This is a genomic window from Streptomyces sp. NPDC050504 (assembly GCF_044458065.1).
Classification (GTDB): domain Bacteria; phylum Actinomycetota; class Actinomycetes; order Streptomycetales; family Streptomycetaceae; genus Streptomyces.
Genome location: NZ_JBITHO010000010.1, coordinates 57,322 through 109,845 on the forward strand (window position 1 = coordinate 57,322; position 52,524 = coordinate 109,845).

Below are 52,524 nucleotides of genomic sequence, written 5' to 3' on the forward strand. Positions count from 1 at the left end.
GGCCCGTCGCTGGCCAGGGACGTCGTCGTGCGCGACCAGGTCCCGGGCGCCGTGTCCCGCGCCTCCTTCCGCGCCGCCGACGGCACCAACTGCCCGATCACCGAGAACGAGGCGGTCTGCCCCGCGATCGAGCTGGCACCGGGCGAGTCGCAGTCGTACACGCTGAGCGCGATCCTGGACTCCAACGCGACCGTCACGCCGGAGAACACCACGACGGTGACCGGCGGCCCCGACCCCTCCGCCGCGACCCGCACGGCGGTGGCGTCCCCGTCCTCGTCCCCCGAGCCCAGGGCCGCCCTCGAAGTCTCCAAGGTCCTGCTGACCAACCCGGTCGTGGCGGGCAGGCCGATCCAGTGGCGCATCACCATCAAGAACAACGGCCCCTCCAAGGCCAGGGACATCGTCGGGCGCGACCGGGTCCCGTCGAGCGTGACCGACGCCGCGACCTTCGCCGACAGCGACGGCGCGCGCTGCCCGATCACGGACGGCGAGGCGGTCTGCGGCCCGTTCGACCTGGAGGCCGGTGCCACGAAGACGTTCACCCTCCGGGGCATCCTGTCGCCCGACGCGACGGAGACCCCGAGCAACGTCGTGGTGGTGAGCGGCGGCCCCGACCCCTCGGCCTCCGAGCACACGGCCGTCGCGACGCCCACCGCCCCGCTGGAGCGCGAGGCCGAACTGACGCTCTCCAAGGTCCTGCTGACCAGCCCCGCCGTGCCGGGCGAAGAGCTCGAATGGCGGGTGACGGTGCGGAACAACGGCCCGTCCCGCGCCCGTGACGTCGTCATCAGCGACTCCATCCCCAAGGGCGTCTCCAACCCCTCGATGACGGCCGACGCCGACGGCACCCCCTGCCCGATCGCGAACGGGGTCGCCACCTGCCCGGCGATCGAACTGGGCGTGCGCGAGTCCGCCACGTACACCTTCGTCGCCACGCTGGACGAGGACGCCACCGAGACCCCGACGAACGTCGCCTCCGTGAGCGGCGGCCCCGACCCGGCCGGCACGAAGACGGCGACCGCGGTGCCGAGCGAGCCCCCGTACGGCGAGGCGAGCCTGGAGGTCTCCAAGGTCCTGCTGACCAACCCGGTGGTGCCGGGCGAGCGGATCGAGTGGCGGGTGACGGTGAAGAACAACGGCCCGTCCCGCGCCCGTGACGTCGTCGTCAAGGACACCGTCCCCGCGGGCGTGATCGGCGCGACGATGATCGACGACCGCAACGGCGTGCCGTGCCGCGTCACGAACGGCACCGCCACCTGCCCCGCCGTCGAGATCCCGGTCGGCGAGTCCCGCAGCTTCACGCTGGGCGGCAAGTTCGCCCAGGACGCGACGGAAGTGCCGGAGAACACCGCCACCGTGACCGGCGGCCCCGACCCGTCCGTCTCCGAGCACACGGCCGTGGCCACCCCGACGACGACCATCACCCCCAGGGCCCGCCTGGAGGTCGCCAAGACCCTGCTGACCTCGCCGGTCGTGCCGGGACAGCAGGTGCAGTGGAAGGTCACCGTCAAGAACAACGGCCCCTCCAAGGCCAGGAACGTGGTCGTGCGCGACCGGATCCCGGAGGGCCTGGACCCCGCGCGGTTCGTGTCCGAGACGGACGACGAACTCTGCCCGATCACGGACGGCGAGGCGGTCTGCCCGGCCTTCGAGCTCGCGGTCGGCGAGGCCAAGTCCTTCGTCCTCACCGGCGTGCTCGACCCGGACGCGACCTCGGCGCCCGAGAACGTGGCCGTCGTGACGGGCGGCCCCGACCCGAGCGCGAGCGAGCACAGGGCGACCGCGTCGCCCTCCCCCGCCGAACCGCGCGCCTCGCTGGTGGTGACGAAGACGCTGGAGACGTCGCCCGTGGTGCCGGGTGAGGCTGTGCAGTGGCGGGTGACGGTGAAGAACAACGGCCCGTCGCGGGCCCGTGACGTGGTGGTGAAGGACCAGGTGCCGGACGGCGTGACGGACACGTCGATGCCCGGCTGCACGCTGGCCTCGGGCACGTACACCTGCCAGACCACGGAGATCGGCGCGGGCACCTCGCAGTCCTGGGTCCTCTCGGGCACGCTGGACCCGTCGGCGACGTCCGCCCCGGAGAACGTGGTCACGGTGACCGGTGGTCCTGACCCGAGCGCGAGCGAGCACAAGGCGACGGCGTCCCCCTCGCCCGCCGAGCCGCGCGCGGCCCTGGAGATCACGAAGGTGCTGGTCACGTCCCCGGTGGTGCCGGGTGAACGGATCGAGTGGCGGGTGACCGTGAAGAACAACGGTCCGTCGCGGGCGCGTGACGTGGTGGTGCGGGACGAGGTGCCTGCGGGTGTGACGGGTACGTCGATGCCGGGCTGTGCGCTGGCTTCGGGTACGTACACCTGTGACGCGGTGGAGTTGGCGCCGGGTGCGTCCCGGTCGTGGACGTTGAGCGGCACGTTGGCGTCGGACGCGACGGTCACGCCGGAGAACACGGCGACGGTGACGGGCGGTCCCGATCCGTCGGCGGCCACGCGTACGGCGGTGGCCTCGCCGTCGTCGTCGCCGGAGCCGCGTGCGGCGCTTGTGGTGACGAAGGTGCTGCTGACGTCCCCGGTGGTGCCGGGTGAGGTTGTGCAGTGGCGGGTGACGGTGAAGAACAACGGTCCGTCCCGCGCCCGTGATGTCGTGGTGAAGGACGATGTGCCGGACGGTGTGACCGACACGTCGATGCCGGGCTGCACGCTCGCCTCGGGGACGTACACCTGTGATGCGGTGGAGATCGAGCCGGGCGCTTCCCGTAGTTGGACGTTGAGCGGGACGTTGGACGCGGATGCGACGTCCGCTCCGGAGAACGTGGTGACCGTGACGGGCGGCCCGGACCCGAGTGCGAGTGAGCACAAGGCGACGGCGTCGCCTTCGACGGCCGAGCCGCGTGCGGAACTTGAGGTGACGAAGACGTTGCTGACCAGTCCGGTGGTGCCGGGTGAGGCTGTGCAGTGGCGGGTGACGGTGAAGAACAATGGTCCGTCGCGGGCGCGGAACGTCGTGGTGAAGGACGATGTGCCGGATGGTGTGACTGGTACGTCGATGCCTGGTTGTGCGTTGGCTTCGGGTACGTACACCTGTGATGCGGTGGAGATCGAGGCGGGTGCGTCGCGGTCGTGGACGTTGAGCGGGACGTTGGACGCGGATGCGACGTCGGCTCCGGAGAACGTGGTGACCGTGACGGGCGGCCCCGATCCGAGTGCGAGTGAGCACAAGGCGACGGCGTCTCCTTCGACGGCCGAGCCGCGTGCGGCGCTTGAGGTGACGAAGGTGCTGCTGACGTCTCCGGTGGTGCCGGGCGAGAAGGTCGAGTGGCGGGTGACGGTGAAGAACAACGGTCCGTCGCGGGCGCGGAACGTCGTGGTGAAGGACGACGTGCCGGACGGTGTGACCGGTACGACGATGCCGGGCTGCACGCTCGCCTCCGGTACGTACACCTGTGACGCCGTGGAGATCGAGGCGGGTGCGTCGCGGTCGTGGACGTTGAGCGGGACGCTGGATGCGGACGCGACTTCGGCTCCGGAGAACGTGGTGACCGTCACCGGTGGTCCGGATCCGAGTGCGAGTGAGCACAAGGCGACGGCGTCGCCCTCCACCGTCGAGCCGCGTGCCTCGTTGGAGATCACGAAGGTGCTGGTCACCTCGCCGGTCGTGCCGGGTCAGGAGATCGAGTGGCGGGTGACCGTGAAGAACAACGGTCCTTCTCGTGCCCGGAACGTCGTTGTGCGGGACGAGGTCCCGGCCGGTGTGACCGGTACGACGATGCCGGGCTGCACGCTCGCCTCCGGTACGTACACCTGTGATGCGGTGGAGTTGACGCCGGGCGCGTCCCGGTCGTGGACGTTGAGCGGCACGTTGGCGTCGGACGCGACGGTCACGCCGGAGAACACGGCGACGGTGACCGGTGGTCCCGATCCGTCGGCGGCCACGCGTACGGCGGTGGCCTCGCCGTCGTCGTCGCCGGAGCCGCGTGCGGCGCTTGTGGTGACGAAGGTGCTGCTGACCAGCCCGGTGGTGCCGGGCGAGAAGGCCGAGTGGCGGGTGACCGTGAAGAACAACGGCCCCTCCCGCGCCCGGAACGTCGTGGTGAAGGACGACGTGCCGGACGGCGTGACCGACACGTCCATGCCGGGCTGCACGCTCGCCTCCGGTACGTACACCTGTGACGCGGTGGAGATCGAGCCGGGTGCTTCTCGTAGTTGGACGTTGAGTGGGACGTTGGACGCGGATGCGACGTCGGCTCCGGAGAACGTGGTGACCGTGACCGGTGGCCCTGACCCGAGTGCGAGCGAGCACAAGGCGACGGCATCCCCCTCGACCGCAGCCCCCCGCGCGGCACTTGAGGTCACGAAGACCCTGGTGACGTCTCCGGTGGTGCCGGGCGAGAAGGTCGAGTGGCGGGTGACGGTGAAGAACAACGGTCCGTCGCGGGCGCGGAACGTCGTGGTGAAGGACGACGTGCCGGACGGTGTGACCGGTACGACGATGCCGGGCTGCACGCTCGCCTCCGGTACGTACACCTGTGACGCCGTGGAGATCGAGGCGGGTGCGTCGCGGTCGTGGACGTTGAGCGGGACGCTGGACGCGGACGCGACTTCGGCTCCGGAGAACGTGGTGACGGTGACGGGTGGTCCGGATCCGAGTGCGAGTGAGCACAAGGCGACGGCGTCGCCCTCCACCGTCGAGCCGCGTGCCTCGTTGGAGATCACGAAGGTTCTGGTCACCTCGCCGGTTGTTCCGGGTCAGGAGATCGAGTGGCGGGTGACGGTGAAGAACAACGGTCCTTCCCGTGCTCGGAACGTCGTCGTGCGGGACGAGGTCCCGGATGGTGTGACCGGTACGACGATGCCTGGTTGCACGCTCGCCTCCGGTACGTACACCTGTGATGCCGTGGAGTTGGCGCCGGGTGCGTCCCGGTCCTGGACGCTGACGGGCACGCTGGCGTCCGACGCGACGGTCACCCCGACGAACACGGCGACGGTGACCGGTGGTCCTGACCCGTCGGCGGCCACGCGTACGGCGGTGGCGTCCCCGTCCTCCTCCCCGGAGCAGCGGGCCCGGCTTGAGGTCTCCAAGACGTTGCTGACCAGCCCGGTGGTGCCGGGCGAGAAGGTCGAGTGGCGGGTGACCGTGAAGAACAACGGTCCGTCCCGCGCCCGTGATGTCGTGGTCAAGGACGATGTGCCGGACGGTGTGACGGGTACGTCGATGCCGGGCTGTGCGTTGGCTTCGGGTACGTACACCTGTGACGCGGTGGAGATCGAGCCGGGCGCTTCCCGTAGCTGGACGTTGAGCGGGACGCTGGACGCGGACGCGACGTCGGCTCCGGAGAACGTGGTGACCGTGACGGGTGGTCCGGATCCGAGTGCGAGTGAGCACAAGGCGACGGCATCCCCCTCAACCGCTTCTCCTCGTGCCGCGCTTGAGATCTCCAAGACGCTCGTCACGTCTCCGGTTGTTCCCGGTCAGACGATCGAGTGGCGGGTGACGGTGAAGAACAACGGTCCTTCCCGTGCCCGGAACGTCGTCGTCAAGGACAAGGTCCCGAGCGGTGTGACCGACACATCGATGCCGGGCTGCACGCTCACCTCGGGCACGTACACCTGCGCTCCCGTGGAGCTGGCCCCCGGTGCCTCCCGCACCTGGACGCTGAGCGGCACGCTCGACCCCGACGCGACCGCCACGCCCGCCAACACCGCGACGGTGAGCGGCGGGCCCGACCCCTCGGCCGCCACGCGCACCGCCGTCGCCTCCCCCTCGGCCTCGCCCGAGGCGCGTGCCGCGCTGGAGATCACCAAGACCCTCGTGACCTCGCCGGTTGTCCCCGGCCAGACGATCGAGTGGCGGGTGACCGTGAAGAACAACGGTCCTTCCCGTGCCCGGAACGTCGTCGTGCGGGACGAGGTCCCGGCCGGTGTGACCGGTACGACGATGCCCGGTTGCACGCTCGCCTCCGGCACGTACACCTGTGACGCCGTCGAACTCGCCCCTGGCGCCTCCAAGTCCTGGACGCTGCGCGGCACGTTGGCATCGGACGCGACCGTCACGCCGACGAACACGGCGACGGTGACGGGTGGCCCGGACCCCTCGGCCGCCACGCGTACGGCGGTCGCCTCGCCTTCCTCCTCGCCGGAGCCGCGTGCGGCGCTTGTGGTGACGAAGGTGCTGCTGACCAGCCCGGTGGTGCCGGGTGAGACCGTGCAGTGGCGGGTGACCGTGAAGAACAACGGTCCCTCCCGCGCCCGTGATGTCGTCGTCAAGGACGATGTGCCGGATGGTGTGACCGACACGTCGATGCCGGGCTGCACGCTCGCCTCGGGGACGTACACCTGTGATGCGGTGGAGATCGAGCCGGGTGCTTCTCGTAGTTGGACGTTGAGTGGGACGTTGGACGCGGATGCGACGTCGGCTCCGGAGAACGTGGTGACGGTGACGGGTGGTCCGGATCCGAGTGCGAGTGAGCACAAGGCGACGGCATCCCCCTCAACCGCTTCTCCGCGTGCCGCGCTTGAGATCTCCAAGACGCTCGTCACGTCGCCGGTTGTCCCCGGTCAGACGATCGAGTGGCGCGTGACGGTCAAGAACAACGGTCCTTCCCGTGCCCGGAACGTCGTCGTCAAGGACAAGGTCCCGAGCGGTGTCACCGACACGTCCATGCCGGGCTGCACCCTGGCCTCGGGCACGTACACCTGCGCTCCCGTGGAGCTGGCCCCCGGTGCCTCCCGCACCTGGACGCTGAGCGGCACGCTCGACCCCGACGCGACCGCCACGCCCGCCAACACCGCGACGGTGAGCGGCGGGCCCGACCCCTCGGCCGCCACGCGCACCGCCGTCGCCTCCCCCTCGGCCTCGCCGGAGCCGCGTGCCGCGCTTGAGGTGACGAAGGTGCTGGTGACCAGCCCCGTCGTGCCGGGTGAGAAGGTCCAGTGGCGGGTGACCGTGAAGAACAACGGCCCCTCCCGCGCCCGGAACGTCGTCGTGCGGGACGAGGTCCCGGATGGTGTGACCGACACGTCGATGCCCGGTTGCACGCTCGCCTCCGGCACGTACACCTGTGACGCGGTGGAGATCGCGCCCGGTGCCTCGCGCACCTGGACGCTGAGCGGCACGCTCGACTCGGGCGCGAAGGACGCGCCGGAGAACGTGGTGACGGTGACCGGCGGGCCCGACCCGTCCGCGTCCGTGCACACGGCGGTGGCGAGCCCGACCGGTTCGCCGGTGTACCGCACGTCGGTGACGGTCTCCAAGGTGCTCGTCACCTCGCCCGTACTGCCGGGCCGGACGATCCAGTGGCGGGTGACGGTCCGCAACGACGGGCCCTCCGACGCCGCCCGGATCAGCCTCGTCGACGAGGTGCCGGCCGGGGTGAGCGACCCGACGATGACCGGCGCGAGCGACTGCGAGCTGCGCGACGGCGCGTTCCACTGCACGGCCGGCCCGCTGAAGCCCGGCGCGACCTTCGTCTGGACGCTCTCCGGCACCCTCGCGGCCGACGCGAAGGAGGCGCCGCAGAACGTCGTCACCGTACGGGAGGGCACCGGAACGGACGGGCCGAGCAAGGACGCCACCGCCCCGCCCGTACCGGCGCAGCGCCTGGAGATGGCGAAGAAGGCCGACCACACGGCGACCGGCGCGACCGGCACGGTCACGTACACGGTCACCGTGAAGAACACCGGCGGCAACGACGCCAAGGGCGTGCGGATCGTCGACGACCTCGCGAACGTCGTCGACGAGGCGACGTACAACGAGGACGCCTCGTCGAACGGCGGCGGCTCCTTCGCGTACGCCGAGCCGAGGCTGACCTGGACCGGTGACGTGCCGCGCGGGAAGACCGTCACGCTGACCTACTCGGTCACGCTCCCCGAGCGGCTGCGCGAGGGCGGCAACCGCACCCTGCGCAACGTCGTGACCAGCGACGCGCCGGGCGCGGACTGCCCGCAGGGCACGGAGACCGCCAAGTGCGTGAGCACGGTGGGCATCAGCAACCCCTGGGTCGTGAAGACGGCGAGCCCGCAGCGGCCCGAGCCGGGCGGGACGGTGACGTACACGCTGACCGTGCGCAACGGCGGCACCGCCGACGCGCTCGGCTACGACCTCACCGACGACCTCGCCGACCTGCTCGACGACGCGGACTGGAACGGCGACGCGACCGCGTCGTCCGGCCCGGCCCCGGTGTACGACGCGGGCGGCAAGACCCTGAAGTGGACGGGCGACGTCCCGGCGGGCGAGACGGTCACGATCACGTACTCGGTGACCGTGCAGCGCCTCCCGGCGGGCAACGCGCGCCTGTCCAACCGCGTCACGTCCACCGAACCGGGCAGCAACTGCCCGCCGGGCGCGCCGGATCCCGACCCGTCGTGCGCCACGGGCACGGAGACGGACGAGGGCGGCAGGCTGCCGAGGCTGCGCATCGAGCACAGCGTGGACAAGCCGGTGGCCAGGCGCGGCGAGCTGGTCTCGTACGTCGCCAGGATCACCAACACGGGTACGGCCCCGGTCGACGAGCCGGTGTACTTCATCGGCCTGGACGACGTGGAGGACGACGCGGTCTTCAACAACGACCTGTCGACGGACTACGGTTCGGCGCGGGTCACGGACCGGGTGACGCGCGCGGTGGCCCCCGTGGCGCCGCACACCTACGAGAAGCTGGTCCGCTGGGAGTCCGACACCCTGGCCCCTGGCCGCACGGCGACGCTCCGCTACACCGCGAACGTGAAGCGGTCGGGGTACGAGAACCTGGTCCTGACCTCGTACTCCTGGACGCCGTTCCACCCGAGCAACTGCCCGACCGACACGCACGAGCGGCCCGAGTGCCTGGCCGTGACGCGGGTCCCGCTGGCGGACTTCACGAAGACGGTGAGCGCGCCGGCGGAACCGAAGCCGGGCGACACGGTGACGTACACGGTCACCGCCCGCAACGGCGGCACCGCGGACTTCGAGGGCGCGGCCTTCGCCGACGACCTGTCGGACGTCCTGGACGACGCGGCGCCGCAGGGCCCGGTCCGCACCACGACGGGCAGCGTACGGCTGACGCCGCCGCACCTGAACTGGACGGGCGACCTGGCGGAGGGCGCGGTGGAGACGATCACGTACGCGTTCCGGATCAAGTCCCGCGACCAGCTGGGCGACCGGCTGCTGAAGAACCGGGTGACGGGCACGGCCCCGGGCACCAACTGCCAGGCGGACGCGCCTTCGAAGGAGTGCGCGGCCCCCGAGCTGAAGATCACGGTGCCCCCGGGCCCGACGCCGCCCCCGTCGCCGTCCCCGTCCCCGCTGCCCCCGACGGGCGGCGGCGACCACACCACGGCCCTGGGCATCGCGGCGGCCCTGGCGGCCCTGCTGGGCCTGGCACTGGTAGCGGCGGCCCGCATCCGCCGCAGGGGGGCGGGACGCCGCCACTGACGACGCGACGCCGTAGTGAGGGCCCCGGTCGAGACCCGACCGGGGCCCTCGGGCGTCGACGCACATGTGTCACTTCGGTACATGGACTAGGCTTGGTACATGTCCATGAAGCGCACCAACGTCTACGCCGACCCCGAGGACCTGGCGATCATCAAGGAGGCGGCCAAGCGGCGCGGGATAAGCGAGGCCGAGATCATCCGCCAGGGGATCCACCTCGCCGCGATGGCGAACCGCGTCTGGGACGAGCCGCTGTTCTCGCGCACCTTCGAGGGCGCGGGACGCACGCCGTCGAAGGCGGAGGTCCGCGACGCGGTCGCCGATGCGGTCCAGCGCGAGACGGACACCGGTACCGCGGCGTGATCATCGTCATCGCCGACACGTCCGGCCTCCTGGCGGCCCTCGACGCGGCCCATCCGGAACACGGAGCGGCGAACGAGGCGATCATGGCCGGCGGGCTCCTGGTCGTGTCCCCGCTTCTGCTGGCGGAACTGGACCACGTCGCCACGCGCGAGCTCGGCAGGGAGGCCGCCCTCAGCGCGGTCGACGACATCCGCCGCTGGATGAGCCGGGGGCGCGTCGTGGTTCCGGAGATCACGGAGGACCACCTGAGCGCCGCCCACGCGGTCCGCCTCCGCTACCGCGGCCTGAACCTCGACCTCGCCGACGCCGTGAACGTGGCCCTGGCCGCCGACTACGACACCGACGCGGTCCTCACCCTCGATCGCAGGGACTTCCGCGCGGTGCGTCCCCTGGGCCGTCACAAGGCGTTCCGGGTGCTGCCCGACGACCTCCCGCTCTGACCCGTACGCATCCCTCCGGCGCACTCGGCGTCGCCCGTTAGGGGGTGAGCGGGGCGGGTGAACGTTTCCGCTGGTTGGGCGGGCGGGGCGGGGCGGTAACGATCACGGCGCCCCGCGCGCTCCGGGGCGCTCCCCGTCCCTCGGGGCGCTCCCCGTCCCCTCCCGGAGGTGGCCGTCCGTGGTCCTCGTCATCGTCGTCGCCGTACTGGCCCTGCTCGCCGGACTGGCCGCCAACCGCTATCTGCGGCCCCGGCTCCTCAGCGAGGACGACGACTCGGGCATGGCGGTGAAGGACCTGGTGGGCCCGCTGCTGACGCTGACGGTGCTGCTGCTGGCGTTCGTGCTGGTCACGGCGACCGGCTCGTACGGCAAGGCGGAGGTCGCCGCGCGGGGCGAGGCCCGCGCGCTCGACCAGCTGGTCGAGGCGGCCGAGTACGCGCCGGAGGCGCAGCGCGGCAGGATCCAGGGCGACGCGGTCTGCTACGCCCGTGCGGTACGGACCCAGGAGTGGCCCGCGATGGCGGACGGCAAGGGCTCGGCGGCCCCCAGCGTCTGGTCGACGGACTTCCGCCGCGTCTTCCACGAGCTGGAGGGCAAGTCGGCGTTCGGCATGCTGATCGCCGCGGACAACAAGCGCTCGGACGAACGCGAGGAGCGCCTGACCCAGGCGACCCCGAACGTCCCCGACACGATCCTCTGGTTCCTGCTCGCGACCCTGACGATCACGGTGATCGCCCTCGCCATCTGCGTACCGCGCAGGAACAACCGGGGCCAGCTGCTGGCACTCGCGGTGATCACCACGCTGCTCACCTCGACGCTGTGCATCATCCGCGACGCGGACCACCCCTTCAAGGGAATGGTCGAGGTGGGCCCGGGAGCCATCACCGAGGTGCAGCGCCAGGCGACCCGCGACTTCCTCACCCACCACAAGGCGACGGAACTCCCCTGCGACGAGGAGGGCAACCGCAGGTCGGTGTGACCACCATGAACGAACGGGTCGAACAGTCGGCGGAACGGCCGTCTCAGCGTGCTCCCAGGCCCCCGTCGGACGCCGACACGACCCCGGACTCGTAGGCCGCGATCACCAGTTGGGCGCGGTCGCGGGCGGCCAGTTTGGACAGCAGGCGGCCGATGTGGGTCTTCACCGTGCCCATGCTCAGGTGCAGAAGCCCTGTGATCTCGTCGTTCGACAGCCCCCGGGCGATCAACTCCAGCACCTCGCGCTCCCGTTCCGTCACCCCTGCCAACGGGGCCGGGGCCGGGGCCGGGGTCGGGGCGGGGCGGCTGGTGAAGTCCTCGATCAGACGGCGGGTCACCGACGGCGCCAGCAGCGAGTCACCCGCGGCGACGACCCGGATCGCGGCCAGTACCTCCGCGGGCGGGGCGTCCTTGAGGAGGAAGCCCGACGCTCCGGCCCGCAGGGCCGCGTAGACGTACTCGTCGAGGTCGAACGTGGTCAGGATCAGTACCCGTACGCCGGCGGTCCCGGGAGAGCCGCAGATCCGCCGGGTCGCCTCGATGCCGTCCATGCCCGGCATCCGGATGTCCATCAGGACCAGGTCCGGCCGGTGCAGGCGGGCCAGTTCGACGGCCTCCGCCCCGTTGCCCGCCTCTCCGACGACCGTGAGGCCGGGTTCGTTCTCGACGAGGATCCGGAAGGAGCCCCGCAGCAACACCTGGTCCTCGACCAGGAGCACCCGGGTGGTGCCGGTCATTCGGTTCTCCTTCCACCGTGCAGGGGAATGCGGGCGGAGACCGCGAAACCCCCCTCGGGACGCGGGCCCGCGTCGAACGTTCCGCCGTACATCGTCGCCCGTTCCCGCATGCCGATCAGCCCGTGTCCGCCGGGCGACATCCGGCCGCCGCCGCGGACACCGTCGTCCGTGACGTCGATCCGCACGCCGCGCGGATCCGCTTCGACCGTCACCCGGCAGCGTGCGGGAGACGCGTGCTTCACCGTGTTGGTGAGGCACTCCTGGACGATCCTGTGCACGGCCAACGAGATTCCGGTGGACAGGCCCCCGTCCGGGATCCGGACCGTCAGGTCGACCGTCACGCCGGCCTGCCGGGCCTGATCGGCCAGCAGCGGGAGGGCGTCCACGCCGGGTGCCGGGGCCAGCGGGGCCCCGGCGGTGTCGGCGCTGTCGGCGCGCAGCGCGCCGAGGGCGCGGCGCATCTCGGTCATGGAGGCCCGGCTGGTCCGCTCGATGACGCGCAGCGCGTCCACGGCCTCTTCGGGGCGCCGCTGCGCGACGTGCGCGGCGACACCCGCCTTCACGGCGATCAGGCTGAGGCTGTGCGACACGACGTCGTGCAACTCGCGTGCGATCCGCAGCCGTTCGTCGACGATGGCGCTCTCCGTGTGGCGGGCGGCGCGGTCCGCTTCCCGGATCCGGCGGGTGCGCACCGCGAAGCCCGTCGCCCAGCCGCCGCCCACGACCAGCCAGACGACGGCGGCGACGCCGACCGCGCCGCGCCAGGTCTCGGCAGGGGTGATTACCGCCTCACCGGTGAGGACGGCGGCTGCCGAGAGGGTGAGTGCGCAGGCCAGTACGGGGACGGAGCGGCGCGGGAGTTCGGTGAGGGCGACCAGGTACAGGGCGAGGCCGACGGCGGCGTACGGCTCGCGCGTGATGTCCAGGAGGGTCGCGGCGACGGCTCCGGCGAGGGCCGCCAGCGCCGCAGGTACGGGCCACCGCCTGCGGGCCGCGACCGGGAGCCCCACCAGCGCGGCCACGAGCACGCCCAGCCAGACCGGTCCGGTGTAGGCGGGTTGGCCGTCGCCGCCGGGCATGCGGGCGAAACCGGTGTACGCGGCGGTGATCAGCAACGCGGCGGCCAGGTCGAGGGCGAGCAGGTGCCCGTCGTGGGGCCGCCGCGGAAGACGCATGATCCGACCGTACATTGTCAACCGGCCTGCCCGATCAGGGTCATGAGGACCACCGTGGCGACGATCGTGGCGGTCCAGCGCAGGACCGTGGCCCGGCGGGGCGCGGGGCCGTCGCGGAGCACGGTGACGCCCAGGGGGACGAGAGCGAGGCAGAGTCCGGCGACGGCGACGACCGACAGCGGGGTGGTGCCCTTGAGCACGCCGAGCGGCAGCGCGGCGGTCGCCGCGAGGGCGAGGGCGCGCACCGGGTCCAGCTCCCTGGACCGCCAGGCGCCGACCGCGAGGACCAGCCAGCCGCCCATGACGGCGAGGTTGAGGGCGCTGAAGACGTGGAAGGCGCCGTACGTCTCGTCGACGAACCGGGTGGCGGCCGTCGCCCCCTGCCGCTCGGCGAGCTGGAAGGCGAGGTGGTCCACCCCCGCGTGGAACGTCCGGGCGAAGAGCCCGAGGGCGGCGAGGACCCCGCCCCACAGGGCGAGTCCGGGGCTGCGGCGGCCGATGCGGGACGCGAGGGTGACGAGGGCGGGCCACAGCAGGACCGTGCCGACGGCGAAGGTCCCGTAGGAGGCGGCCATCAGACCGGGGTGCTCGACACGGGCGGCGAGTTGCTCGGGGAAGAAGAAGTGGAAGGGCAGCCGCAGCAGGACTCCGGTGCCCAGCAGCAGGGGCCCGGCCACCAGCGAGACCCCGCCCACCCACCGGCCGGGGAAGGGCGCGTCGCCGGACCAGTCCACCGGCAGCGGCCGGGCCTTCGCGGGGGTGGGGGTGTCATGTACGAGGGGTGCGCCCGGTGTTGTCGTCATGCCGTGAACGATCCCGTTCGGAAGGGGCCCGTCGCGTCGGAGCACGGTCCACTTCCCGCCGTCGGCCCCAGGTCCGACCCGGCCGTTCCCGGGGTGCGGCATCAGACCGCGGTCTGATGCCGCACCCCGGACAACGACAAAGCCCCAGGTCGCTGACCTGGGGCTCAATAAGAGAGCGAGTGACGGGAATCGAACCCGCGCTCTAAGCTTGGGAAGCTTATGTTCTACCATTAAACTACACTCGCGAAACGCGCCGACGGAGTCGGCATCGCATCGCCGTCACTGTACCCCATCTTCCTTCCCCGGCGCTCGGACCGTCGGGGCGCAGCCGTGTCCGGGGGGTCGGGCGTGGCTGGATCTTGTTCTGGGGGCGGGGAGTTGGGGCGTACCTTTGGGCCGCCGGTCGTCTTCGGAGTGCCGCCTGGAGCATGCCCGTGTTCATCCCCTAATGTGGTCGTTCGTCCGCATTTTTTGGGGAAGGGACTTGAGGGACTTGATGGATCTCACCGTCGTCCGCTGTGCCGAGGGGCACGTGTTCAGCACCGACTCGTTCCCGATGCAGCAGCTCGGTGCCGGGCGGATCGGGCCCGGACGGCTCATCCGCTGCCCGCGCTGCGCCCGGCTCCGGCACGCCGTGCCCGTGGTGCTGGAGAAGCGGTAGGGACGCGGCGCGCGGGTGCGTCCGATCGGGGCGGGCCCGCGCGCTCCGCGCGGCTCCGATTGGGGCGGGCCCGTGCGCTCTGCGTATCCTCGGGACGTGCTTCTCTCAGACAAGGACATCCGGGCCGAGATCGACGCCGGACGCGTGCGCATCGATCCGTACGACGAATCGATGGTGCAGCCGTCCAGTATTGATGTGCGTCTCGACCGGTACTTCCGGGTTTTCGAGAACCACCGCTACCCCCACATCGACCCCGCCGTCGAGCAGGCCGATCTGACCCGTGAGGTCGAGCCGGAGGGGGACGAGGCGTTCATCCTCCACCCCGGTGAGTTCGTGCTCGCCTCGACGTACGAGGTCATCACGCTGCCCGACAACATCGCCTCGCGGCTCGAGGGCAAGAGCTCGCTCGGGCGTCTCGGGCTCGTGACGCACTCGACCGCCGGGTTCATCGACCCCGGTTTCTCCGGGCACGTGACGCTGGAGCTGTCGAACCTCGCCACGCTGCCGATCAAGCTCTGGCCGGGGATGAAGATCGGCCAGTTGTGCCTCTTCCAGCTCAGCTCGCCCGCCGAGGAGCCGTACGGCTCCGCGCGCTACGGCTCGCGGTACCAGGGGCAGCGCGGACCGACCGCCTCGCGGTCGTTCATGAATTTCCATCGGACCCAGGTGTGAGGCAGAGCAGTCGTCATGAGTGAAGTACGGGAAAACCTGACGTACGAGGGCTTCGGGCGCGCGGTGCGCGAGCTCGCGCAGACGGTCGCCGACGACGGCTACGAGCCCGATGTGATCCTCTCCATCGCGCGCGGCGGCGTCTTCGTCGCCGGCGGTCTCGCGTACGCGCTGGACTGCAAGAACATCCACCTGGTCAACGTGGAGTTTTACACCGGTGTGGGCGAAACGCTCGAAATGCCGGTCATGCTCGCGCCGGTGCCCAACGCGATCGACTTCTCCAACAAGAAGGTCCTGATCGCCGACGACGTCGCCGACACCGGCAAGACGCTCAAGCTCGTGCACGACTTCTGCCTCGACCACGTCGCCGAGGTGCGCTCCGCCGTCATCTACGAGAAGTCGCACTCCCTCGTGAAGTGCGAGTACGTGTGGAAGCGCACGGACGAGTGGATCAACTTCCCGTGGAGCGTGGAGAAGCCCGTCGTGCAGCGCGCCGGGCAGATCCTCGACGCGTAGGCGGCCGAAAGCACCGAGGGGCCCGGTACGGACTTCCGTACCGGGCCCCTCGCCGTGCGCCTGGGCTACAGCGTGCCGAGCTTGATGATCGAGACCAGCGCCAGCAGCTGGATCGAGGACGCGGCCAGCGCCTTCGGCCACGGCAGGTCGTGGGACTTGCTCACCAGCGACGTCAGCAGCGCGCCCGCCGCCAGCCAGGTCACCCAGCCCAGGATCTTCACCAGGCCGTTGTCACCGCCCAGGAAGAGCGCGAAGAGCAGGCGCGGGGCGTCCGTGAGGGACGTGACCAGCATCGAGAGGCCGACCGTCGGCTGCCAGACGCCGTCGCCGCCCAGCTGGCGGGCCAGGGTGTGGGTGACCGCGCCGAGGATCAGGCCGCCGATGACGAACGCGATGCCCGTCGAGACGACGATCGGCAGGGCCGAGGAGAGCGTCGCGTTGATCGCCTCGTCGCGGGCCTTGTCGAAGCCGAAGACCGCGAGCAGGCCGTAGAGGAACGTGACGATCAGTGCCGTCGCCCACACCTGGTGGTCGCGCATCTGGAAGAACGTCGCGCCGGGGCGCATCACGATGCCCGCGAGCAGGTCCTTCCACGGCAGGCGCGGACCGGCCGGGGGCGCCGGGGCGTTGTTGCCCTGGTAGCCGCCCTGGTACCCGTTCGGATCGTTGTAGGGATCGTTGTACGGGTCGTTGATGCTGAACGCCTGGGTGTGACCGGGGTTGTTGGCCGCGTACGGATCCGGCTGCGGGGCGCCGTGCGGGGCGCCGTGCGGCGGGCCGTACGGATCCTGCGGGGGTCCGTACGGGGGCTGCTGCCCGGCGCCCTGGTACGGATCGCCGCCGAAGTACTCCGGCTCGTCGTACCGCTGCTGACCGCCGCCCGGCTGCGGCCAGGGCTGCCTGCCCTGGCCCTGCGGGTACGGCTGACCGCCGTACGGCGGGGGCGGGGCCTGCCCTCCGTACGGCTGCTGCGGTTGCCGCCCTTGCGGGTGCTGCGGTTGTTGCGGTGTGCGGTTGTCCCGGCCGCGTCCGATCCTGAATCCAGCCACGCAATCGAACGTACCTGGTTGGCCGGTACTTGGGGGCATCGGAGGGGAAGTTCGGGGGCCTTTGCGGCCTTGCTGTGACATCCCCTAGGGGGACCCTGACGGGTCTTCCCCCAGCGCCGTCTCGGGGCTACTTCAGGAAAATCGCCGTCGAGAAGGTGAGGGTGGGGCGGGTGGTGCTGGAGGGGGCAGAGGTGTCCGCCGCGGTCCGCTGCGGGTAGAGCGCGATCTCGTCCCGGGCCGCGGACGCACGCGTGTGCACCGCGCGGAACCGGTGCTTCCGTGCGTCGAACTCGCCCTCGGCGATCACGTCGGGGGCGACCGCCGCGGGCCGGTACGCGCCGCCCGGGGTGCGCGGGCCCCTCGGGCCGCCGAGCAGCAGGCGCGGGGTCGCGCCGGGCGAGGGGGCGTACGCGAGGTCGTCGTAGCCGTCGCCGTCGGTGTCGGCGGCGGGCGCAGGCAGCGAGAGGTACGGGCCCGCGCCGGGGATCGGGGCGTCCGCCGCGCGCGGGGCGCCGGTGCGCGCGAACGGCCCGCGCAGGAAGCTCACGCGCCCCTCGCTCGCGGCGACCGCGAGGTCCTGCGCGCCGTCCCCGTCGAAGTCGCCGCAGACGGGGTGGTCGGGCCAGTCGTTGCCGAACCTGGCCCGGTCGGGGATGCGCAGCGGGACCGCCCTGCCGGTGAGCCCGGCGGGGGAGCCGAAGAGCAGCTGGAGCGGTACGGGCGGGCGGCCGACGCCGTTGTACGGCGGGTCCGTCGCGATCACCAGGTCGGAGAAGCCGTCGCCGTCCAGGTCGCAGGCCGTCTGCGCGTCGAACGCGGAGGGCAGCGTCCGGCCCGAGGGCGCGGCGTTGCGCCGGGGGCTCAGCAGCTGGCGCACGGCGGGGTCGACGGGGAGCGGGCCGGCGGAGCCGTACACGATGCCGATGCCCGCGTCGTCGGCCCCGGCGTCGCCCGGCGGCTTGAGCAGGTCGTTGACGACGAGGTCGCGGTGGCCGTCGCCGTTGAAGTCGGAGGGGACGCGGCTGCCCTTCCCCGGCGGTACGGTGCCGTGCTGGGCGGCGAGCGCGGTGGGCGGGGCGTCCCCGTTCTTGCCGTCGGCGTTCTTGCCGTCGGCCGCCGAGCGGGAGGCCGCCTGCCCGCCGTCACCGGACCCGGAGCAGCCCGCGAGCAGCAGTAGCGCCGCGCAGCCCGCAGCCGTCGCGATTCCCGTCCGCCGCACCGTGCGCACTGTGCACCTTCCTCATACGTGTCGCCTGCACCAGACGTCCCATGATGGTCGCGTCCGCCGTCCGCGTTAAGACTTCCGCCCGTTGCGGTCGGGCAAAGGCCGGAATCGTGACGGGGAAACGGTGACGGTGGGGGAAAGCGAACGGCCGGTCCGCCTCGAAGGGCAGGACCGGCCGCTCACCGTGCCGTACGGACGGCTACTTCACCGGCTCCGGCTCGGGTGCCGTCTCCGACTCCTCCGTGCCCGCCGGGTCGACCGGCGTCTTCACGGACTCCAGCAGCAGCTGGGCGACGTCGACGACCTGGATCGACTCCTTGGCCTTGCCCTCGTTCTTCTTGCCGTTGACCGAGTCGGTCAGCATGACGAGGCAGAACGGGCACGCGGTCGACACGATGTCGGGGTTGAGGGACAGCGCCTCGTCCACCCGCTCCGTGTTGATGCGCTTGCCGATGCGCTCCTCCATCCACATGCGCGCGCCGCCCGCGCCGCAGCAGAAGCCGCGCTCCTTGTGGCGGTGCATCTCCTCGTTCCTGAGACCGGGGACCTTGCCGATGATCTCGCGCGGCGGCGTGTAGATCTTGTTGTGGCGGCCCAGGTAGCAGGGGTCGTGGTACGTGATGATGCCCTCGACCGGCGTGACGGGGACGAGCCTGCCCTCGTCGACGAGGTGCTGGAGCAGCTGCGTGTGGTGGATGACCTCGTAGTCGCCGCCGAGCTGCGGGTACTCGTTGCCGAGCGTGTTGAGGCAGTGCGGGCAGGTCGCGACGATCTTCTTCGCGGACTTGGGCCTGGCGCTCTCCGGGACGACCTTGCCGTCGTCGTCGAGCTCCTCGCCGAACGCCATGTTGAGCGCCATGACGTTCTCCTGGCCGAGCTGCTGGAACAGCGGCTCGTTGCCCAGGCGGCGGGCGGAGTCACCGGTGCACTTCTCGTCGCCGCCCATGATCGCGAACTTCACGCCCGCGATGTTCAGCAGCTCGGCGAAGGCCTTGGTGGACTTCTTCGCGCGGTCCTCCAGGGCGCCGGCGCAGCCGACCCAGTACAGGTACTCGACCTCGGTGAGGTCCTCGATGTCCTTGCCGACGACCGGCACCTCGAAGTCGAGCTCCTTGAGCCACTCCAGGCGCTGCTTCTTCGCCAGGCCCCAGGGGTTGCCCTTCTTCTCCAGGTTCTTGAGCATCGTGCCCGCCTCGGACGGGAACGCGGACTCGATCATGACCTGGTAGCGGCGCATGTCGACGATGTGGTCGACGTGCTCGATGTCGACCGGGCACTGCTCGACGCAGGCGCCGCAGGTGGTGCAGGACCACAGGACGTCCGGGTCGATGACGCCGCCCTCTTCGACGGTGCCGATCAGCGGGCGCTCGGCCTCCGCGAGCGCGGCGGCGGGGACGTCCTTGAGCTGCTCGGCGGTCGCCTTCTCCTCGCCCTCCACGTCCTTGCCGCCGCCCGCGAGCAGGTACGGCGCCTTGGCGTGCGCGTGGTCGCGCAGCGACATGATCAGGAGCTTGGGAGAGAGGGGCTTGCCGGTGTTCCAGGCGGGGCACTGCGACTGGCAGCGGCCGCACTCGGTGCAGGTGGAGAAGTCCAGCAGGCCCTTCCAGGAGAACTGCTCGACCTGGGAGACGCCGAAGGTGGTGTCGTCGGCCGGGTCCTCCCAGTCGATCGGCTTGCCGCCGGAGGTCATCGGCCGCAGGCCGCCGAGCGCGGTGGCGCCGTCGGCGTTGCGCTTGAACCAGATGTTCGGGAAGGCCAGGAAGCGGTGCCACGCCACGGACATGTCGATGTTCGTGCTCACCGTGATCATCCAGATCATGGTCGTGGAGAGCTTGATCATCGCGAAGAGGTAGACGAGGTTCTGCAGCGTGCTCGTGTCGAGCCCGTCGACCAGCGTGATGAAGGGGTACGAGACGAGGTACGCCGGGTCCCAGTGGTCGACGCCGTGCAGGGCGCCTTCCAGCACGCGCAGCGCCATGATGGCGAGGCCGATGATCAGGATGACGTACTCGACGAAGTACGCCTGCCAGGCCGTGGAGCCCGCGAAGCGCGACTTGCGGCCCGCCCGCGAGGGCAGGTTGAGGAGCCGGATGCCCATCAGCGCGAGGATGCCCGCGGTGGTCGCCAGGCCGATCAGCTCGATGTACATCTCGAACGGCAGGAAGCCGCCGAGGACCGGCAGCGTCCAGTCGGCCCGGAAGAGCTGGCCGTACGCGGTGATGATCGTCGGCGGCAGCGTCAGGAAGCCGATGGCGACGAACCAGTGGGCGAAGCCGACGATGCCCCACTTGTTCATGCGGGTGTGGCCGAGGAACTCCCGGACCAGGGTGACGCTGCGCTGCCAGGGGTTGTCGGTCCTGGTGCCTGCCGGGACCGGCTGGCCGAGCTTGAAGTGCGCCACGAACTGGCCGATGGCGCGGGCGAGCAGGGCAACGCCGACCACGGTCAGGGTCAGCGACACAATGATCGCGGCGAGTTGCATACGGGGGCTCCTCGGGCCTGCGAGGGGTGGGTATCCGGACGGCTTACGAGAATTACTAAGCGGTAACTTATCCAGTCCGTGCTGACAGTACCCACTTCTCAGGCCGCACTGTAGCCGCGAGGGCGGTGATCTGCGTCGCTGAGGTGACCCTGAGCGGCAGCTTCCTGCCCGGTCCCGGGTGCGCACGGCTGCCGGGAAGAATGTACCCACCGGCCATCAAATGCCTTAAAAGTACGGTCCGCGTGGCGCGCCGGGAGCGGCCCCGCGGCCCGGCCGTGGCACGACGGGGCCGTGCACCCGATGAGGATCGCGCCGCCCTGGCGGCGCGGGCCCGGCGGCGGCGCCGCGCTCGGTGCGGCCGCCCGGGTGGGGGCGGGGGGCTCAGCCGGTGCGGCGGGAGCCCAGGACCACCGGGACCGTCCGGGCGAGGATCCTCAGGTCGAGGCCGATCCAGTGGTGGTCGACGTAGTGCAGGTCGAGCAGGGCCATCTCGTTCCACGGCAGCTCGGGCTCCGAGCGGTCGCGCACCTGCCACAGGCCCGTGACGCCCGGCCTGACGCTCAGCCGGGCGCGGGCCGCGCCCGTGCAGGCGGCGTGGCCCGCGGGCAGGGGGCGGGGGCCGACCAGGGACATCTCGCCGCGCAGCACGTGGAGCAGCTGCGGCAGCTCGTCGATCGAGTGGCGGCGCAGGAAGCGGCCCACGGGGGTGACGCGGCGGCCGCCGTCCGTCCGCGCCGTGCGGAACCTGAGCAGCTGGAAGGGGTGGCCGTCGCGGCCCGCCCTGGGCTGCCGGGTGAGGACGCCGCCGGGGGAGGTGGCGGCGACCGCGGTGGCGGCGGCGACGAGGAGGGGGGCGGTGAGGAGGAGCAGGAGCAGGGTGCCGACGAGATCCAGGAGTCGCTTGGTGCTCATCGCGCGTCCTTTCGGGGCGATTCATCCGTTATGCGGTGACTCTCGCATGCGCGGTACGGAGTTGGCGGTACGCCACACGCCGCGTACGGCCCCTCGGGGGCGCCGCCCTTCGCCCGCCGCGGGCAGGCGCTCCGCTCCGCTCCGCCCCACTGCGTATAAGGGTGGGATAAAAGTTGAGTGGCCTCGACTCAGGTCTGTTGACGCCGGACGGGGGATCGTGCATCCTTGAGTCAGTTCCACTCAAGTAGTCAGCTGGAGGAATCACCATGGCACGTGCGGTCGGCATCGACCTGGGCACCACTAACTCCGTCGTCAGCGTTCTCGAAGGCGGCGAGCCCACCGTCATCACCAACGCCGAGGGCGCCAGGACCACGCCGTCCGTCGTCGCCTTCGCCAAGAACGGCGAGGTCCTCGTCGGCGAGGTGGCCAAGCGCCAGGCGGTCACCAACGTCGACAGGACGATCCGCTCCGTCAAGCGCCACATGGGCACTGACTGGAAGATCAACCTGGACGGCAAGGACTTCAACCCGCAGCAGATGAGCGCCTTCATCCTGCAGAAGCTGAAGCGCGACGCCGAGGCCTACCTGGGCGAGAAGGTCACCGACGCGGTCATCACCGTCCCGGCGTACTTCAACGACTCCGAGCGCCAGGCCACGAAGGAGGCCGGCGAGATCGCGGGCCTCAACGTCCTGCGCATCGTCAACGAGCCGACCGCCGCCGCCCTGGCCTACGGCCTCGACAAGGACGACCAGACCATTCTCGTCTTCGACCTCGGTGGCGGCACCTTCGACGTGTCGCTCCTGGAGATCGGCGACGGCGTCGTCGAGGTGAAGGCCACCAACGGCGACAACCACCTCGGTGGCGACGACTGGGACCAGCGCGTCGTCGACTACCTGGTGAAGCAGTTCCAGAACGGCCACGGCGTCGACCTCTCCAAGGACAAGATGGCGCTCCAGCGCCTGCGCGAGGCCGCCGAGAAGGCGAAGATCGAGCTGTCGTCGTCCACCGAGACGTCCATCAACCTGCCGTACATCACGGCCTCCGCCGAGGGGCCGCTGCACCTGGACGAGAAGCTCACGCGCGCCCAGTTCCAGCAGCTCACCTCCGACCTGCTGGAGCGCTGCAAGACGCCGTTCCAGAACGTCATCAAGGACGCGGGCATCGCCCTCTCCGAGATCGACCACGTCGTCCTGGTCGGCGGTTCCACCCGCATGCCCGCCGTCGCCGAGCTCGTCAAGGAGCTGACCGGCGGCAAGGAGGCCAACAAGGGCGTGAACCCGGACGAGGTCGTCGCCATCGGCGCCGTGCTCCAGGCCGGTGTCCTCAAGGGCGAGGTCAAGGACGTCCTGCTCCTCGACGTCACCCCGCTGTCGCTTGGCATCGAGACCAAGGGCGGCATCATGACCAAGCTCATCGAGCGCAACACGACCATCCCGACCAAGCGGTCGGAGATCTTCACGACGGCCGAGGACAACCAGCCGTCCGTGCAGATCCAGGTCTACCAGGGCGAGCGCGAGATCGCCGCGTACAACAAGAAGCTCGGGATGTTCGAGCTGACCGGCCTGCCCCCGGCGCCCCGCGGCGTCCCGCAGATCGAGGTCGCCTTCGACATCGACGCCAACGGCATCATGCACGTGACCGCGAAGGACCTGGGCACGGGCAAGGAGCAGAAGATGACCGTCACCGGCGGCTCCTCGCTGCCGAAGGACGAGGTCGACCGCATGCGCCAGGAGGCCGAGCAGTACGCGGAGGAGGACACCAAGCGCCGCGAGGCCGCCGAGACCCGCAACCAGGGCGAGCAGCTCGTCTACCAGACCGAGAAGTTCCTCAAGGACAACGAGGACAAGGTCCCGGGCGAGGTGAAGACCGAGGTCGAGACGGCCCTCACCGAGCTGAAGGAGAAGCTCAAGGGCGAGGACACCGCCGAGATCCGCACCGCGACCGAGAAGGTCGCGGCCGTCTCCCAGAAGCTCGGCCAGGCGATGTACGCCGACGCGCAGGGCGCCCAGGCCGGTGCCCCCGGCACCGAGGCCCCGCAGGCCGACGACGACGTCGTCGACGCCGAGATCGTCGACGACGAGAAGCCGGGCGACACGAAGGGCGGCGCTGCCTGATGTCTGAGGAGACCCCGGGCTTCGAGGAGAAGCCCGACGTCCCCTCCGGCACCACGGACAGCTCCGAGGCAGCCGAGTCGAAGGCCGGTTCCCCCTCCAGCAAGGAGGGGGAGCCGGCCCCGGCCGGGGACCAGAGTGATGTGGCCGTCACCGCCCAGCTGGACCAGGCCCGCTCCGCGCTCGCCGAGCGCACCGCGGACCTCCAGCGGGTCCAGGCGGAGTTCCAGAACTACCGCCGCCGCGTCGAGCGGGACCGGGTGACGGTCAAGGAGATCGCCGTGGCGAACCTCCTGTCCGAGCTCCTGCCCGTGCTCGACGACATCGGGCGCGCCAGGGAGCACGGCGAACTGCTCGGCGGGTTCAAGTCCGTCGCGGAGTCGCTGGAGACCGTCGTCGCCAAGATGGGCCTCCAGCAGTTCGGCAAGGAGGGCGAGTCCTTCGACCCGACCATCCACGAAGCCCTGATGCACTCGTACGCTCCCGAGATCACCGAGACGACGTGCGTGGCGATCCTCCAGCCGGGCTACCGGATCGGTGAGCGGACCATCCGTCCGGCGCGCGTCGCCGTGGCCGAGCCCCAGCCGGGCGCGTCGGCCGGCACCGGTTCCTCCGGCGCCAAGGACGACAAGGGCGCGAAGGACGCGAAGGACGCCGACGACGCCGCCGACAAGGGCGCCGAGAAGGACGGGGCGAGCGGCGAGGAGAGCGGTGGCCCGGACGAGGGCTGACGCGATGCACACGATCATTGGAACGGTGATCGTCCGGAAGGAGGGACGTCGAGGATGAGCACGAAGGACTTCGTCGAGAAGGACTACTACAAGGTTCTCGGCGTCCCCAAGGACGCGACCGAGGCCGAGATCAAGAAGGCGTACCGGAAGCTCGCCCGCGAGTTCCACCCGGACGCCAACAAGGGCGACGCCAACGCCGAGGAGCGCTTCAAGGAGATCTCCGAGGCCAACGACGTGCTCGGCGACCCCAAGCGGCGCAAGGAGTACGACGAGGCGCGCTCCCTCTTCGGGAACGGCGGCTTCAGGGCCGGACCCGGCGGGGCCGCGGGCAACTTCAACTTCGACCTGGGCGACCTCTTCGGGGGCGCCCAGGGCGGGGGCGGGGCCCAGGGCGGCGCCGGCGGCTTCGGCGGCGGCCTCGGGGACGTGTTCGGCGGCCTCTTCAACCGGGGCGGCGCCGGGCAGCGCACGCAGCCCAGGCGCGGGCAGGACATCGAGCAGGAGGCGACGGTCTCGTTCACCGAGGCCGTCGACGGCGCGACGATCCCGCTGCGCCTCACCAGCGCGGCGGCCTGCAAGGCCTGTTCGGGCACGGGCGACAAGAACGGCACGCCGCGGGTCTGCCCGACCTGCGTGGGCACAGGACAGGTGTCCAGGGGCGGCAGCGGGTCCTTCTCGCTCACCGACCCCTGCGTGGACTGCAAGGGCCGGGGCCTCATCGCCCAGGACCCCTGCGACGTCTGCAAGGGCAGCGGGCGCGCCAAGTCGTCCCGGACGATGAACGTGCGGATCCCGGCGGGCGTCTCGGACGGCCAGCGGATCCGGCTGCGCGGCAAGGGCGCGGCGGGCGAGCGGGGCGGCCCGGCGGGCGACCTGTACGTCACGGTGCACGTGGACGCGCACCCGGTGTTCGGCCGCAAGGGCGACAACCTCACGGTCACCGTCCCGGTGACCTACCCGGAGGCGGCGCTCGGCGGCGAGGTCAAGGTCCCGACGCTCGGCGGTCCGGCGGTCACCCTGAAGATCCCGGCCGGGACGCCCAACGGCCGTACGATGCGCGCGCGCGGCAAGGGCGCGGTCCGCAAGGACGGCACCCGGGGCGACCTCCTGGTCACCGTCGAGGTGGCGGTCCCCACGGACCTGTCGGCCGAGGCCCGCGAGGCCCTGGAGACGTACCGCAGGGCGACTGGGGACGACGACCCCAGGGCAGAACTGTTCCAGGCCGCGAAGGGAGCATGAGATGGAAGGCCGCCGCAGAAACCCGTACGAACTGACCGAGGAATCTCCGGTGTACGTGATCTCGGTCGCCGCCCAGCTCTCGGGTCTGCACCCGCAGACCCTGCGCCAGTACGACCGCCTGGGCCTGGTCTCGCCCGACCGCACGGCGGGCAGGGGCCGCAGGTACTCGGCCCGCGACATCCAACTGCTGCGCACCGTGCAGCAGTTGTCGCAGGACGAGGGCATCAACCTGGCCGGCATCAAGCGCATCATCGAGCTGGAGAACCAGGTGGCCGCGCTCCAGGCGCGCGTCGCCGAGCTCTCCTCCGCGGTGGAGGGCGCGGCCGCGGCGATGCAGCAGCGCGAGGCCCAGGTCCACGCCTCGTACCGCCGCGACCTGGTGCCGTACCAGGACGTGCACCACACGAGCGCACTGGTGGTCTGGCGCCCGAAGAAGCCTTCGGAGTAACCGGGTCCGCCCGCGCACGACACGAGGAGGCCCCTGCCCGCATCCGGGCAGGGGCCTCCTCGTGCGTCTGGAGCCCGCCCCTACCTCCCGGTGTTCTGCCAGAGAGCCAGTGCGAGCGCGGTGCAGGACGTCACGGCCGCGAGCGACGGCAGCGGCCACCGGGTGCGCTCCAGGGCGTCGAGCCGCTCCTCGTGTTCCCCGAGCGCCTTGTCCGTCTGGTCGGCCCGCTGGAGCAGCAGCGCGAGATCGCCCCGAGTGGTGGCGAACCCGACGTCGACGGAGCGGTGCAACCGTTCCAGTTCGAGCGAGATCCGTTCGGCTTCGGACTGGTTCAACAGACCTCCCTCAGAGCTTCGGCACGTGCAGCCGGTCCCAACTGGCCCGCCCCGGAACCCCGTCGGCCTCGGCACCCGAGTACCCGAGCTTGCGCTGCCAGGCGGCGTACGAGCGCAGGTCCGCCTCGCCCCACACGGGCCCGGGGCCGACCGCGTAGCGGCCGCAGCCCTCGGCGACCAGCCGCCGTCCGACGGCCGTCACGAGTGCGCTGCGGCGGCCGGGCTCGAAGAACGCGGCTCCGGGGAACGGCTCGTGCACGGGAGCGGGTCGGCCCGGTGCGGGGCCGCTCGGCGCGGAGCTGAGCCCGGCGGCGACGCGGCCCCTCAGCGCGGCCATCGAGAACGACGGGTCGACCTTCCTGCGGGTCCACTCCCCGTGCCCGATCACGCTCGCCTCCGACCATCCGTGGGCCCGGCAGATCGCGGTCGAGAGGCGGTCCGCCGCGTCCAGTTGGGCGGTCGGGTAGGGGTCGCGGCCGTCGCCCAGGTTCTCGATCTCGAATCCGTAGAAGCGGGCGTTGCCGTCGACGGCGTCGGGGCCCGGCGAGGGCAGGGGACGTTCGCCGCGCACGGCCGCCAGGACGGCGGCCGAGCCGTTGCCCGCGTGGTTGGCGCGCCCGTACCCGATCAGGTGGAGGGTGCCGTCCTTGGCGAGCAGACCGGTGCAGAGCGGTCCGGGCAGCGGGGCGTGCCCGCTGCGGCAGAACGCCAGGCTGTCGCGGCCCGCTGTGTGGTGCAGCATCACACCGTGCACGGGACCCCAGGCACCCTTGTGGTTGCGGTTGTGGGTCTGCCAGCCGCCGTGCTCGGTGACGGACACGCCTTCGCGGCGCAGGGCCCGGACGAAGGCGCCGGGGGACAGCGGTGCGGCCATGGAGTCCTCCCTACGGGATCGGGTCGATGCGGATGAAGCGGCTGTCGAAGTACGCCCGGCTGTCGGGCTTTCCCGCCCGGTAGGCGGGCGTAGCCGTGCAGACCGTGCCGACCGCCAGTCCTTCGACCAGGAACTGCGAGGACACCGAGATGCGGTCCGTGGTGGTCACGGCCGCCGAACGGTTGTCACCGGCCGCGAGGTGCACGGCGTTCGCCGCGTTGCGCACGACCGCCGACATGTACGCGGTGACCGGTGTGGCGGCCGAAGCGCGCATGTAGCTGCCCACCGTGACGATGACCTGGCCGGAGGCCGGGACGGTGAACGGGGCGGACATGGCCGCGGTGTTGTCCAGCGTCTCCGTGTACGCGGTGGACGCGGTGTCGCCGTCGTCCATGTTGACCTTGAAGACCGGGACGGGGGCGACGGGCACCCAGGCCGAGCCCGTGTAGTACATCATCCGGCCGGGCGAGCCCACCCAGGCGACCATTCCGGCGACGGGCGCCGTCAGTTTGGCGTCGCGGGCCGTCGCGTCGCCGAACCGCATGACGGTGCGGCCGTCCACCGCGTCGGCGAGCGCCTTGAGGTGGGCGGGCAGGTCGGCGGGGTCGGAGGGCTGCGGGTGGGGGAGGTTGCTGAGCGGTGTGTACTGGACGGTCATGCGAGGACCTCCTCGGCGGTACGGGTGACGGCGCCGACCGCGGGTTCGACGACGGCCGACTGGAAGACCGCGGCCGGTACGGGCAGGGACCGGGGCAGCCCCAGATAGCCGGCGAGCGCGGACGCGACGGACTCGGCGAGCAGGTCGAGCTGCTCCTGGCCGAGCGTGACGGGCGTGGGCGTGGTACCGGGATCGGGCACGGGCACAGGCACAGGCACGGGACCGGATACGGGGGTTTCGGGCGGGGATTCAGACACGTCCGTTCTCCTTGACGTCGCGCCAGGTGGGCCGGGCCGTCAGCAGGGCGGCGAGCGTGGGGTATGCGGTGCGCACCTGGGCGTAGCCGGTGTACGGGCCGACGGGGGCGGGGGCGGCCGGGGCGTCCGGGGTCAGGCCGACGTCCGCCGGCACGCCGTTGGTCCGGGTGCCGCGCAGACTGAGGGTCTGCTGTACGCCTCCGTCTGCCGTGGCGCCGGTGTTCATGCCGACCACCCAGGCCAGGGTGTCGAGTTCGGCGCCGGTGAGGTCCCGTACGCGCACCACGTCACCCAGTTGGATCCTCGGGTCGTACAGCACCTGTACGTCGCCGAGCACGGGAACCGGATACTCACCGGCCCTGCGCATGGCGGCCGCGAGCTGCCCGGCGGCCCCGGCGTCCTGCACCCAGTCGCTGGCCTCTGCGGTGAACTCCTGCCTGCCGTAGTGCCGTTCGCTCGCACTGTTGGGCTGGGACGACAGGGCCTGGCGTTCCACCGGGTCGCGGTCAGCCTTCAGCACGGAGAGCAGCACCGACGGCTTGCCCTCCCGTGTCACCGTGTACAGCCGCTGGGCCGTGCGATTGGTGAGCCGCAGAACGAGGCAGCCGTCCTCCCGCCGGAGCAGCGCGTCGACCGCGCCCTTGACCGCTCGTGCGCCCGCGGCGTTGAAGGCGGCGACCCGGAAGTTCGATCCCGCGGTGACCAGTTGGTCGTCGTCGGTGTCCGGCGGGCCGATGTCGAGTTCGTTCTCGTCGAAGGAGTACCGGACGGTGAGGGAGCCGTACGCGGGAATCTCCCGGATCTCGCTGTCCCGTACCCAAGAGCTGTGCACGATCTGGGCGGCCGTCCAGTCCTTGAAGGGCTGGACGCAGTAGTTGCGGCAGGCGTCGATCTCCTCGGTCGAGGTCAGGGAGGCGATCTCCCGCACGGTGGTGAGGGTCAGGTCGGCCGCCGCGGGCTCGGCCGCGAACCGGGTGAAGTTGCGCCAGCGGAACAGCCCGCGTTCGTCGATCTCGGCCGTGGACAGGCTCGCCTTCGCGATCTGGGTGATCACCTCCCACTGGGAGCCGGACACCTTGGGGACGGTGGTCAGCGGGAGGATCGCGTCGTCGAGCACGGCCCCTTTGGTCCAGCTGCCGACCTGGGAGAACTCGGCGGCCGTCGGGACGGCGTCGAGCCCGCTGGTGACCTGGAGGCCTTCGGCGGCCACCGTGGTGACCAGGCGGACGAGGCGCAGCTCGGAGGCGAACTGGATGCCGTACGGGCCGGTGAAGGTGCGTACGACGCCGAGGATGTCCGTTCCGTCGGGTGCGGTCAGCCGGGGCTGGAAGGTGGGGAACACCTGGGTGTCGCCCGGCGCCTTGGGCGTGGCGTCGATGAAGGCGCCGATGTGCCAGTTGCCGCGCTGGCCGGTCAGCTCGGGCAGGACCCAGCGCCAGTAGCCGTTGTCCGCCGGGTTGTTGTACCCATGGGAGCGCATGACCACTTCACCGGCGACGAAGTCGACCTCCAGGGAGAGGAGGCCGGAGTCGGTCCCCGAGCGGTTGAGTTCCAGCTCGATGAGCACGGTGTCGCCGGTGCCGGCCGTGTTGTTGACCCAGGTCTCCACGAAGAGCCTGCTGCCCGGCACGGTCACCCTGGCGCGCGGGAACCACGCGGCCGTGACTCCCCTTTCCCCCGGAGGCAGGCCTCTGGGCACGAGGGCCATCTCGTGCGGGGCGCTCTCGCGGCACCAGGTGTAGTGCCGGGGGTCGGGCAGGATCTCGGGCATGCCGAACGGGGTGGTGAAGCCCCCGTGCAGCGAGGCGTACAGGAGCGTGAGCGGGCGGCCCGGCGTGAACTCCGGCGCGCGGGGCGGGGGTGCGGTGAACAGGCCCGCCTGGCGCAGCAGTTCGTCCACGCACCAGGTGGCGGTCGTCACGGGGCGCCTGCGCAGCAGCCCCGTGTAGGGGCGCGGCAGCTGGGCGGGGCCCCGCAGCCGTTCGGCGCCGTCGAGCGCGGTGAGCTGGACGGTGTCGGCTCCGGACGCGGCGGAGCGCGTGCGGATGGTGCCGCGGAAGGCGGGCAGCGGACCGCCGGTGCCCACGCCCGTTTCGTGCACCACGGACTGTCCGGGGCGGGCGGCGTCGCCCGTGGCGCGGGGCGCCCAGGGCGAGTACAGCTCGGACGCGGACTTGTCCCCCGTACCTGAGAGCTGGAGCTGGAGCTGCGCCGCCGAGCTGCCGGAGAAGGCGCGCATCGCGGGCGGCAGGTCGGTCGCGTAGGACCGTTCGACCTGCCAGGACTGGAGCTGCCCTGACACGTCCCGGCCGCCGACGCGGGTGCTGTGGGTGACGGTCCGTTCCCCGGAGGCGAGGGCGGCCTCTGTGGTGCGGTCACTCGGCTGCACCGGCCACCTCCACGAGGTCGATGGAGAGGGAGCGGTACGGGAAGGGTCGCCCGGGAGCGTCGCTGTACCCGGTCACGGCCATGGGCGGCAGTCCGTCGCCGGGGATGCCGGGGGCGGCGCCCGCGCCGTGGGTGAGGCAGGCGCCCGCGAGGGCGAAGGTGCCCGCGGTGCCGGGCCTGGCGAGGGGCGTGACGTACACGGCTCCGGCGGGGACGGTCGTGGTGACGGCCGGGCCGGTGCCGTTCGCGCTCGCCAGGTACGTGCCCGTCGCGTCCTTGAAGTCGAGGACGACGGAGACCGTGGGGAGTGCGGCGAAGGCGGTGGGTGCGTGGAAGGAGACGCGCATGCCGGGGGCGACGGGGAAGTTGCCCCAGTGGGCGGCGCGCCAAGCGACCTGGCCGGTGGCGTCGGCGGTGGTCAGCCGGAAGGTCCCGGCCGCCGTGGTGACCGAGCCCGTGGCGGAGGTCGTGAACCACTGGCCGGCGGTCCCCGTCCCGGCGGCCTGCGCGGCCGAGAGGACGTTGCCCGCGACCGGGTCGATCAGGACGAGCGGGCCGGGGCCGTCGACCCGCCGGGCGAGCCGGTCGAGTGCGCGTGCGTCGGCCGGCCGCAGCAGGTCCCAACCGAGCTTGGTGCGACGGACGGGGGCGGTGTTGCGGGTGACGGTGACGCGGCCGCCGAGCGACTTGAACTCGGTCACTCCCAGGTCGGCCGACCGGTCGAAGGACTTGGCCGCCTGATCGATTTCGTACAGGCCGCCGGGCGGCCCGATCCAGAGATTTCCCATGGGGGCACCTCTCACTGCTCAGGACTCGTGGGAAGAGCCGATGGCGGGGCCATCGGTGTGCGCGTCGCGGCTACCTGCGTGCGAGCTGGCGCTGCCCGAGGGCGACGGCGCGGGCGATGGTCTGCGAGTCGACCTGTACGTGTACGGGACGGTCGGCGAGGCGCTCGACGGCTCGGGCGAGGCGGTGGAGGCCGCCGCCGGGGTGGTTGCCGAGCATGCCGTCGAGCCGGGAGAGCGGGATGACGGCCTCGGCCTCGCCGCCCTCGCCGACGAGCGAGAGCGTGCCGCCGGTACGGGCGGGGACGATGCCGCCCTGGGCGAGGGCGGGCACGGGGATCTGCGGGAGGTCGAACCCGAACCCCTTGCCGCCGATCTTGGGCACCCAGCCCGGCATCTTGAACTTCACCTTGTTCAGCGCGCGGAACAGCAGGTTGAGCCCGACGACCAGCATCTTCACGGGCATTGCGAAACCGTCCACGACGCTCTTGAAGACGGGCTTGAGGAACGCGGCCGCGGTCTGCGAGGCGCTCTTGATCCGGCTCCAGGCGTTGATGACGGTCTTCTGGACGATGGCAACGATCTTGTCCATCTTCACGAACTGCCCGATGAGCGGGGCGAGCAGGACCATGACCAGCCCGAAGGGGTTGGCGGCCATGGCGAGGTTGAGGCCGCGCTGGGCGAGGGAGGCTCCCTTGAGCCCCTTCCCGAGGTTCCCCATGGAACTCCCGCCCCGGTCGGCATTCTTCCCGGCCCGCCCGACGGACTTCTCGACGGCATCGGCCTGGACCTTGACGCCGCGCAGGGCGCTCCCGGTCCTGTCGGACGACCCCTTGAGCTTGTCGAGGGAGGACTTGAACCTGTCGGTGTTTCCTTTGGAACGGACGAGAGGGGCATCGGTTGCCCGGATCCCCTTGCCGAGTGCCGAGACCGCCCGTTCGCTTCCGGTGACCGCAGTCCTGAGTCGAGCGACTGCTGAAGCAGGGGCTTCGGTGGCCCCTCTGAATTGCTGAAGAGCGCTCGTTGCTCGCCTGAGCGAGGAAATGAGAGACACGAGACCTACCTATCGGTTCGACTGACTGATTTGTCCAGCGAGCAATGGCTGAGACTGGTCAACCCAGTTCACCGGTCAGTTGGCGAACAGCACGGGTGGTGTTGTTCGATGCTCCGAAGAGAGCGGTGTCGGCGCGGCTGGTATGTGCCTCTAGACGGACCAACCGATTGCTGTGCAGCTTGATCCTCAGGTCCATGTCCTGGAGCCGGCGCTCTGCCTGGAGGGACTCCGTGATGAACCGGCCTGCGGACTTTCGTGCCCGCCAGTCGTCGTATCGGGACGTCACGTCCCTCGACCCTTTGAACTCCGGCTCGAACTTGAAGTACGGCTTGGGTTCGATCTTGATGGGGGAAAGGTTGATGGCGGCCCCGGTCAGGGCTGCGGAGACGGCACCGGTGACAGCTGCAGCGATGACTCCCTCAAGCTTGCTTCCCACGCCCGCTTCGTCATGCGGCTTCCATTTCTTTTCCGCATCGGCCTTGAGGGATGCGAGATCGTTCTTTAGTGTGGCGATGTCCTTGGCAAGTTCCTTCTGCTGTGTGTTAAACGGCTCGCCAAGGGGAGGTGCTTCGGTGTCCCTGGTAGGTAGCAACTGTGAGTTCTCCGTCGTTTATTGAGGGGGTAGTGTGCGTAGGCCAATGGGTGACCACGAGTTAGGTGCCCCTCGATTGGGGGTGCTGCCCGTCGTCACGTTCGTGTTTTCGGCAGGTGTGTATTTGTGGTGGTTCGCCCTGCGGGGGCTCTTTGTCGCCGGCGAGTGCGGGGTGCGTGGCGAGGAGGAGTGCGGGGCCGGGACGGGATGGAGGATTATCGCGATCCTGCTTCTCACCCCTCTCATGCTCTTCCTGCTGTCCCTGATCGAGGAAGAGCACTCAATGGAGCGAAGAGGGCATGAGTTCCATTGGATCACCCTTCTTTCTGTTCCGGCCCTGGCCGCATCGGATTTGATCCAGGCTTCATCGGTTTCAAGAACCGCCCAGGTGGCAGGTCTTCTCACGGTAATTTCCGCCGCTGCTCTCATCGTGTCGAAGGTCAAGCGCACTGCAGGATTCCGCGGAATGTTCTGGCTCATGGATTCAAGTCGAATGATCATGCTTGGCGTGGACCCGGGGGTTCGAATTCTTTCGACTGGACAGAATTTCCTCTACCTGGCGGGAAATATTTTCGGATCCCTCTTGGGCTGGCTGGCCGCCGCCGGGATCTCCGTGGTCGTGTGGTGAGCGGGGGAGCGCCGGCTCAGAGGGCCGCCGACGGGGAGAGGAAAGCGGCTACGCCGGTGGCGAGGAGTGGTTCCCGGCGGCCCACGGGATCAGCGGCATCCGGCGTCGCCGGGCGCGGGATCGGTTCGGGGTGGTCCAGTGGGTCCGCTTCCTCATCGCGGTTCACCATGGCGAACATCCAGTTGGCCTCGGCCAGTTGGTCCACCGCGTGCGCCAGGAGGTGGTCGGTGACCGACCAGTCCGCCGCCTCTCCGTGCAGCTCTCGTGCCAGTGCGCTGTCCCGGGGCATGTGCTGGACCAGTACCGCGAGCCTGCGCGACGAGAGGCGCTCGCGGTACCAGTCCAGCAGGTCCACCCCGTAGTGGCGGAGCAGGTCCGCCTCAAGTGCCTCGGCGTGCTCTTCGACGAGCGCGTCGAGGCTCAGCCTTCCCCCAGGCCGAGCCCGGTCTCCTTGCCGTACGCCTCCAGGATCGCGGCGATGTCCTGCATCGTGACGTGGAGCCGGTCGAAGCGGGTGAACTGCTGCTCCCCGAGGAGCAGTCGGAGCAGCCCGTCCACGTCGTTGTCGTCCAGGTCGCGCAGCTTGCGCGCGGTCGTGCGGGTGAGTTCGGTGGGCAGCTCGAAGTCCTGGCCGTCGAGCTCGAAGCTCCAGGCCCTGCCAAGCGCTTCGAGGCGCTGTGCGCGGGCGGCGTTGACGTTGAATCCGGGCATGCGGTCACTCCTGTTCTTGGGGGGGAAGAGGTGACGAGAGGGGCGAGCGGGAGGGTGGTGTGCGGGCCGTGCCGCACACCACCCTCAGGAGACCTACGCGTACGCCGCGTCCTTCATCAGCCACGTGGCCAGCGGCTTCGTGATGTCGTCCTGCGCGTACGCGGTGAACGTCACGCCGAGCCTCAGCGCTCCCGTCCGCGTCATCGAGATCTCCTCGGTCTCGGTGACCTGACCGCGCGGAATGATCAGGCGGTACGTAACGGTGTCGGTGCCGGACTGGTCGGTGAACTCGAAGCCGAGCTGCTTCTCGTTCGCCGCCGGGTTGGCGGTCAGGTCGTACTTGAAGGTGCCCGCCTCGACGCCCGTGCCGCTGACGGCGGCCGTGGTCCCGCCGCCCATGAAGAACGGCAGCGTGTCCTTGTTGAACTGGAGCAGCTGGAACTTCACGGTCAGCTCGCGGTCGGAGTGGATGTAGCGCAGCGCGCTCACCGACTGCCAGCCGTCCACCTGGTCGATCTTGTCCTTCTTGGCGAGCTTCACGCCGTCGGTCGAGGTGTAGCCGAGCTCGGTCCAGCCGGTGGGCCAGGCAGCCTTGGTGTCGGCCGGTGACGCGACGGCCGGGGTGGTGATGTTGGCGATCAGGACCTTGCCGGTGCCGGCGACCCGGATCTGGGAAGCGCTGTTCGCGGGCATGGGTGACTCCTTGGTGAAGTAAGAAGGAAGAGAAGAGCGAAGAAGAGCAGGGAAGAGCAGGGGGTCAGGCCGGGCGGATCGAGAGCCTGACCGTCACGAGGTAGCGGTTGGCCGCCGGGCGGTTGTAGTCGGGCAGCCAGCGGGGCCCGTCCGCCTCGGTTACGTCGGTGACGGCCGCAGAGCCGTACCGCGTGCCTGCCAGCTCCAGTACGCAGGCGCGGGCCGCCAGGGCGACGGCGTGCGCCGTCGTCTTGTCGGGGCCGTAGACCTCAAGGTCGAGCAGTGGCTGGTCCAGATGCAGGTCGTCGATCCACGCGCCGCCGACGCGAGAGACGAGGACGGCCTTCTGGGTGCCGTCGAATCCGGCGGGCGGACGGTTGTCGACCACTGAACCGGCCGTCTCGGGACGGTTCTTGAGGAAGTCGACAGCGATCCGCTCCGCATCGGGGAAGTTCAGGACGCTCACATGGACGCTCCCTTGTTCCGGTGCCGCGATGTTCCGGGAAACACGAAGCGGCAGGTCCGCCGCCCTTCCCGTGGGCGCAGCTCTGCCGCTGCTCCAAGTGTGATCGAGGTGTTCGGATCTCGCAACTCTGCTTTTCTGAAAGGAGGTTGGGGAAGGGCGAGGGCCCCGCCGGTTGCCCGGCGGGGCCCTCACCCGCACTGCTCAGCCTGTTGCGCCCCTGCCCCGCGCCGACCGTTCCGCCGCGAACACGTCCTCCAGGCGGTAGAGCGAACGCCGTCCTTGTCTGCCCGCCACCCGCAGGTGGCCCAGCTGTACCCACTTGCGGATCGTCGCCGGGGAGACCGCGGCCTCCCCAGCCGCCGCTTCGCCCGTGATCAGCGCCGGGTTCACGAGGCGTCCGCTTCTTCCGGTGCCTTCAGGACGTGTCGGCAGGGCGGGTTCACGCACATCACCGTCGCCCGCTCGGGGAACGCCCGCAGCGATACCGAGTCGCAGAGCGGGCAGCGCCCCGCGACCCGTACCAACTGCTCGGGGTCCCCGAGGGCACGCGCGCAGCGGCGCGCCATGCGCCGCGTCTCGTCCGTGACGTGCGCCAAGAGGTCGGGGTGGGCAGCGATGTGGTCGAGGACGCCCGCGATCCTGCGCAGGCGTACGGGGACGGGGGCGGTCGCCACTTCCCGCAGGCCCAGCCGTTCCCGTACGGCTTCCTCCAGCTCCACCACGCCGTCGGTGACGTCGCGGATCGTGTCCGAGACGTACAGCCGGATCGGGGCCGCCGGGCCCGCGGGGGCTCGTCCGGGGAGGTCGCGAAGGGTGCGGGAGCGGCTCGGGGCCAGTTCCTCGATCAGCTCGGGGAAGTGCCGGATCAGTGCGGCGATCCAGGTCCTGCCGTCGTCGGTCATGACGTCACCGCCCGTCCGTTGCGCCAGAGCCGTCCCCCGCTCACGCCGTCGAACCAGGTGTGCGTGGGGTCGACGACGGCCTCGCACTGCCTCCTGACGGGGCACTGATTGCAGGCGCGCAATACCGGTTCGGCTTCGGATCGGATCTTAGTGAACACGGAGTGTGGCGGAAGCTGCGCGCAGGCGGCCTGCCTGCGCCAGTCGAGCTCGGCGCCGATCGGGATGTTGTTCGAGGTCAGAGAGGTGGATAACGATGCTTTCGGTGCGGGCACGTGCAACGCCTCCCCGCGGATGGGAATATGTGTTCGACAGTTGCGAACGCGTGATCAGAGTTGCATGGTGCGAGCGCGTGCGCAAGCGACTACCCGGTGGTGCTCCTGGGGTGGAGGGGGTTCAAATGGCGTGAGATCGCGGAGTGTTGGCCGAATCTCCACAACTGCGCGCGAGCGCGCACACCCTATGATGCGCGCGCGATCGGTACGCTTCTCCCGCGACGATGGGAGAGCAACAGGATGGTGGCGTCTTCGAGTTCATGGGCCCGCGCCCATGACGAACGTGACGAACCGGGGGCTCGCGGAAGGGGCTCCGGAGGTCGTACTGGTGGGCTGGAGGACTTCGCGGGTTGGATCGAAGCGCTGATGCGGCGACGGGGGTATGACATCGACAGCCCGCGCGGCGGGGGCAAATCGCGGCTGGCCGACGATGCCGGGGTGCACCGTGCGGCGGTCAGCCGCCTGCTCCAGCGGCAGAGCATGCCGGATCTGGACACGATGCGGCGGATTGCCGTGGTGTTGGGCGTTCCGCTGCGCGACATGCTCATACGGTCCGGGAAGCTGTCGGAGGAGGACCTGCCGATCGGGGCGGGGGGGCTGGACGAACAGGATCCGGAGTCCTGTCCGCACAGTCGGCTCAGCCCCGATGAAGCCGCGCGCCGGATGGGGGTGCCGTTGGAATTGCGGGAGTTGTTCGTGAAGGTGGCGAGGCAGTTCTTGGCGGATGGGGCGGGGGAGGCCGGCAGGCAGACTGGGGGGCATTGACCGCCCTGACGGGGGAGACGGAGGGGGCGAGGTGGAGAACGAGGGGGTGGGCTCCGGTCCGCCGAAGGCCGGGGTGCGGCGGGCGGCGGCCGGGCAGCCTGCGGAGAAGGAGCCGGGCGAGCAGCGGCAGCACGCGCTGATCATGAGTGATCTTCTCGGTGAGCTCGCCGAGAAGGTGCGTCTCGCCGGTGTAGAGGGCGTGCGCATCCTGACGGACGAAGAATTCCAGCGTCTCCAGCTCGACTGGTACAGCACGGGCTGGGAGGAGCACGCCCGCGCGGTCGAGGGCGAGTCGGTCGGTGTCGGTGAGCACCCCGACACCGAGGGGCCGCAGCCCCGCGCCGGGCGGGTGCTGTGCTTCCCCGAGCAGCCTTCCGACGGGCCGCCCGCCCTCCCCCTCCCGGTCGTCGGTGCGGGGGACGCGGGGGTGCGGGAGCTGATGCCGCACAGGCTCCGGGGGCGGTCGCGGAAGGGGCGGGGGGAGGAGTGAGCGGCGCGGGGCTCCGGGGCGGCGCGGGCTCGGGCCCGTCGTGTGACGGCAGGGCCTAGGGGATCAGCTCGCCCACGAAGTCCGTGACCGTCGCCCACATCGGCTGGGCGCCCGTGCCGAAGGCCGTGGCCAGGGCGTAGGCGAGGGCCGCTTCCTCGGGGGTCGGGGGCGTGTCCGTGAGCCACTCCACCGTCGTGGGGCCCTCGCCCGAGTACATGCAGCTCGCCAGCTTCCGGCGGCCCCCGGTCAAGGTGCTCTCCGCCCAACCGCTCGGCGTCAGGCGGTACTTCGTGCCGCCGTGCGCCACCGTCACGCGGTACGAGCGGCGCGTCAGGCGGCCCTTCGCGGCGGTCAGGCGGGCCCGCTCGCCGTCCACCGTGAGCGTGAGGCGGGACGCGTCGCGGGTGCCCACGGGGACGTGCGGATCGGGGTCACCGCCGCCCGGTGCGCGCACCAGGCGGACGGTGGGGAGGGCGGGGCCGGAGACCTCCAGGGCGCCGGCCCCGCCGTCCAGGGCGACGGTCAGGTCGCCGAAGTGCTGGTCAGTGTGGTGCGTCGTCATGCCGATGATCTTGTTCGAGGATGCCGGACTGGGCAATCAGGTAGCCCAGCTGCGCCCGGCTGCCGCTGCCGAGCGCGGCGGAGAGCTTGGCGATGTGGCCCCGGCAGGTGCGGACGTTCATCCCGAGGCGGCGCGCGATCGAGTCGTCCACGTGCCCCTCGACCAGCAGCGCCGCGATGGAGCGCTGGATGCTGTTGATGCCGTCGAGTTCGGGGGCGTACGAGATCTGCTCCTCCCACGGGACGGCGTGCAGCCAGAACTGCTCGAAGACCCCCACCAGGTACTCCACCAGTCCCGGCTGGCGCAGCTCCAGCGCCGCCCTGCGGTCGCTGCGGGCGGGGATGAACGCCACCTTGCGGTCGACGATGATGAGCCGGTCGATGATCTCCTCGATGGTGCGGACCTCGACGCTCGACCCCACGTGCTCGACGTAGGCGATCGTGGCGGGGTGGTGGCGCGCGGTGTGCTGGTAGAGCGTCCGCATCTGGATCCCCTGGTCGAGCAGGGGAGTCACCCGGCGCAGCGCCTCCTGCATGGAGCTGAGCGAGCGCACGCTGCCGGGCTGGACGGTCAGCAGTTCCTTCTGGCACACCGAAGTGGCCTGGTCCAGCGCCGAGTTGATGGCGTCGAGCCCCTCCAGGACGCTGACGGAGTTCGTGGAGGGCGGCGCCTGGGCCGTGATGCCCATGAACGGTTCGAAGGCGTCGATCAGGTTGATCGTCTGTCTGCGCCGCTCCTGGATCTCCTGCTCGATGGGGCGCATCAGATGGTTGAGTGCTATCGACGGCGGTACCGGACGCATCCAGTCGCTGTCGTCCGGGTCGGGGCGCAGCAACCCGAAATCTATGAGGCAGACCGCGGTCTCCACTTGCGATCTGGCCACGCGGCCCACACGCAGGGCATGCGTGTAGAGGTCTTTTCCGGCGCGGCACAGCTTGTCTCGACTGTGCGGATGCCCCGATTCGCCCCTGTTCGGCTGCATATGCACCCCCCTCAGGCTCCTGAATTACAGGAACATGATGCCTGTCTTGGCTGGTGCAAGCGTTCGGAGTGAGCCATCGTCTTTTGCGCGGGGGAGGAGGTAATGAGTAGAAGAGGTGGAGAACGGTCATGGCCAGGATGCTTCGCGCAATTTGCGCTGTAGCCGCTGTGCTTGCTTTGGGGGTGCTCGGCACCGGCGAGGAGCCGGGCTGGGGCAGCACTCCGGCGGACGCGACTGTGGCTGCGCCGCCAGAGCCCGGATGGGGACTCGTGGCCAAGGACGCAGACGTATGACCGTCCCGCCCGACGACCGGGTTTTCCGACGCGAGATGGCCATGGCGTACCGATCGGGGTGGCACTTCGTCGACCTGATCACGGCGGTCCCGCACCGCGGCGACTCCCTGATGATCACCCTGTTCGGCGAGCCCGTCGTGATCGTCCGCGAAGAGGACGAGGACGTCCGCGCCTACCGGTGCCTGCGCAAGCCGCGCGGCGCGCCGCAGCCCGTCAGGTGCGCCATCAGATACGGAATGATCTTCGTCAACCTCGACCAGCGCGACCACCAGCTGATCGAGGCAGAGACCACAACCGCCACCCCCCGCAGTGCCTGAGCGATTCCCCCGTCGTTGTAAATCGCTCAGGCGCTCCCCCACACAGCGGCGTCATCGTGACCTGAACGCGATGGCGCCGCTGTGCTCTTTTCCGGCGGACGCCGTGCCGCCGGGGGTCCGGCGGGACGGCCGGGCGTTGCAATGGCGACGCCCGGCCGCCCCGCCGGACCCTTCTGCGTCGCAGCCGGAGTCACAGCCGCAGCCGGAGTCACGGCCGTAGCCGCAGCCGTTAGTAGCCGCGGGGCCCGTCGCCCCGCGCCTCACACCTTTCCGAGCGCCCTGTCCAGGGTGACCTCGATGAGCACCCGGTCCGGATTCGGCCGCGGGGTCCGCTCGTACCGCTCCGTGTGCCGCCGCTCCGCCTCCGCGATCTCCGCGCGCCCGGTGCGCACCACGGCCCGCCCCTCCAGCGTCGCCCAGCGGGCGCCCGCCACCTGGCAGAGCGCGACGCGCGCGCCCCGCTGCGTGCCCTCGGCCGCCAGGACGTTGCGGACCTTCGTGCTCGACTTGCTCGCGATCACGCGCGCCACGCCCGCCTCGGGGTCGTACGTCACGCAGACCGGCACCACGTGCGGGGTGCCGTCGCGGCGCGGCGTCGTCAGCGTCGCGTAGTGCTTCTCGCGCCAGAAGGCGAGGTACTCGGGGGCGGGGTGCCTGGGGTCGTGAGCCATGGGGCGAAGCGTAGGGCGGGGGCGCGGCGCACGGGCGGGGCGGGTGCCGAATTCAGGTTGAGTGGAATAGACTCAACTTTGTCGATGCTGAAAGAGTCAGTAGAGACAGAGAACCAGTAGAGACAGAGCCAGGAGAAGCAGCGGTGTCCGGACCCGGGCGCCCCCGCGACAGTGAGGAGAAGATGCGCACATGGACGCCGAGCTGACCAACAAGAGCCGGGACGCACTCAACGCGGCCACCACCCGGGCCGTGTCCGGCGGTCACCCGGACCTCACCCCCGCGCACCTGCTCCTCGCCCTGCTCGCGGGCGAGGACAACGCCAACATCACGGACCTGCTGGCCGCCGTCGGCGCCGACCAGGCGGCCGTGCGCGCGGGGGCGGAGCGGCTGGTGGCCGCGCTGCCCCGGGTGACCGGCTCGACCGTCGCGCCCCCGCAGCCCGACCGCGAACTGCTCGCCGTCGTCTCCGACGCCGCGCGGCGCGCCAAGGAGCTGGGCGACGACTACCTCTCCACCGAACACCTGCTGATCGGCATCGCGGCCGAGGGCGGCCGGGCCGGCGAGGTGCTGGCGGGCCAGGGGGCCACCGCCAGGAAGCTGCTGGACGCATTCGAAACCGCACGAGGAGGACGACGGGTGACCACACCCGACCCGGAGGGTCAGTACAAGGCGCTGGAGAAGTTCGGCACGGACTTCACCGCAGCGGCCAGGGAGGGGAAGCTCGACCCCGTCATCGGCCGCGACCAGGAGATCCGCCGCGTCGTGCAGGTGCTCTCCCGCAGGACCAAGAACAACCCGGTGCTCATCGGCGAGCCCGGCGTCGGCAAGACCGCCGTCGTCGAGGGCCTGGCCCAGCGCATCGTCAAGGGCGACGTCCCCGAGTCGCTGCGCAACAAGCGCCTGGTCTCCCTCGACCTCGGCGCGATGGTCGCGGGCGCCAAGTACCGCGGCGAGTTCGAGGAGCGGCTGAAGACCGTCCTGGCCGAGATCAAGGACAGCGACGGCCAGATCATCACCTTCATCGACGAGCTGCACACCGTCGTCGGCGCGGGCGCCGGCGGCGACTCCGCCATGGACGCGGGCAACATGCTCAAGCCGATGCTGGCCCGCGGCGAGCTGCGCATGGTCGGCGCGACCACGCTCGACGAGTACCGCGAGCGCATCGAGAAGGACCCCGCCCTGGAGCGCCGCTTCCAGCAGGTCCTGGTCGCCGAGCCGACCGTCCCCGACACCATCGCCATCCTGCGCGGCCTCAAGGGCCGCTACGAGGCCCACCACAAGGTCCAGATCGCCGACTCCGCGCTGGTCGCCGCCGCCACCCTCTCCGACCGCTACATCACCTCCCGCTTCCTCCCCGACAAGGCCATCGACCTCGTCGACGAGGCGGCCTCCAGGCTCCGCATGGAGATCGACTCCTCGCCCGTCGAGATCGACGAGCTCCAGCGCTCCGTCGACCGGCTGCGCATGGAGGAGCTGGCCCTCAAGAACGAGTCCGACGCCGCCTCCAAGCAGCGCCTGGACAAGCTCCGCCGCGACCTCGCCGACCGCGAGGAGGAGCTGCGCGGGCTCACCGCGCGCTGGGAGAAGGAGAAGGAGGGCCTCAACCGCGTCGGCGCCCTCAAGGAGAAGCTCGACGAACTGACCGGCCAGGCCGAGCGCGCCGAGCGCGACGGCGACTTCGACACCGCCTCCAAGATCCTCTACGGGGAGATCCCGGCGCTCAAGGAGGAGCTGGAGGCCGCCGCGGCCGCCGAGCGCGAGGTCCGCAGCGACACCATGGTCAAGGAGGAGGTCGGCCCCGACGACATCGCCGACGTCGTCGGCTCCTGGACCGGCATCCCCGCCGGGCGCCTCATGGAGGGCGAGACCCAGAAGCTGCTGCGCATGGAGGACGAGCTGGGCAGGCGGCTCATCGGCCAGGGCGAGGCCGTGCGCGCCGTCTCCGACGCCGTGCGCCGCACCCGCGCCGGCATCGCCGACCCCGACCGCCCCACCGGCTCGTTCCTCTTCCTCGGCCCGACCGGCGTCGGCAAGACCGAGCTGGCCAAGGCCCTCGCGGACTTCCTCTTCGACGACGAGCGGGCCATGGTCCGCATCGACATGAGCGAGTACAGCGAGAAGCACAGCGTCGCCCGGCTCGTCGGCGCGCCCCCCGGCTACGTCGGCTACGAGGAGGGCGGCCAGCTCACCGAGGCGGTGCGCAGGCGCCCGTACAGCGTGGTGCTGCTCGACGAGGTGGAGAAGGCGCACCCGGAGGTCTTCGACATCCTGCTCCAGGTGCTCGACGACGGGCGGCTCACCGACGGCCAGGGCCGCACGGTCGACTTCCGCAACACCATCCTGATCCTCACGTCCAACCTCGGCAGCCAGTACCTGGTCGACCCCGCGCTCGGCGACGACGACAAGCGGCAGCGGGTCCTCGACGTGGTCAGGGCCTCCTTCAAGCCGGAGTTCCTGAACCGCCTCGACGACCTCGTGGTCTTCTCGGCGCTCTCCAGGGACGAGCTGTCGCACATCGCAGAGCTCCAGATCGGCCGCCTCGCCGCGCGCCTCGCGGAGCGGCGCCTGGCGCTGGACGTCACGCCCGCCGCGCTGGAGTGGCTGGCCGACGAGGGCAACGACCCGGCGTACGGCGCCCGGCCGCTGCGCCGCCTCATCCAGACCTCGATCGGCGACCGGCTCGCCAAGGAGATCCTGGCGGGCGAGGTCAGGGACGGCGACACGGTCCGCGTCGACAGGTTCGAGGACGGCCTGATCGTGGGACCCGCGCAGGACAGCTCGGCGAAGTAGTTCGCCACACCCGCCTCGGGGGGTTGCCAGGCACTCCCCGGGATGGGAGAGGATGTCGGAAACTGTACGAAGGGAAATACACGGTGAGCATCGACCCGTCCTCGATTCCGAACTTCGGGGGCCAGCCCGAACCGCAGACCGCACCGGCCGGTCCCGTCGTACCCGACCAGGACCTGGTCAAGCAGCTGCTGGAGCAGATGGAGCTCAAGTACGTCATCGACGACGAGGGTGACCTCGCCGCTCCGTGGGAGGAATTCCGCACGTACTTCATGTTCCGCGGCGAGGACGAGCAGCAGGTCTTCTCCGTGCGCACGTTCTACGACCGGCCGCACCCGGTCGAGGAGCGCGCGAAGCTGCTCGACCTGATCGACGACTGGAACCGCCGCACGCTGTGGCCGAAGGTCTACACCCACACGCACGTCGAGGAAGAGGCCGAGGACGGCGTCGAGCCGTCGGTCCGCCTCATCGGCGAGGCGCAGATGCTCATCGGTACGGGCGTCAGCCTGGAGCACTTCGTCTCCTCGACGGTCAGCTGGGTGCGGGCGTCGATCGAGTTCGACAAGTGGCTCCTCGAACAGCTGGGCCTCGCCCCGGCCGAGGACTCCGAGAACTCCGGGGCGTCCCTGGAGAAGCCGGTCAGGGACTCCGAGGAGACCCTGGACCTGCCCGACGCCTGAGTCCGCCCGGAGCCCGGCCGGGGGTCCCCAGGGACCCGCCCGGCCGGGCTTCCGCGTACCCGGACCTACCCCGCCAGGGACTTCAGGCGGGTCACCGCGTCCGCCAGGACGGATTCGCGTTTGCAGAACGCGAACCGGACGAACGGCGCGCCCGCCTCCCGGTGGTCGTAGAACACCGCGTTCGGGATCGCCACCACCCCGCACCGCTCCGGCAGCGCCCGGCAGAAGGCGAAGCCGTCCGTCTCGCCCAGCGGCCTGATGTCCGTCGTGACGAAGTACGTCCCCGCGGGCGCGTACACCGAGAACCCGGCCTCCGCGAGCCCCCCGGCGAGCAGGTCGCGCTTGCGCCGCAGCTCCGCGCGCAGCCCGTCGAAGTACGCGGCGGGCAGCCGCAGCGCCTCCGCGACCGCGTACTGGAACGGTCCTGCGGACACGTACGTCAGGAACTGCTTCGCGGACCGCACCGCCGTCACCAGCTCCGGCGTCCCCGTCACCCAGCCGACCTTCCAGCCCGTGTACGAGAACGTCTTGCCGGCCGACGAGATCGTGACCGTGCGCTCCCGCATCCCGGGGAACGTGGCGAGCGGGACGTGCTCGACGCCGTCGTACACCAGGTGCTCGTACACCTCGTCGGTGACCACCAGCAGGTCCCGCTCCACCGCCAGCTCCGCGATCGCGGCCAGCTCGGCGCGCGTCAGGACCGTGCCCGTCGGGTTGTGCGGGGTGTTCAGCAGGATCAGCCGCGTCCGGTCGGTGACCGCGTCGCGCAGCTCGTCCAGGTCCAGGTGGTACGCCCCGTCCCGGGGCCGCAGCAGCACCGGCACCCGTCGCCCGCCCGCCATCGCGACGCACGCCGCGTACGAGTCGAAGTACGGCTCAAGGGAGATCACCTCGTCGCCCGGCTCGACCAGCGCCAGCAGCGACGCCGCGATGGCCTCCGTGGCGCCGGCCGTGACCAGGACCTCCGTGTCGGGGTCGTACTCCAGGGCGTACCGCTCCCGCTGGTGGTCGGTGATCGCCAGGCGCAGCTCGGGAACGCCGGGGCCGGGCGGGTACTGGTTGCCGCGCCCGTCGCGCAGCGCCCGCACGGCGGCCTCCCGGACCTCTTCGGGGCCGTCGGTGTCGGGGAAGCCCTGGCCGAGGTTGATCGACCCGGTGCGGGCGGCGAGCGCGGACATCTCGGCGAAGATCGTCGTTCCGAACTCGGCGAGGCGGCGGTTGAGCAGGGGGCGCGTCATGACGGCCATCCTGGGCCGAACCTCTGGACTCGCTCAAGTGGGCTTTGCCGCGGGTCGGTGCCGGGGAATCCTGCGGACAAGTACGCGGACAAGTACTTGGAGAGCGGGGGCGATCATGGAATCGTTGGTGACCGGGGGACTGATCGTGCTGGTCGTACTGCTCAGCGCGCTCGCGGGCGGCTCGGCCTTGGGCGGTGGCGGCGGCGGGCGGGGCAGCGGCGGCTGGGGCGACGACGGCGGGGGCGGGGGCGGCGACTGACGCGCCCGACGGGTCCGGGGGCCAACCTCTGGACTTGCTCAAATCGGATTGGGCGCCGTGCCCGCGGGGGCATCCCCCTCACACAGACACCCGAGAGGTCGACGGGGGACAGGGAAAGGACGTGGTGTCGATGGATCACTTCGTGACGGTGGTGCTGCCGGCCTTCGCGATCCTGGCGGTCATCGCCGGGGTGGTCACGGCGTCCCGGCGGGGGAAGACGCTGCCGGGCGCGGGCGGGCGCAAGGACAGGCGGCCGACGTCGCACGACAGCTGGTGGGCCGGCGGCGGCACGGGCGTCGGCACCTCCTGCGGCGGGGGCTCGTCCTGCGGCGGGGGCGGCTGCGGAGGCGACTGACACGGGGCAGTCGGTCCGCCGGTCCGCCAGGGGCGCGAGCGCCCGGCGGGAGAACGCGAGTTCTCCCGCCGGGCGCTCGTCCGTACCGGGCCGTATATCCCGTCGGCGCGCCCGGTTCGCGCTTCTGAGCCGGATGTCCCGGGCGGGATTCTGTTGAACAGTTGAACCGTGTGGCCCCCGAGGGGATGGAAACCACGCCAAGTTGGGTAAAAACGCTGTGAGCGGCGCGCACTTCATGATTCCCTCGCTGTTGTTGGAACCAGTTGGGAGCAGTTGGAACCATTGGAACCATCCAGCCTCGGGCCCTGTGGACACCGAGTTGACGGCATCCGTCACCCCCTCCCGTAGATCCCCGTGCTGCCCCCGGTCCGCCTGTCCAAGCGTGTTTGCGGAGCCCCACCATGCTCACGTCCCTGAAGACCGCCTACACCGACACCCGTGCCGCCGATCTGGCCTGGGCGTTGGCGCGCGAGCCGCTGCCCGCGCTCGCCGTCCTCGATCTCGAACTGGACGGGGCGAAACTCCAGTTGAGACTCCTTGGCGCCTCCCACCAGGTACTGCTCGAAGAGGACCGCGGGACCTGCTCGGAGACCGTGGCCTGCATGCCGGGCAGCAGCACCCCGCTCCCGCTCGGCGTCTCCAAGCGCGTCGGCGACTGGGAGTACGAGTTCGCGGCGCGCGTCGAGACGCTCTCGTCCGGCTCGTTCGCCGGGCGCGCGCAGGAGCTCCTCGCGCTGGTCTCCGACCATCCGCACGGCCTCGCGGGCACGTTCCCCGGCTCGCCGCACGCCTTCACCGCGATGCTCGCCCAGAGCGTGGACGGCCAGGTCAGATGGCGCACCTGGCACGCGTACCCGCAGGAGGGGCAGCTCGTGGTCACCAGGACCCGGGTCGGCGTCCGCATGCCCGCGACGCTCTAGGGCGACGGGCCCCGGGGCGCGGGCCGGTTCGGGCCCCGTGTTCCCGGCGGGCGCTGTGCGTACACCACTTGCACCCTTGTGGGTGACAGGCGGCGACCGAGTCGTAACGTAGCGTTCGCTGCATGATCGACCGGGCTGCCGAGGCGCGCCTCCCCGTGCGACCGAGGAGCGGCCGGCTCCTCGTGCTCGCGGCGGTGTTCCTCTGCGCCGCCTGTGGACTGGTGTACGAGCTGGAGCTCGTCGCCCTCGCCTCGTACCTGATCGGGGACTCCGTCACGCAGGCGTCCGTCGTCCTGTCCGTGATGGTCTTCGCGATGGGCGTCGGTTCGCTGCTGGCCAAGCGGCTGCGCTCCAGGGCCGCCGTCGCCTTCGGGCTCATCGAGGCGGCGCTGGCGCTGATCGGCGGGCTCTCCGCGTCCGTGCTGTACGCGACGTTCGCCTGGGCGGGCGAGTCGCGGTACGCGCTGGTCGGCTTCTCGCTCGCCATCGGGGTGCTCATCGGCGCCGAGATCCCGCTGCTGATGACGCTCATCCAGCGGGTGTCCCGGACGGACGGCGACGCGGGCGGCGGCAGCGACGGCGATGACGGCGACGACGATGACGACGATGACGATGACGGGGAGGCCGCGCGGACCGTCGCCGACCTCTTCGCCGCGGACTACGTCGGCGCCCTCGTCGGCGGCCTCGCCTTCCCCTTCCTGCTGCTGCCCTGGCTCGGCCAGCTCACCGGCGCCCTGCTGACCGGCGCGGTCAACGCCATCGCGGGCGGCGCCATGGTCCTGTGGCTGTTCCGCCGGGACCTCACCGAGCGCTCCCGCTGGCTGGTGTGCGGCGCGAACGTGCTGGTCCTCACCGTGCTGGCCACCGCGAGCGTGCTCGTCGACGACTTCGAGCGGGCCGCGCGCCGCGCGGTCTACGGCGACGACGTGCGGGTCGCCGTCCAGACCGACGTCCAGGAGGTCGTCCTGCGCGGCAGGGGGGTGCGGTCGCTCGACATGTTCCTCGACGGGCGGCTGCGGGTCAGCGGGCGCGACGAGTACCGCTACCACGAGGCGCTGGTGCACCCGGCGATGCGCGGCCCCCACGCGCGGGTGCTCGTCCTCGGCGGCGGGGACGGGCTCGCGGCGCGCGAGGTGCTGCGGTACGCCGACGTGGAGTCCGTGACCGTCGTCGAGCTGGACCGCGGCGTGGTCGAGCTGGCCCGCACGGACCGGGCCCTGGCCGCGCTCAACGGCCACGTCTACGGCGACCCCCGGCTGCGGACGGTCATCGGGGACGCCTTCAACTGGCTGCGCGAGCGGCCCCGCGGCTCGTACGACGTGGTCGTCTCCGACCTGCCCGACCCCGGCATCACCCCGAGCACCAAGCTGTACTCCGAGGAGTTCTACGGGCTCACGGCCCGGGTCCTGGCCCCCGGCGGGCGGCTCGTGGTGCACGCGGGGCCGCTCTCCACCCGGCCCCGCACCTACTGGACCGTCGAGTCGACGCTGCGCTCCGCCGGGTACGCCACCAGCCCGTACCGCGCCTCGGGGCGGCTCTCCGGGTTCGCCGCCGGGCCCGACCGGGCCACCGGACGGGCCGTCGCGCCGCTCGACTGGGGCTTCGTCCTGGCCGCGCCGGGCACGGCGGCCCCCGGCCTGGGCCTGGCGGCCGACGTGCCCCCGCTGCGCTCCTTCGACGCAGCGGGGCTGGCCGCCTGGGGGCGGTCGACGGAACGGACGCGGATGCCGGGGCTGCCGTCCTCGACGCTGGTGCACCCCAGGTACACCGGTTGAAACTCCTGACGGTTCGGCCGGGCTTAAGTAGGCTCGGTTCCCATGGAGCATGAGGTGTTCGTTCCGGTTTCCGCCCGCGCCGTCCGCGAGACGCTGGGAGATCCAGCCCGCGTCGCCCGCTGCGTGCCAGGGCTCCAACGCGACGCGGACGCGGACGCGGGGCCGCTCGCCGGGCGGCTGAAGGTCCGCGTCGACGGCCACACCATCACCTACCGGGGCGCGCTGCGGATCGCCGAGTCCGTCAGCGGCGTCGACGGCGCCGACGAGGTGGGCGGCGTCGGCGGGTTCACCGTGGAGGGCGAGGGCACCGAGGCGCGCGGCGCGGGCTCGGTGAAGCTGGCGCTCACCCTCGCCGTGGCCGACGCGGAGGGCGGTGCGACGCTCACCTTCACCGGTACGGCGCACGGCGACGGCCGGGTCGCCGAGCTGGCCGACGCGGTGGCGCTGGCCGCCGCGCACCGGCTGCTTGACAAGTTCGCGGGCGCGCTCGGCGTGGAGGCGGAGGGCGCCGAGGCGCACTGGGCCGACGCCCGCGCGGCGGCCGACCCGGTGGTCGCCGACGACCCGGTGGCCGCGGCCGAGGAGGCGGCGGCCGGGGACGGCGGGGGCTACGGCGGCGAGGAGGAGTTCCGGGCGGAGGACGGCGCGGCGGCCGACGAGGCCGACGGGGCGGACGGCACGGGCGGCGGCGACGAGTACGACGCCGACGCCGCCGACGACGCGGACGAGGCCGACGACGTGCTGGACGGCCCCGACGGGACCGGCTCCGTCTTCGAGGTGCCCGTACCGCCGCCCTCGCTGGACCCGCTCACCGACGCGGAGTTCGCCTCGCTCTCCGAGCCCGGCTTCGCCGAGGCCGGTGTCTCCGAGTCCCTGCCCGCGGAGGCCGCGCACGCCAGGCGCACCATGATCGGGCGCAGCGCCGAGGAGGTCGACCACGCCCCGCCGCGCGGCCGCTACGCCCCGGTGCCCGCCCCCGAGTCGGTCACGGCGAGCGCCACGCTGCGCTGGATCGCCCCGGCGGCGGCCCTCGCGGTGGCGTCGGCCGTGGTGGTCGGGAGGGTGCTGCGGCGCCGCAGGTAGCCTCCGCAAGTAACCTCGGTCCGTGACCAGTCGAGAAGAGAACACCACCGTCCGGCTCACCGCGGGCGACGTCGAACTGACCGTCGACCCCGTGAACGGCTGCCGCGTCAGCGGTCTGCGCGTGGGCGGTACCGAACTGCTGCGCCAGGGGGAGAAGTACGGCTCCTTCCCGATGGTGCCGTGGTGCGGGCGCACCGGGGAGGGCCGCTTCACCAACGGCGGCGTACCGCAGCAGCTGCCGGTGAACTCCCCGCCGCACGCCATCCACGGCACGGGCCGGGAGACCGCCTGGCGGACCGTCGGGGCCGGTGAGCGCGAGGCCGCCTTCACCTACGAGCTGGCCGCCCCCTGGCCGTACGAGGGGCTGGTCACCCAGACCTTCGAGCTCACCGAGGACTCGGTGACGATGGCGATGGGCGTCGAGACGTACAACGAGTCGTTCCCCGCGCAGGCGGGCTGGCACCCGTGGTTCCTGCGCGACCTGGGCGACGGCGGCGAGCCGGTGCGCCTCGACTTCACCGCCGCCTGGCAGGAGGAGCGCGGCGCCGACCACCTGCCCACCGGCCGCCGCATCGCCCCCCTCCCCGGCCCCTGGGACGACTGCTTCGGCATGCCCGACGGCGTGGACGTCACGCTCACCTGGCCGGGGCGCCTGGAGCTGAAGGTCACCAGCCGCGCCGAGTGGGTCGTGGTCTACGACGAGCAGGCCGAGGCGGTCTGCGTCGAGCCGCAGTCCGGGCCGCCGAACGGGCTCAACACCGCTCCGCGCCTGGTCACGCCCATCGAGCCGCTGGAGATCGCCTCGACCTGGAGCTGGCGACGGCTCTGACGCGGCGCCCTTAAGCTCGTAGCCATGACTGACGTACGCGCTGACCTGCTCCAGCAGATCAAGGACAAGGCCGTGGTGCACGGCAAGGTGACCCTCTCCTCGGGTCTTGAGGCCGACTACTACGTCGACCTCCGCCGGATCACCCTGGACGGGGCCGCTTCGCCGCTCGTCGGCCAGGTCATGCTCGACGTCGTCGGCGACCTGGAGTTCGACGCGGTCGGCGGGCTGACGCTGGGCGCCGACCCGGTCGCCACCGCCATGCTGCACGCCTCCGCCGCGCGCGGCCGAACCCTGGACGCGTTCGTGGTCCGCAAGGCCGCCAAGGCGCACGGCATGCAGCGCCGCGTCGAGGGCCCGGACATCAAGGGCCGCCGCGTCCTGATCGTCGAGGACACCTCCACGACCGGCGGCTCGCCGCTGACCGCCGTCGAGGCGGCCCGCGAGGCGGGCGCCGAGGTCGTCGCCGTGGCGACGATCGTGGACCGGGCGACCGGCGCGGGCGAGAAGATCGCGGAGACGGCCGGGGTGCCGTACCTGTTCGCTTTCGGCATCGACGAGCTGGGTCTCGGCTGATCGGGACTTTGGTCCCGGACCGGCTCTGACCTGCGGTTTTGGCGAGGGGTGCGCTGTTTCACGTGAAACAGCGCACCCCTCGCGGCGTACCGGGGCCTCCGTCGGGTGGAGCCCGTACGAGAGTCTGGAAAGATAGGGCCCGACGATGATGTCGCCCCAAGGTCAGGGCCAAGCACGTACACCCCGCACATCACAAGGAGCGGACAGATGCCCATCGCAACCCCCGAGGTCTACAACGAGATGCTCGACCGGGCGAAGGCAGGCAAGTTCGCCTACCCGGCCATCAACGTGACCTCGTCGCAGACCCTGCACGCGGCCCTGCGCGGCTTCGCGGAGGCCGAGAGCGACGGCATCATCCAGATCTCCACCGGTGGTGCGGAGTTCCTGGGTGGCCAGTACAGCAAGGACATGGTGACGGGCGCCGTGGCCCTCGCCGAGTTCGCGCACATCGTCGCCGCCAAGTACGACATCACCGTCGCGCTCCACACGGACCACTGCCCCAAGGACAAGCTGGACGGCTACGTCCGCCCGCTCCTGGCGGTCTCCGCCGAGCGCGTGGCCCGCGGTGAGAACCCGCTCTTCCAGTCCCACATGTGGGACGGCTCCGCCGAGACCCTCGCCGACAACCTGGCCATCGGCCAGGAGCTGCTGGCGCAGGCCGCCGCCGCGAAGATCATCCTTGAGGTCGAGATCACCCCGACCGGCGGCGAGGAGGACGGCGTCACCCACGAGATCAACGACGAGCTGTACACCACCGTCGACGACGCGCTGCGCACCGCCGAGGCGCTGGGTCTGGGCGAGAAGGGCCGCTACCTGCTGGCCGCGTCCTTCGGCAACGTCCACGGCGTGTACAAGCCGGGCAACGTCGTGCTCCGCCCCGAGCTGCTGAAGGACCTCCAGGAGGGCGTGGGCGCGAAGTACGGCAAGTCCTCGCCGTTCGACTTCGTCTTCCACGGCGGCTCCGGCTCCACGGAGGAGGAGATCGCCACGGCGCTGGAGAACGGCGTCGTGAAGATGAACCTCGACACGGACACGCAGTACGCCTTCACGCGGCCGGTCGTGGACCACGTGTTCCGCAACTACGACGGCGTGCTGAAGGTCGACGGCGAGGTCGGCTCGAAGAAGACCTACGACCCGCGTACGTGGGGCAAGCTCGCCGAGGCCGGCATGGCCCAGCGCGTCACCGCGGCCTGCGCGAACCTGCGCTCCACGGGGACCAGGCTCAAGTAACGGTTCCCCCGGGGTTCCGTCGTTCCACCCGGGCCCGGGGGGGGGCCCCCCCGGGGGCGGGCCCCCGGCCCCCGGCGGGGGGGGGGGGGGGGGGGTTGGGGGGGGCCCCCCCCCCCCCCGGGGCCCCGGGGGGGGGGGGGCCGCCCCGGAACCCCCCC

At 71.2% G+C, this 52,524-nt stretch carries 51 protein-coding genes and 1 tRNA gene (1 of these 52 only partly in view); 25 read left to right on the forward strand and 27 right to left on the reverse strand.

Translation table 11 applies throughout. The annotated features are described in order from the left end of the window. The 4 genes from ACIBNE_RS32220 to ACIBNE_RS32235 all read left to right on the forward strand — a co-directional run. A protein-coding gene (locus tag ACIBNE_RS32220; RefSeq protein WP_399277880.1) for a hypothetical protein crosses the window boundary here: on the forward strand, positions 1-9,405 show its 3' portion. Its footprint begins 3,861 nt before the window's first position; 9,405 of the gene's 13,266 nt are visible here — the last part of the coding sequence; its start codon lies off the left edge, out of view; its stop codon occupies positions 9,403-9,405. Positions 9,406-9,504: 99 nt separating this feature from the next. Beyond that, positions 9,505-9,765 (forward strand): CopG family transcriptional regulator, encoded by a 261-nt coding sequence (locus ACIBNE_RS32225; RefSeq protein WP_399277882.1) that lies wholly within the window; start codon positions 9,505-9,507, stop codon positions 9,763-9,765. Further along, positions 9,762-10,205, forward strand: coding sequence for a PIN domain-containing protein (locus ACIBNE_RS32230; protein WP_399277884.1), 444 nt, complete (start codon positions 9,762-9,764; stop codon positions 10,203-10,205). The genes ACIBNE_RS32225 and ACIBNE_RS32230 overlap by 4 nt, the downstream gene beginning before the upstream one ends. A gap of 178 nt (positions 10,206-10,383) precedes the next feature. After that, on the forward strand, positions 10,384-11,184 hold the full coding sequence (locus ACIBNE_RS32235) for a hypothetical protein (protein ID WP_399277886.1): 801 nt from the start codon (positions 10,384-10,386) through the stop codon (positions 11,182-11,184). Positions 11,185-11,227: 43 nt separating this feature from the next. On the opposite strand, the gene ACIBNE_RS32240 is transcribed toward ACIBNE_RS32235, so the two are convergent. From ACIBNE_RS32240 to ACIBNE_RS32255, 4 genes are all read right to left on the reverse strand, one after another. After that, entirely contained in the window at positions 11,228-11,920 is a 693-nt protein-coding gene (locus ACIBNE_RS32240) for a response regulator (protein ID WP_399277888.1), read from the reverse strand. Further along, a complete protein-coding gene (locus ACIBNE_RS32245) occupies positions 11,917-13,095 on the reverse strand; it encodes a sensor histidine kinase (protein WP_399277890.1) in 1,179 nt (392 codons plus the stop codon). Before ACIBNE_RS32245 ends, ACIBNE_RS32240 begins: the two co-directional genes overlap by 4 nt. 17 nt (positions 13,096-13,112) lie before the next feature. Further along, positions 13,113-13,898, reverse strand: coding sequence for a hypothetical protein (locus ACIBNE_RS32250; protein ID WP_399277892.1), 786 nt, complete (start codon positions 13,896-13,898; stop codon positions 13,113-13,115). A 174-nt stretch (positions 13,899-14,072) separates the two neighbouring features. Continuing rightward, a tRNA-Gly gene (locus ACIBNE_RS32255) sits at positions 14,073-14,143 on the reverse strand. A gap of 251 nt (positions 14,144-14,394) precedes the next feature. Here ACIBNE_RS32255 and ACIBNE_RS32260 point away from each other — a divergent pair. The 3 genes from ACIBNE_RS32260 (at position 14,395) to ACIBNE_RS32270 (ending at position 15,744) form a co-directional block, all read left to right on the forward strand. Beyond that, entirely contained in the window at positions 14,395-14,559 is a 165-nt protein-coding gene (locus ACIBNE_RS32260; RefSeq protein WP_399277894.1) for a hypothetical protein, read from the forward strand. 96 nt (positions 14,560-14,655) lie between these two features. Then, positions 14,656-15,231 carry a dCTP deaminase gene (gene dcd, locus ACIBNE_RS32265; protein ID WP_399277896.1) on the forward strand — a complete coding sequence of 192 codons (576 nt, stop codon included), beginning with the start codon at positions 14,656-14,658 and terminating at the stop codon, positions 15,229-15,231. Between the two features lie 15 nt (positions 15,232-15,246). Next, on the forward strand, positions 15,247-15,744 hold the full coding sequence (locus ACIBNE_RS32270; RefSeq protein WP_399277898.1) for a phosphoribosyltransferase: 498 nt from the start codon (positions 15,247-15,249) through the stop codon (positions 15,742-15,744). 65 nt (positions 15,745-15,809) lie between these two features. Here the strand turns inward: ACIBNE_RS32270 and ACIBNE_RS32275 are convergent, their stop codons facing one another. The 4 genes from ACIBNE_RS32275 to ACIBNE_RS32290 all read right to left on the reverse strand — a co-directional run bounded on the left by ACIBNE_RS32275 (position 15,810) and on the right by ACIBNE_RS32290 (position 21,412). Next, positions 15,810-16,793, reverse strand: a complete 984-nt coding sequence (locus ACIBNE_RS32275; protein WP_399277900.1) for a YIP1 family protein — start codon at positions 16,791-16,793, stop codon at positions 15,810-15,812. A gap of 127 nt (positions 16,794-16,920) precedes the next feature. Beyond that, positions 16,921-18,012: an FG-GAP repeat domain-containing protein gene (locus ACIBNE_RS32280; RefSeq protein ID WP_399277902.1), complete on the reverse strand. Its 1,092-nt coding sequence runs from the start codon at positions 18,010-18,012 to the stop codon at positions 16,921-16,923. 205 nt (positions 18,013-18,217) lie between these two features. Further along, positions 18,218-20,500 carry a heterodisulfide reductase-related iron-sulfur binding cluster gene (locus ACIBNE_RS32285; protein WP_399277904.1) on the reverse strand — a complete coding sequence of 761 codons (2,283 nt, stop codon included), beginning with the start codon at positions 20,498-20,500 and terminating at the stop codon, positions 18,218-18,220. Between the two features lie 381 nt (positions 20,501-20,881). Continuing rightward, positions 20,882-21,412, reverse strand: a complete 531-nt coding sequence (locus ACIBNE_RS32290; RefSeq protein WP_399277906.1) for a sugar transferase — start codon at positions 21,410-21,412, stop codon at positions 20,882-20,884. 266 nt (positions 21,413-21,678) lie between these two features. Here ACIBNE_RS32290 and dnaK point away from each other — a divergent pair, with 266 nt between their 5' ends. From dnaK to ACIBNE_RS32310, 4 genes are read left to right on the forward strand one after another with little or no spacing between them, the layout of a single operon-like run. Then, entirely contained in the window at positions 21,679-23,526 is a 1,848-nt protein-coding gene (gene dnaK, locus ACIBNE_RS32295; RefSeq protein ID WP_399277907.1) for a molecular chaperone DnaK, read from the forward strand. After that, entirely contained in the window at positions 23,526-24,254 is a 729-nt protein-coding gene (grpE, locus tag ACIBNE_RS32300; RefSeq protein WP_399277909.1) for a nucleotide exchange factor GrpE, read from the forward strand. The genes dnaK and grpE overlap by 1 nt, the downstream gene beginning before the upstream one ends. Before the next feature lie 54 nt (positions 24,255-24,308). Further along, positions 24,309-25,493, forward strand: coding sequence for a molecular chaperone DnaJ (gene dnaJ, locus ACIBNE_RS32305; protein ID WP_399277911.1), 1,185 nt, complete (start codon positions 24,309-24,311; stop codon positions 25,491-25,493). A gap of 1 nt (position 25,494) precedes the next feature. Next, positions 25,495-25,941 carry a heat shock protein transcriptional repressor HspR gene (locus tag ACIBNE_RS32310; RefSeq protein ID WP_399277913.1) on the forward strand — a complete coding sequence of 149 codons (447 nt, stop codon included), beginning with the start codon at positions 25,495-25,497 and terminating at the stop codon, positions 25,939-25,941. An 80-nt stretch (positions 25,942-26,021) separates the two neighbouring features. On the opposite strand, the gene ACIBNE_RS32315 is transcribed toward ACIBNE_RS32310, so the two are convergent. From ACIBNE_RS32315 to ACIBNE_RS32350, 8 genes are all read right to left on the reverse strand, one after another. Continuing rightward, positions 26,022-26,279: a hypothetical protein gene (locus ACIBNE_RS32315; protein WP_399278358.1), complete on the reverse strand. Its 258-nt coding sequence runs from the start codon at positions 26,277-26,279 to the stop codon at positions 26,022-26,024. A gap of 7 nt (positions 26,280-26,286) precedes the next feature. Then, a complete protein-coding gene (locus ACIBNE_RS32320; protein ID WP_399277916.1) occupies positions 26,287-27,150 on the reverse strand; it encodes a peptidoglycan-binding protein in 864 nt (287 codons plus the stop codon). Between the two features lie 10 nt (positions 27,151-27,160). Next, positions 27,161-27,808, reverse strand: a complete 648-nt coding sequence (locus ACIBNE_RS32325; protein WP_399277918.1) for a hypothetical protein — start codon at positions 27,806-27,808, stop codon at positions 27,161-27,163. Further along, positions 27,805-28,008 carry a hypothetical protein gene (locus ACIBNE_RS32330; RefSeq protein WP_399277920.1) on the reverse strand — a complete coding sequence of 68 codons (204 nt, stop codon included), beginning with the start codon at positions 28,006-28,008 and terminating at the stop codon, positions 27,805-27,807. Before ACIBNE_RS32330 ends, ACIBNE_RS32325 begins: the two co-directional genes overlap by 4 nt. A gap of 49 nt (positions 28,009-28,057) precedes the next feature. Then, on the reverse strand, positions 28,058-30,454 hold the full coding sequence (locus ACIBNE_RS32335; protein ID WP_399277922.1) for a hypothetical protein: 2,397 nt from the start codon (positions 30,452-30,454) through the stop codon (positions 28,058-28,060). Continuing rightward, positions 30,441-31,241 (reverse strand): hypothetical protein, encoded by an 801-nt coding sequence (locus ACIBNE_RS32340; RefSeq protein WP_399277925.1) that lies wholly within the window; start codon positions 31,239-31,241, stop codon positions 30,441-30,443. The genes ACIBNE_RS32335 and ACIBNE_RS32340 overlap by 14 nt, the downstream gene beginning before the upstream one ends. A gap of 70 nt (positions 31,242-31,311) precedes the next feature. Next, entirely contained in the window at positions 31,312-31,959 is a 648-nt protein-coding gene (locus tag ACIBNE_RS32345) for a hypothetical protein (RefSeq protein ID WP_399277926.1), read from the reverse strand. A gap of 391 nt (positions 31,960-32,350) precedes the next feature. After that, on the reverse strand, positions 32,351-32,884 hold the full coding sequence (locus tag ACIBNE_RS32350) for a hypothetical protein (protein WP_399277928.1): 534 nt from the start codon (positions 32,882-32,884) through the stop codon (positions 32,351-32,353). A gap of 46 nt (positions 32,885-32,930) precedes the next feature. Between ACIBNE_RS32350 and ACIBNE_RS32355 the strand changes: the two genes are divergently transcribed. Beyond that, positions 32,931-33,512: a hypothetical protein gene (locus tag ACIBNE_RS32355; protein WP_399277930.1), complete on the forward strand. Its 582-nt coding sequence runs from the start codon at positions 32,931-32,933 to the stop codon at positions 33,510-33,512. A 16-nt stretch (positions 33,513-33,528) separates the two neighbouring features. Here ACIBNE_RS32355 and ACIBNE_RS32360 read toward each other — a convergent pair whose 3' ends face one another. From ACIBNE_RS32360 to ACIBNE_RS32390, 7 genes are all read right to left on the reverse strand, one after another. Then, the gene (locus ACIBNE_RS32360) at positions 33,529-33,867 is read right to left on the reverse strand and encodes a hypothetical protein (protein ID WP_399277931.1); all 339 of its coding nucleotides are present in this window, start codon (positions 33,865-33,867) and stop codon (positions 33,529-33,531) included. Between the two features lie 65 nt (positions 33,868-33,932). Beyond that, a complete protein-coding gene (locus ACIBNE_RS32365; RefSeq protein WP_399277933.1) occupies positions 33,933-34,223 on the reverse strand; it encodes a hypothetical protein in 291 nt (96 codons plus the stop codon). A gap of 93 nt (positions 34,224-34,316) precedes the next feature. Next, positions 34,317-34,916, reverse strand: a complete 600-nt coding sequence (locus ACIBNE_RS32370) for a phage tail protein (RefSeq protein ID WP_399277934.1) — start codon at positions 34,914-34,916, stop codon at positions 34,317-34,319. Positions 34,917-34,980: 64 nt separating this feature from the next. Next, positions 34,981-35,382, reverse strand: a complete 402-nt coding sequence (locus ACIBNE_RS32375; RefSeq protein WP_399277936.1) for a hypothetical protein — start codon at positions 35,380-35,382, stop codon at positions 34,981-34,983. Positions 35,383-35,583: 201 nt separating this feature from the next. Further along, complete coding sequence (locus ACIBNE_RS32380; RefSeq protein WP_399277937.1) at positions 35,584-35,772, reverse strand: hypothetical protein; 189 nt, start codon at positions 35,770-35,772, stop codon at positions 35,584-35,586. Continuing rightward, positions 35,769-36,284, reverse strand: coding sequence for a hypothetical protein (locus ACIBNE_RS32385; protein WP_399277939.1), 516 nt, complete (start codon positions 36,282-36,284; stop codon positions 35,769-35,771). Before ACIBNE_RS32385 ends, ACIBNE_RS32380 begins: the two co-directional genes overlap by 4 nt. After that, positions 36,281-36,556, reverse strand: a complete 276-nt coding sequence (locus tag ACIBNE_RS32390) for a WhiB family transcriptional regulator (protein ID WP_399277941.1) — start codon at positions 36,554-36,556, stop codon at positions 36,281-36,283. The genes ACIBNE_RS32385 and ACIBNE_RS32390 overlap by 4 nt, the downstream gene beginning before the upstream one ends. A 366-nt stretch (positions 36,557-36,922) precedes the next feature. On the opposite strand from ACIBNE_RS32390, the gene ACIBNE_RS32395 reads away from it, so the two are divergent. Further along, entirely contained in the window at positions 36,923-37,321 is a 399-nt protein-coding gene (locus ACIBNE_RS32395; RefSeq protein WP_399278360.1) for a helix-turn-helix transcriptional regulator, read from the forward strand. A 31-nt stretch (positions 37,322-37,352) separates the two neighbouring features. After that, a complete protein-coding gene (locus ACIBNE_RS32400) occupies positions 37,353-37,811 on the forward strand; it encodes a hypothetical protein (protein WP_399277943.1) in 459 nt (152 codons plus the stop codon). 55 nt (positions 37,812-37,866) lie between these two features. On the opposite strand, the gene ACIBNE_RS32405 is transcribed toward ACIBNE_RS32400, so the two are convergent. Together ACIBNE_RS32405 and ACIBNE_RS32410 are read right to left on the reverse strand one after the other, a co-directional pair. Beyond that, the gene (locus ACIBNE_RS32405; RefSeq protein WP_399277944.1) at positions 37,867-38,373 is read right to left on the reverse strand and encodes a hypothetical protein; all 507 of its coding nucleotides are present in this window, start codon (positions 38,371-38,373) and stop codon (positions 37,867-37,869) included. Beyond that, positions 38,354-39,355, reverse strand: coding sequence for a helix-turn-helix transcriptional regulator (locus ACIBNE_RS32410; RefSeq protein WP_399277946.1), 1,002 nt, complete (start codon positions 39,353-39,355; stop codon positions 38,354-38,356). The genes ACIBNE_RS32405 and ACIBNE_RS32410 overlap by 20 nt, the downstream gene beginning before the upstream one ends. A gap of 289 nt (positions 39,356-39,644) precedes the next feature. Here ACIBNE_RS32410 and ACIBNE_RS32415 point away from each other — a divergent pair, with 289 nt between their 5' ends. After that, a complete protein-coding gene (locus tag ACIBNE_RS32415; RefSeq protein WP_399277948.1) occupies positions 39,645-39,965 on the forward strand; it encodes a (2Fe-2S)-binding protein in 321 nt (106 codons plus the stop codon). A gap of 260 nt (positions 39,966-40,225) precedes the next feature. On the opposite strand, the gene ACIBNE_RS32420 is transcribed toward ACIBNE_RS32415, so the two are convergent. Beyond that, a complete protein-coding gene (locus tag ACIBNE_RS32420; RefSeq protein WP_399277950.1) occupies positions 40,226-40,636 on the reverse strand; it encodes a pyridoxamine 5'-phosphate oxidase family protein in 411 nt (136 codons plus the stop codon). Positions 40,637-40,826: 190 nt separating this feature from the next. On the opposite strand from ACIBNE_RS32420, the gene clpB reads away from it, so the two are divergent. After that, positions 40,827-43,427, forward strand: coding sequence for an ATP-dependent chaperone ClpB (clpB, locus tag ACIBNE_RS32425; RefSeq protein WP_399277951.1), 2,601 nt, complete (start codon positions 40,827-40,829; stop codon positions 43,425-43,427). A gap of 83 nt (positions 43,428-43,510) precedes the next feature. Then, positions 43,511-44,104, forward strand: coding sequence for a YbjN domain-containing protein (locus ACIBNE_RS32430; RefSeq protein WP_399277953.1), 594 nt, complete (start codon positions 43,511-43,513; stop codon positions 44,102-44,104). A gap of 65 nt (positions 44,105-44,169) precedes the next feature. On the opposite strand, the gene ACIBNE_RS32435 is transcribed toward ACIBNE_RS32430, so the two are convergent. Next, positions 44,170-45,351 carry a pyridoxal phosphate-dependent aminotransferase gene (locus ACIBNE_RS32435; protein ID WP_399277955.1) on the reverse strand — a complete coding sequence of 394 codons (1,182 nt, stop codon included), beginning with the start codon at positions 45,349-45,351 and terminating at the stop codon, positions 44,170-44,172. 106 nt (positions 45,352-45,457) lie between these two features. Between ACIBNE_RS32435 and ACIBNE_RS32440 the strand changes: the two genes are divergently transcribed. The 8 genes from ACIBNE_RS32440 (at position 45,458) to fbaA (ending at position 52,366) form a co-directional block, all read left to right on the forward strand. Beyond that, on the forward strand, positions 45,458-45,601 hold the full coding sequence (locus tag ACIBNE_RS32440) for a hypothetical protein (RefSeq protein WP_399277957.1): 144 nt from the start codon (positions 45,458-45,460) through the stop codon (positions 45,599-45,601). A gap of 130 nt (positions 45,602-45,731) precedes the next feature. Continuing rightward, the gene (locus tag ACIBNE_RS32445) at positions 45,732-45,956 is read left to right on the forward strand and encodes a hypothetical protein (protein WP_399277959.1); all 225 of its coding nucleotides are present in this window, start codon (positions 45,732-45,734) and stop codon (positions 45,954-45,956) included. Positions 45,957-46,357: 401 nt separating this feature from the next. Beyond that, on the forward strand, positions 46,358-46,876 hold the full coding sequence (locus tag ACIBNE_RS32450; protein ID WP_399277961.1) for a DUF2617 family protein: 519 nt from the start codon (positions 46,358-46,360) through the stop codon (positions 46,874-46,876). 122 nt (positions 46,877-46,998) lie between these two features. Continuing rightward, complete coding sequence (locus ACIBNE_RS32455) at positions 46,999-48,651, forward strand: polyamine aminopropyltransferase (protein ID WP_399277963.1); 1,653 nt, start codon at positions 46,999-47,001, stop codon at positions 48,649-48,651. A 42-nt stretch (positions 48,652-48,693) separates the two neighbouring features. After that, positions 48,694-49,734, forward strand: coding sequence for a carbon monoxide dehydrogenase (locus ACIBNE_RS32460; RefSeq protein ID WP_399277965.1), 1,041 nt, complete (start codon positions 48,694-48,696; stop codon positions 49,732-49,734). Between the two features lie 22 nt (positions 49,735-49,756). Further along, on the forward strand, positions 49,757-50,563 hold the full coding sequence (locus ACIBNE_RS32465) for an aldose 1-epimerase (RefSeq protein ID WP_399277966.1): 807 nt from the start codon (positions 49,757-49,759) through the stop codon (positions 50,561-50,563). 24 nt (positions 50,564-50,587) lie between these two features. After that, the gene (gene pyrE / locus ACIBNE_RS32470) at positions 50,588-51,136 is read left to right on the forward strand and encodes an orotate phosphoribosyltransferase (protein ID WP_399277968.1); all 549 of its coding nucleotides are present in this window, start codon (positions 50,588-50,590) and stop codon (positions 51,134-51,136) included. 207 nt (positions 51,137-51,343) lie between these two features. Then, positions 51,344-52,366: a class II fructose-bisphosphate aldolase gene (gene fbaA, locus ACIBNE_RS32475; protein WP_399277969.1), complete on the forward strand. Its 1,023-nt coding sequence runs from the start codon at positions 51,344-51,346 to the stop codon at positions 52,364-52,366. The last annotated feature ends 158 nt before the right edge of the window (positions 52,367-52,524 follow it).

What these genes read in the sequence shown, in the direction of transcription:
- ACIBNE_RS32225 (WP_399277882.1), top strand. Translation starts at nt 9,505, where the DNA reads ATGTCCATGAAGCGCACCAACGTCTACGCCGACCCCGAGGACCTGGCG.
- ACIBNE_RS32240 (WP_399277888.1), bottom strand. Translation starts at nt 11,920, where the DNA reads ATGACCGGCACCACCCGGGTGCTCCTGGTCGAGGACCAGGTGTTGCTG.
- ACIBNE_RS32245 (WP_399277890.1), bottom strand. Translation starts at nt 13,095, where the DNA reads ATGCGTCTTCCGCGGCGGCCCCACGACGGGCACCTGCTCGCCCTCGAC.
- ACIBNE_RS32250 (WP_399277892.1), bottom strand. Translation starts at nt 13,898, where the DNA reads ATGACGACAACACCGGGCGCACCCCTCGTACATGACACCCCCACCCCC.
- ACIBNE_RS32260 (WP_399277894.1), top strand. Translation starts at nt 14,395, where the DNA reads ATGGATCTCACCGTCGTCCGCTGTGCCGAGGGGCACGTGTTCAGCACC.
- ACIBNE_RS32270 (WP_399277898.1), top strand. Translation starts at nt 15,247, where the DNA reads ATGAGTGAAGTACGGGAAAACCTGACGTACGAGGGCTTCGGGCGCGCG.
- ACIBNE_RS32285 (WP_399277904.1), bottom strand. Translation starts at nt 20,500, where the DNA reads ATGCAACTCGCCGCGATCATTGTGTCGCTGACCCTGACCGTGGTCGGC.
- ACIBNE_RS32290 (WP_399277906.1), bottom strand. Translation starts at nt 21,412, where the DNA reads ATGAGCACCAAGCGACTCCTGGATCTCGTCGGCACCCTGCTCCTGCTC.
- dnaK (WP_399277907.1), top strand. Translation starts at nt 21,679, where the DNA reads ATGGCACGTGCGGTCGGCATCGACCTGGGCACCACTAACTCCGTCGTC.
- grpE (WP_399277909.1), top strand. Translation starts at nt 23,526, where the DNA reads ATGTCTGAGGAGACCCCGGGCTTCGAGGAGAAGCCCGACGTCCCCTCC.
- dnaJ (WP_399277911.1), top strand. Translation starts at nt 24,309, where the DNA reads ATGAGCACGAAGGACTTCGTCGAGAAGGACTACTACAAGGTTCTCGGC.
- ACIBNE_RS32310 (WP_399277913.1), top strand. Translation starts at nt 25,495, where the DNA reads ATGGAAGGCCGCCGCAGAAACCCGTACGAACTGACCGAGGAATCTCCG.
- ACIBNE_RS32320 (WP_399277916.1), bottom strand. Translation starts at nt 27,150, where the DNA reads ATGGCCGCACCGCTGTCCCCCGGCGCCTTCGTCCGGGCCCTGCGCCGC.
- ACIBNE_RS32325 (WP_399277918.1), bottom strand. Translation starts at nt 27,808, where the DNA reads ATGACCGTCCAGTACACACCGCTCAGCAACCTCCCCCACCCGCAGCCC.
- ACIBNE_RS32340 (WP_399277925.1), bottom strand. Translation starts at nt 31,241, where the DNA reads ATGGGAAATCTCTGGATCGGGCCGCCCGGCGGCCTGTACGAAATCGAT.
- ACIBNE_RS32345 (WP_399277926.1), bottom strand. Translation starts at nt 31,959, where the DNA reads ATGGGGAACCTCGGGAAGGGGCTCAAGGGAGCCTCCCTCGCCCAGCGC.
- ACIBNE_RS32355 (WP_399277930.1), top strand. Translation starts at nt 32,931, where the DNA reads ATGGGTGACCACGAGTTAGGTGCCCCTCGATTGGGGGTGCTGCCCGTC.
- ACIBNE_RS32365 (WP_399277933.1), bottom strand. Translation starts at nt 34,223, where the DNA reads ATGCCCGGATTCAACGTCAACGCCGCCCGCGCACAGCGCCTCGAAGCG.
- ACIBNE_RS32370 (WP_399277934.1), bottom strand. Translation starts at nt 34,916, where the DNA reads ATGCCCGCGAACAGCGCTTCCCAGATCCGGGTCGCCGGCACCGGCAAG.
- ACIBNE_RS32385 (WP_399277939.1), bottom strand. Translation starts at nt 36,284, where the DNA reads ATGACCGACGACGGCAGGACCTGGATCGCCGCACTGATCCGGCACTTC.
- ACIBNE_RS32395 (WP_399278360.1), top strand. Translation starts at nt 36,923, where the DNA reads ATGCGGCGACGGGGGTATGACATCGACAGCCCGCGCGGCGGGGGCAAA.
- ACIBNE_RS32405 (WP_399277944.1), bottom strand. Translation starts at nt 38,373, where the DNA reads ATGACGACGCACCACACTGACCAGCACTTCGGCGACCTGACCGTCGCC.
- ACIBNE_RS32410 (WP_399277946.1), bottom strand. Translation starts at nt 39,355, where the DNA reads ATGCAGCCGAACAGGGGCGAATCGGGGCATCCGCACAGTCGAGACAAG.
- ACIBNE_RS32415 (WP_399277948.1), top strand. Translation starts at nt 39,645, where the DNA reads ATGACCGTCCCGCCCGACGACCGGGTTTTCCGACGCGAGATGGCCATG.
- ACIBNE_RS32420 (WP_399277950.1), bottom strand. Translation starts at nt 40,636, where the DNA reads ATGGCTCACGACCCCAGGCACCCCGCCCCCGAGTACCTCGCCTTCTGG.
- clpB (WP_399277951.1), top strand. Translation starts at nt 40,827, where the DNA reads ATGGACGCCGAGCTGACCAACAAGAGCCGGGACGCACTCAACGCGGCC.
- ACIBNE_RS32435 (WP_399277955.1), bottom strand. Translation starts at nt 45,351, where the DNA reads ATGGCCGTCATGACGCGCCCCCTGCTCAACCGCCGCCTCGCCGAGTTC.
- ACIBNE_RS32440 (WP_399277957.1), top strand. Translation starts at nt 45,458, where the DNA reads ATGGAATCGTTGGTGACCGGGGGACTGATCGTGCTGGTCGTACTGCTC.
- ACIBNE_RS32445 (WP_399277959.1), top strand. Translation starts at nt 45,732, where the DNA reads ATGGATCACTTCGTGACGGTGGTGCTGCCGGCCTTCGCGATCCTGGCG.
- ACIBNE_RS32450 (WP_399277961.1), top strand. Translation starts at nt 46,358, where the DNA reads ATGCTCACGTCCCTGAAGACCGCCTACACCGACACCCGTGCCGCCGAT.
- ACIBNE_RS32455 (WP_399277963.1), top strand. Translation starts at nt 46,999, where the DNA reads ATGATCGACCGGGCTGCCGAGGCGCGCCTCCCCGTGCGACCGAGGAGC.
- ACIBNE_RS32460 (WP_399277965.1), top strand. Translation starts at nt 48,694, where the DNA reads ATGGAGCATGAGGTGTTCGTTCCGGTTTCCGCCCGCGCCGTCCGCGAG.
- pyrE (WP_399277968.1), top strand. Translation starts at nt 50,588, where the DNA reads ATGACTGACGTACGCGCTGACCTGCTCCAGCAGATCAAGGACAAGGCC.
- fbaA (WP_399277969.1), top strand. Translation starts at nt 51,344, where the DNA reads ATGCCCATCGCAACCCCCGAGGTCTACAACGAGATGCTCGACCGGGCG.